This is a genomic window from Mesorhizobium sp. WSM4845 (assembly GCF_055811455.1).
Genome location: NZ_JBVVQA010000016.1, coordinates 57672 through 111844, shown reverse-complemented (window position 1 = coordinate 111844; position 54173 = coordinate 57672). Strand labels below are relative to the sequence as shown.

At 60.8% G+C, this 54173-nt stretch carries 62 protein-coding genes, 2 tRNA genes and 2 pseudogenes (2 of these 66 cut by a window edge); 27 read left to right on the top strand and 39 right to left on the bottom strand.

Features of this window, described 5'->3' with window-relative positions; genetic code table 11:
* A protein-coding gene (locus AC0L2C_RS19250; protein WP_473524136.1) for an ATP-binding protein crosses the window boundary here: on the bottom strand, positions 1-214 show its 5' end (the start). The gene continues 2516 nt to the left of window position 1, outside the view; the window shows 214 of its 2730 coding nt (coding positions 1-214); it begins with the start codon at positions 212-214; the stop codon falls past the left edge of the window.
* A gap of 544 nt (positions 215-758) precedes the next feature.
* On the opposite strand from AC0L2C_RS19250, the gene AC0L2C_RS19245 reads away from it, so the two are divergent.
* The 3 genes from AC0L2C_RS19245 to AC0L2C_RS19235 all read left to right on the top strand — a co-directional run bounded on the left by AC0L2C_RS19245 (position 759) and on the right by AC0L2C_RS19235 (position 3405).
* Positions 759-2150, top strand: a complete 1392-nt coding sequence (locus tag AC0L2C_RS19245; protein WP_473524169.1) for an AAA family ATPase — start codon at positions 759-761, stop codon at positions 2148-2150.
* 40 nt (positions 2151-2190) lie between these two features.
* Positions 2191-2565 carry a hypothetical protein gene (locus tag AC0L2C_RS19240; RefSeq protein WP_473524135.1) on the top strand — a complete coding sequence of 125 codons (375 nt, stop codon included), beginning with the start codon at positions 2191-2193 and terminating at the stop codon, positions 2563-2565.
* 201 nt (positions 2566-2766) lie between these two features.
* Positions 2767-3405: a superoxide dismutase gene (locus AC0L2C_RS19235; protein ID WP_473524134.1), complete on the top strand. Its 639-nt coding sequence runs from the start codon at positions 2767-2769 to the stop codon at positions 3403-3405.
* Positions 3406-3576: 171 nt separating this feature from the next.
* On the opposite strand, the gene AC0L2C_RS19230 is transcribed toward AC0L2C_RS19235, so the two are convergent.
* Complete coding sequence (locus tag AC0L2C_RS19230) at positions 3577-4650, bottom strand: class I SAM-dependent methyltransferase (RefSeq protein WP_473524133.1); 1074 nt, start codon at positions 4648-4650, stop codon at positions 3577-3579.
* A 218-nt stretch (positions 4651-4868) separates the two neighbouring features.
* Here AC0L2C_RS19230 and AC0L2C_RS19225 point away from each other — a divergent pair, with 218 nt between their 5' ends.
* Positions 4869-5924, top strand: coding sequence for a GlxA family transcriptional regulator (locus tag AC0L2C_RS19225; RefSeq protein ID WP_473524132.1), 1056 nt, complete (start codon positions 4869-4871; stop codon positions 5922-5924).
* A gap of 37 nt (positions 5925-5961) precedes the next feature.
* Here the strand turns inward: AC0L2C_RS19225 and AC0L2C_RS19220 are convergent, their stop codons facing one another.
* Complete coding sequence (locus tag AC0L2C_RS19220) at positions 5962-6594, bottom strand: recombinase family protein (protein WP_473524131.1); 633 nt, start codon at positions 6592-6594, stop codon at positions 5962-5964.
* A gap of 241 nt (positions 6595-6835) precedes the next feature.
* Between AC0L2C_RS19220 and AC0L2C_RS19215 the strand changes: the two genes are divergently transcribed.
* Positions 6836-7006 carry a hypothetical protein gene (locus AC0L2C_RS19215; protein ID WP_236372122.1) on the top strand — a complete coding sequence of 57 codons (171 nt, stop codon included), beginning with the start codon at positions 6836-6838 and terminating at the stop codon, positions 7004-7006.
* A 571-nt stretch (positions 7007-7577) separates the two neighbouring features.
* On the opposite strand, the gene AC0L2C_RS19210 is transcribed toward AC0L2C_RS19215, so the two are convergent.
* Both AC0L2C_RS19210 and AC0L2C_RS19205 read right to left on the bottom strand, forming a co-directional pair.
* Positions 7578-7703 carry a hypothetical protein gene (locus tag AC0L2C_RS19210; RefSeq protein ID WP_473524130.1) on the bottom strand — a complete coding sequence of 42 codons (126 nt, stop codon included), beginning with the start codon at positions 7701-7703 and terminating at the stop codon, positions 7578-7580.
* A gap of 764 nt (positions 7704-8467) precedes the next feature.
* The gene (locus tag AC0L2C_RS19205) at positions 8468-8731 is read right to left on the bottom strand and encodes a transcriptional regulator (protein ID WP_287203521.1); all 264 of its coding nucleotides are present in this window, start codon (positions 8729-8731) and stop codon (positions 8468-8470) included.
* 76 nt (positions 8732-8807) lie between these two features.
* Between AC0L2C_RS19205 and AC0L2C_RS19200 the strand changes: the two genes are divergently transcribed.
* From AC0L2C_RS19200 to AC0L2C_RS19185, 4 genes are read left to right on the top strand one after another with little or no spacing between them, the layout of a single operon-like run.
* Positions 8808-9164 carry a hypothetical protein gene (locus AC0L2C_RS19200; protein ID WP_473524129.1) on the top strand — a complete coding sequence of 119 codons (357 nt, stop codon included), beginning with the start codon at positions 8808-8810 and terminating at the stop codon, positions 9162-9164.
* A gap of 26 nt (positions 9165-9190) precedes the next feature.
* Positions 9191-9883 carry a hypothetical protein gene (locus AC0L2C_RS19195; RefSeq protein WP_287203499.1) on the top strand — a complete coding sequence of 231 codons (693 nt, stop codon included), beginning with the start codon at positions 9191-9193 and terminating at the stop codon, positions 9881-9883.
* A gap of 3 nt (positions 9884-9886) precedes the next feature.
* Positions 9887-10123: a hypothetical protein gene (locus AC0L2C_RS19190; RefSeq protein WP_287203498.1), complete on the top strand. Its 237-nt coding sequence runs from the start codon at positions 9887-9889 to the stop codon at positions 10121-10123.
* Complete coding sequence (locus AC0L2C_RS19185; protein ID WP_287203497.1) at positions 10123-11199, top strand: tyrosine-type recombinase/integrase; 1077 nt, start codon at positions 10123-10125, stop codon at positions 11197-11199. The genes AC0L2C_RS19190 and AC0L2C_RS19185 overlap by 1 nt, the downstream gene beginning before the upstream one ends.
* Before the next feature lie 73 nt (positions 11200-11272).
* Here AC0L2C_RS19185 and AC0L2C_RS19180 read toward each other — a convergent pair.
* From AC0L2C_RS19180 to AC0L2C_RS19135, 10 genes are all read right to left on the bottom strand, one after another.
* Positions 11273-11348: transfer RNA gene (locus AC0L2C_RS19180), tRNA-Phe, on the bottom strand.
* A gap of 196 nt (positions 11349-11544) precedes the next feature.
* On the bottom strand, positions 11545-11748 hold the full coding sequence (gene yacG / locus AC0L2C_RS19175) for a DNA gyrase inhibitor YacG (protein WP_027155506.1): 204 nt from the start codon (positions 11746-11748) through the stop codon (positions 11545-11547).
* On the bottom strand, positions 11745-12371 hold the full coding sequence (locus AC0L2C_RS19170; protein ID WP_023803279.1) for a Maf-like protein: 627 nt from the start codon (positions 12369-12371) through the stop codon (positions 11745-11747). The genes yacG and AC0L2C_RS19170 overlap by 4 nt, the downstream gene beginning before the upstream one ends.
* 27 nt (positions 12372-12398) lie before the next feature.
* Positions 12399-12617 carry a translation initiation factor IF-1 gene (infA, locus tag AC0L2C_RS19165; RefSeq protein WP_006200926.1) on the bottom strand — a complete coding sequence of 73 codons (219 nt, stop codon included), beginning with the start codon at positions 12615-12617 and terminating at the stop codon, positions 12399-12401.
* 204 nt (positions 12618-12821) lie between these two features.
* Positions 12822-13286 carry an arsenate-mycothiol transferase ArsC gene (locus tag AC0L2C_RS19160; protein ID WP_473524168.1) on the bottom strand — a complete coding sequence of 155 codons (465 nt, stop codon included), beginning with the start codon at positions 13284-13286 and terminating at the stop codon, positions 12822-12824.
* A 1-nt stretch (position 13287) separates the two neighbouring features.
* Entirely contained in the window at positions 13288-13773 is a 486-nt protein-coding gene (locus tag AC0L2C_RS19155; RefSeq protein WP_027155503.1) for a UPF0262 family protein, read from the bottom strand.
* A gap of 5 nt (positions 13774-13778) precedes the next feature.
* The gene (gene hisD / locus AC0L2C_RS19150; protein ID WP_473524128.1) at positions 13779-15071 is read right to left on the bottom strand and encodes a histidinol dehydrogenase; all 1293 of its coding nucleotides are present in this window, start codon (positions 15069-15071) and stop codon (positions 13779-13781) included.
* A gap of 9 nt (positions 15072-15080) precedes the next feature.
* Positions 15081-15515 (bottom strand): DUF2948 family protein, encoded by a 435-nt coding sequence (locus AC0L2C_RS19145; protein ID WP_128175663.1) that lies wholly within the window; start codon positions 15513-15515, stop codon positions 15081-15083.
* Positions 15516-15814: 299 nt separating this feature from the next.
* Complete coding sequence (murA, locus tag AC0L2C_RS19140; protein ID WP_473524127.1) at positions 15815-17107, bottom strand: UDP-N-acetylglucosamine 1-carboxyvinyltransferase; 1293 nt, start codon at positions 17105-17107, stop codon at positions 15815-15817.
* A 120-nt stretch (positions 17108-17227) separates the two neighbouring features.
* Entirely contained in the window at positions 17228-17452 is a 225-nt protein-coding gene (locus AC0L2C_RS19135; protein ID WP_473524126.1) for a hypothetical protein, read from the bottom strand.
* Positions 17453-17722: 270 nt separating this feature from the next.
* On the opposite strand from AC0L2C_RS19135, the gene AC0L2C_RS19130 reads away from it, so the two are divergent.
* Positions 17723-17797 (top strand) — tRNA-Thr (locus AC0L2C_RS19130).
* A 433-nt stretch (positions 17798-18230) separates the two neighbouring features.
* Here AC0L2C_RS19130 and AC0L2C_RS19125 read toward each other — a convergent pair.
* Entirely contained in the window at positions 18231-18740 is a 510-nt protein-coding gene (locus AC0L2C_RS19125; protein ID WP_473524125.1) for a ferritin-like domain-containing protein, read from the bottom strand.
* 764 nt (positions 18741-19504) lie between these two features.
* Between AC0L2C_RS19125 and AC0L2C_RS19120 the strand changes: the two genes are divergently transcribed.
* From AC0L2C_RS19120 to AC0L2C_RS19110, 3 genes are read left to right on the top strand one after another with little or no spacing between them, the layout of a single operon-like run.
* Entirely contained in the window at positions 19505-20149 is a 645-nt protein-coding gene (locus AC0L2C_RS19120) for a hypothetical protein (RefSeq protein WP_287053141.1), read from the top strand.
* On the top strand, positions 20146-20541 hold the full coding sequence (locus AC0L2C_RS19115; protein ID WP_023800246.1) for a phage holin family protein: 396 nt from the start codon (positions 20146-20148) through the stop codon (positions 20539-20541). Before AC0L2C_RS19120 ends, AC0L2C_RS19115 begins: the two co-directional genes overlap by 4 nt.
* A complete protein-coding gene (locus tag AC0L2C_RS19110) occupies positions 20538-21413 on the top strand; it encodes a hypothetical protein (RefSeq protein WP_473524124.1) in 876 nt (291 codons plus the stop codon). Before AC0L2C_RS19115 ends, AC0L2C_RS19110 begins: the two co-directional genes overlap by 4 nt.
* Here AC0L2C_RS19110 and AC0L2C_RS19105 read toward each other — a convergent pair.
* The gene (locus AC0L2C_RS19105) at positions 21306-22049 is read right to left on the bottom strand and encodes a KTSC domain-containing protein (RefSeq protein ID WP_473524123.1); all 744 of its coding nucleotides are present in this window, start codon (positions 22047-22049) and stop codon (positions 21306-21308) included. The two genes, AC0L2C_RS19110 and AC0L2C_RS19105, sit on opposite strands and share 108 nt — an antisense overlap.
* Positions 22050-22270: 221 nt before the next feature.
* Here AC0L2C_RS19105 and AC0L2C_RS19100 point away from each other — a divergent pair, with 221 nt between their 5' ends.
* On the top strand, positions 22271-23362 hold the full coding sequence (locus AC0L2C_RS19100) for a hypothetical protein (RefSeq protein WP_473524122.1): 1092 nt from the start codon (positions 22271-22273) through the stop codon (positions 23360-23362).
* Here the strand turns inward: AC0L2C_RS19100 and ligD are convergent.
* The 5 genes and pseudogenes from ligD to AC0L2C_RS19075 all read right to left on the bottom strand — a co-directional run bounded on the left by ligD (position 23271) and on the right by AC0L2C_RS19075 (position 28276).
* Positions 23271-25093, bottom strand: a pseudogene (gene ligD, locus AC0L2C_RS19095) (DNA ligase D). The gene AC0L2C_RS19100 and the pseudogene ligD sit on opposite strands and share 92 nt — an antisense overlap.
* A 616-nt stretch (positions 25094-25709) precedes the next feature.
* Positions 25710-26009: a DUF1236 domain-containing protein gene (locus AC0L2C_RS19090; protein WP_023800251.1), complete on the bottom strand. Its 300-nt coding sequence runs from the start codon at positions 26007-26009 to the stop codon at positions 25710-25712.
* 431 nt (positions 26010-26440) lie between these two features.
* Complete coding sequence (locus AC0L2C_RS19085; RefSeq protein WP_051407857.1) at positions 26441-26725, bottom strand: DUF982 domain-containing protein; 285 nt, start codon at positions 26723-26725, stop codon at positions 26441-26443.
* Positions 26726-27035: 310 nt separating this feature from the next.
* Positions 27036-27472, bottom strand: a pseudogene (locus AC0L2C_RS19080) (VOC family protein).
* Positions 27473-28063: 591 nt separating this feature from the next.
* Positions 28064-28276, bottom strand: coding sequence for a KTSC domain-containing protein (locus AC0L2C_RS19075; RefSeq protein WP_473524121.1), 213 nt, complete (start codon positions 28274-28276; stop codon positions 28064-28066).
* Between the two features lie 391 nt (positions 28277-28667).
* On the opposite strand from AC0L2C_RS19075, the gene AC0L2C_RS19070 reads away from it, so the two are divergent.
* Entirely contained in the window at positions 28668-29492 is an 825-nt protein-coding gene (locus AC0L2C_RS19070) for a class I SAM-dependent methyltransferase (RefSeq protein ID WP_287239943.1), read from the top strand.
* A gap of 293 nt (positions 29493-29785) precedes the next feature.
* Here the strand turns inward: AC0L2C_RS19070 and AC0L2C_RS19065 are convergent, their stop codons facing one another.
* The 4 genes from AC0L2C_RS19065 to AC0L2C_RS19050 form a co-directional block, all read right to left on the bottom strand.
* Complete coding sequence (locus tag AC0L2C_RS19065) at positions 29786-30034, bottom strand: DUF982 domain-containing protein (protein ID WP_353682288.1); 249 nt, start codon at positions 30032-30034, stop codon at positions 29786-29788.
* A gap of 8 nt (positions 30035-30042) precedes the next feature.
* Entirely contained in the window at positions 30043-30288 is a 246-nt protein-coding gene (locus AC0L2C_RS19060) for a DUF982 domain-containing protein (RefSeq protein ID WP_236390154.1), read from the bottom strand.
* A gap of 497 nt (positions 30289-30785) precedes the next feature.
* On the bottom strand, positions 30786-31208 hold the full coding sequence (locus AC0L2C_RS19055; protein WP_473524120.1) for a type II toxin-antitoxin system HicB family antitoxin: 423 nt from the start codon (positions 31206-31208) through the stop codon (positions 30786-30788).
* A 14-nt stretch (positions 31209-31222) separates the two neighbouring features.
* On the bottom strand, positions 31223-31396 hold the full coding sequence (locus tag AC0L2C_RS19050) for a type II toxin-antitoxin system HicA family toxin (RefSeq protein ID WP_287067470.1): 174 nt from the start codon (positions 31394-31396) through the stop codon (positions 31223-31225).
* 277 nt (positions 31397-31673) lie between these two features.
* On the opposite strand from AC0L2C_RS19050, the gene AC0L2C_RS19045 reads away from it, so the two are divergent.
* The 4 genes from AC0L2C_RS19045 to AC0L2C_RS19030 all read left to right on the top strand — a co-directional run bounded on the left by AC0L2C_RS19045 (position 31674) and on the right by AC0L2C_RS19030 (position 33917).
* Positions 31674-32408, top strand: a complete 735-nt coding sequence (locus tag AC0L2C_RS19045; protein WP_287067523.1) for a Crp/Fnr family transcriptional regulator — start codon at positions 31674-31676, stop codon at positions 32406-32408.
* Positions 32409-32625: 217 nt separating this feature from the next.
* The gene (locus AC0L2C_RS19040) at positions 32626-32871 is read left to right on the top strand and encodes a hypothetical protein (protein WP_287239938.1); all 246 of its coding nucleotides are present in this window, start codon (positions 32626-32628) and stop codon (positions 32869-32871) included.
* Positions 32872-32908: 37 nt separating this feature from the next.
* Positions 32909-33103 carry a hypothetical protein gene (locus AC0L2C_RS19035; RefSeq protein WP_473524119.1) on the top strand — a complete coding sequence of 65 codons (195 nt, stop codon included), beginning with the start codon at positions 32909-32911 and terminating at the stop codon, positions 33101-33103.
* Positions 33104-33617: 514 nt separating this feature from the next.
* On the top strand, positions 33618-33917 hold the full coding sequence (locus AC0L2C_RS19030) for a DUF1236 domain-containing protein (RefSeq protein ID WP_023800265.1): 300 nt from the start codon (positions 33618-33620) through the stop codon (positions 33915-33917).
* 203 nt (positions 33918-34120) lie between these two features.
* Here the strand turns inward: AC0L2C_RS19030 and AC0L2C_RS19025 are convergent, their stop codons facing one another.
* The gene (locus tag AC0L2C_RS19025; RefSeq protein ID WP_287240022.1) at positions 34121-35014 is read right to left on the bottom strand and encodes a transglutaminase family protein; all 894 of its coding nucleotides are present in this window, start codon (positions 35012-35014) and stop codon (positions 34121-34123) included.
* 314 nt (positions 35015-35328) lie between these two features.
* On the opposite strand from AC0L2C_RS19025, the gene AC0L2C_RS19020 reads away from it, so the two are divergent.
* Positions 35329-35529, top strand: a complete 201-nt coding sequence (locus AC0L2C_RS19020; protein ID WP_036263866.1) for a hypothetical protein — start codon at positions 35329-35331, stop codon at positions 35527-35529.
* Positions 35530-35746: 217 nt separating this feature from the next.
* Here AC0L2C_RS19020 and AC0L2C_RS19015 read toward each other — a convergent pair whose 3' ends face one another.
* Together AC0L2C_RS19015 and AC0L2C_RS19010 are read right to left on the bottom strand one after the other, a co-directional pair.
* Positions 35747-35947 carry a CsbD family protein gene (locus AC0L2C_RS19015; RefSeq protein ID WP_023800267.1) on the bottom strand — a complete coding sequence of 67 codons (201 nt, stop codon included), beginning with the start codon at positions 35945-35947 and terminating at the stop codon, positions 35747-35749.
* Between the two features lie 207 nt (positions 35948-36154).
* Complete coding sequence (locus tag AC0L2C_RS19010; RefSeq protein WP_287239935.1) at positions 36155-36418, bottom strand: hypothetical protein; 264 nt, start codon at positions 36416-36418, stop codon at positions 36155-36157.
* A gap of 225 nt (positions 36419-36643) precedes the next feature.
* On the opposite strand from AC0L2C_RS19010, the gene AC0L2C_RS19005 reads away from it, so the two are divergent.
* A complete protein-coding gene (locus AC0L2C_RS19005; protein ID WP_023800269.1) occupies positions 36644-36928 on the top strand; it encodes a DUF3606 domain-containing protein in 285 nt (94 codons plus the stop codon).
* Between the two features lie 37 nt (positions 36929-36965).
* Here AC0L2C_RS19005 and AC0L2C_RS19000 read toward each other — a convergent pair whose 3' ends face one another.
* From AC0L2C_RS19000 to AC0L2C_RS18980, 5 genes are all read right to left on the bottom strand, one after another.
* A complete protein-coding gene (locus tag AC0L2C_RS19000) occupies positions 36966-37886 on the bottom strand; it encodes a YihY/virulence factor BrkB family protein (RefSeq protein ID WP_023800270.1) in 921 nt (306 codons plus the stop codon).
* Positions 37887-38050: 164 nt separating this feature from the next.
* Positions 38051-38770, bottom strand: coding sequence for a hypothetical protein (locus tag AC0L2C_RS18995; RefSeq protein ID WP_287239931.1), 720 nt, complete (start codon positions 38768-38770; stop codon positions 38051-38053).
* Positions 38771-39091: 321 nt separating this feature from the next.
* The gene (locus tag AC0L2C_RS18990; RefSeq protein WP_287239929.1) at positions 39092-39445 is read right to left on the bottom strand and encodes a TadE/TadG family type IV pilus assembly protein; all 354 of its coding nucleotides are present in this window, start codon (positions 39443-39445) and stop codon (positions 39092-39094) included.
* Positions 39446-39485: 40 nt separating this feature from the next.
* Positions 39486-39875, bottom strand: coding sequence for a TadE/TadG family type IV pilus assembly protein (locus AC0L2C_RS18985; protein ID WP_287239928.1), 390 nt, complete (start codon positions 39873-39875; stop codon positions 39486-39488).
* A gap of 56 nt (positions 39876-39931) precedes the next feature.
* The gene (locus AC0L2C_RS18980; RefSeq protein WP_287067489.1) at positions 39932-41179 is read right to left on the bottom strand and encodes a pilus assembly protein TadG-related protein; all 1248 of its coding nucleotides are present in this window, start codon (positions 41177-41179) and stop codon (positions 39932-39934) included.
* Between the two features lie 197 nt (positions 41180-41376).
* Between AC0L2C_RS18980 and AC0L2C_RS18975 the strand changes: the two genes are divergently transcribed.
* Both AC0L2C_RS18975 and AC0L2C_RS18970 read left to right on the top strand, forming a co-directional pair.
* Positions 41377-42693, top strand: coding sequence for an NAD(P)H-dependent oxidoreductase (locus AC0L2C_RS18975; RefSeq protein ID WP_473524118.1), 1317 nt, complete (start codon positions 41377-41379; stop codon positions 42691-42693).
* Positions 42693-42851 carry a transcriptional regulator gene (locus AC0L2C_RS18970; RefSeq protein WP_036263860.1) on the top strand — a complete coding sequence of 53 codons (159 nt, stop codon included), beginning with the start codon at positions 42693-42695 and terminating at the stop codon, positions 42849-42851. The genes AC0L2C_RS18975 and AC0L2C_RS18970 overlap by 1 nt, the downstream gene beginning before the upstream one ends.
* A gap of 244 nt (positions 42852-43095) precedes the next feature.
* On the opposite strand, the gene proC is transcribed toward AC0L2C_RS18970, so the two are convergent.
* The 3 genes from proC to AC0L2C_RS18955 all read right to left on the bottom strand — a co-directional run bounded on the left by proC (position 43096) and on the right by AC0L2C_RS18955 (position 46326).
* Positions 43096-43911, bottom strand: a complete 816-nt coding sequence (gene proC, locus AC0L2C_RS18965; protein ID WP_287239923.1) for a pyrroline-5-carboxylate reductase — start codon at positions 43909-43911, stop codon at positions 43096-43098.
* Between the two features lie 128 nt (positions 43912-44039).
* Positions 44040-45359 (bottom strand): O-antigen ligase family protein, encoded by a 1320-nt coding sequence (locus tag AC0L2C_RS18960; RefSeq protein WP_473524117.1) that lies wholly within the window; start codon positions 45357-45359, stop codon positions 44040-44042.
* Entirely contained in the window at positions 45328-46326 is a 999-nt protein-coding gene (locus AC0L2C_RS18955) for a glycosyltransferase family 2 protein (protein WP_128247761.1), read from the bottom strand. Before AC0L2C_RS18955 ends, AC0L2C_RS18960 begins: the two co-directional genes overlap by 32 nt.
* A gap of 171 nt (positions 46327-46497) precedes the next feature.
* Between AC0L2C_RS18955 and AC0L2C_RS18950 the strand changes: the two genes are divergently transcribed.
* From AC0L2C_RS18950 to AC0L2C_RS18940, 3 genes are read left to right on the top strand one after another with little or no spacing between them, the layout of a single operon-like run.
* Entirely contained in the window at positions 46498-47670 is a 1173-nt protein-coding gene (locus tag AC0L2C_RS18950; RefSeq protein WP_473524116.1) for a glycosyltransferase, read from the top strand.
* Positions 47667-48485: a WecB/TagA/CpsF family glycosyltransferase gene (locus AC0L2C_RS18945; RefSeq protein WP_473524115.1), complete on the top strand. Its 819-nt coding sequence runs from the start codon at positions 47667-47669 to the stop codon at positions 48483-48485. Before AC0L2C_RS18950 ends, AC0L2C_RS18945 begins: the two co-directional genes overlap by 4 nt.
* Positions 48482-49405 carry a DUF6492 family protein gene (locus AC0L2C_RS18940; RefSeq protein WP_473524114.1) on the top strand — a complete coding sequence of 308 codons (924 nt, stop codon included), beginning with the start codon at positions 48482-48484 and terminating at the stop codon, positions 49403-49405. The genes AC0L2C_RS18945 and AC0L2C_RS18940 overlap by 4 nt, the downstream gene beginning before the upstream one ends.
* Before the next feature lie 100 nt (positions 49406-49505).
* On the opposite strand, the gene AC0L2C_RS18935 is transcribed toward AC0L2C_RS18940, so the two are convergent.
* A complete protein-coding gene (locus AC0L2C_RS18935) occupies positions 49506-50654 on the bottom strand; it encodes an alpha-hydroxy acid oxidase (RefSeq protein WP_473524113.1) in 1149 nt (382 codons plus the stop codon).
* Between the two features lie 459 nt (positions 50655-51113).
* On the bottom strand, positions 51114-52409 hold the full coding sequence (locus AC0L2C_RS18930) for a lipopolysaccharide biosynthesis protein (protein ID WP_473524112.1): 1296 nt from the start codon (positions 52407-52409) through the stop codon (positions 51114-51116).
* Between the two features lie 196 nt (positions 52410-52605).
* Here AC0L2C_RS18930 and AC0L2C_RS18925 point away from each other — a divergent pair, with 196 nt between their 5' ends.
* Positions 52606-54173 carry the 5' portion of a GumC family protein gene (locus AC0L2C_RS18925; protein WP_473524167.1) on the top strand. 604 nt of this gene lie beyond the right edge of the window, so 1568 of the gene's 2172 nt are visible here — the first part of the coding sequence; it begins with the start codon at positions 52606-52608; the stop codon falls past the right edge of the window.

Sequence of the window (54173 nt, the reverse complement as noted above, 5' to 3'; positions counted from 1 at the left end):
GGACGCGCAGGTTGTTTTCCTCGACGAACATGTTTCGCCAGACCTGGGAGACGAGCTCGTCTTTGGAAACGATCTCTCCGGCGCGCAACACCAGGACGATGAGGATATCCAAAGCGCGGCTGCCAATCCTCAGCCTTTCGTCGCCCCGCATAAGCAGGCGCTCGGCCGGCACCAGCGTAAACGAACCAAAGGAGAGTGCGGCGCCCGGTGTCACATTCCAAACCTAGTGGTGCAACGAAGTTTTAGATTTCCACAAGAAGCAGGTCTGTGTGAAGCTATACCTTGGATTCATGACTTGCACGCCTCGGTTCCAACGTTCGCTTCGGCCCCGACTCTGACGGTCGGCAACGCGCCCCTTACCAGTCGTCGAGCCGACTACCGGCGAATTCCAGAAGCGGACACACGAGGCAAGCCGGCTGACGAGCTAGAGCGCGACGACTAGCAGCGTTTGGCTCGACCGTTATTCGCTGATTTATATGCAACCAAGTCATGGCAACCCTTGACCGGCAGCACCCGCGCGACCTTCTTCTTGAACCGCACCAGTCTGGGCCCCCTGAGCGTGAATGCCAGCGCCGTTTTGCTGAGCCGCTGGCAACAGTATGGGAATCGGTGATAAGTAATCACGCGGTCGAACTGGCTTGTTGAAGAAGACGCTTGGCGAGGCACAAGAATAATCAGAGAGTTGGGGGGAGCGTGCTCTTAAAAATCAACCGGATCAAGGACCTAGGAGTTTTCTCAGATTAACCTGGGATGCCAAGCTGCCCGCGTTTGAGCGCTTCAACGTCTTGTACGGCGAAAACGGCTCAGGCAAAACCACCCTTTCCCGTCTTTTCGATTGCCTCATAACGGGCCTCCATGAGGAATACCCCTCGCTCGAATTCAAGATTGAATCGGAAACGGGAGAACTTGCGCACGGCATGGCCGCAGCCAGGAAGGTTCGCGTTTTCAACGCCGATTTTGTACAATCCAACATCGGCCAACTAGACGGCAATCTCAAACCCATCCTCGTCATAGGCGAGGAGAACAAGGCCGTTGCAGAGGCCTTGGCTGCCGACGAAGTGGAAGTCGCAAAAAGGAACTCCGCAATTACAGCCGCCGAGGCTCGCATCAAGTCTCACGAAACAGGCCGAGGAAAGATATTTTCGCAGATAGCGAGCACTGTCAGCGAAGCGACGAGTGGCACCACTCAGCGCACATATCGCAAAAACAACGCTGAAAGCGCTTTCGCAAACCTTTCCGCTACCAGCACCCTTTCCGATGAACAATTGGCAACCCATCGCAGGACGACCCTGCAGGCATCAATCGCGGAGAAAAAGGCGCAAATCTCCAACGCGCATAAGGCGGGCGAACAGCTGACCCAGATGCTGCAAACTTTTCTCGGTCGCAGCGAACTCGTCTTCAATTCAGGGGATGATGGCTACCGCGTCCACCGTAATGGGAAAAATGCGAAACGCCTGAGTGAGGGCGAGCGGACGGCGATTGCATTCATCTATTTCATCGTCCAGCTGAAAGACCAGGACTTCAAACTGTCGGATGGGGTCGTCGTTATCGATGATCCTGTATCGAGTCTGGACTCAAACTCAGTTTATCAGGCGTTCGCATTTCTCAAAAACGCAGTGAGGGATGCGAAGCAGGTATTCCTCCTGACTCACAATTTTTCGTTCCTGCGATTGCTCATAAACTGGCTGCAGAACGACCCCGCTACGAGGAAGAAAAATCAGCTGTACATGCTTGTTTGCCGAATAGATGCAGCTGGACGCCACTCGACAATTGTCGGCTTGGATAAGGCCCTCATTGACCACCCCACAGAATACCATTTCCTGTTCAAGACACTCGCCACCTTCAAAGGCGATGGAACGATTGCAGGGTGCTATCACATTCCAAATGTGACCCGGAAAGTGCTGGAGACATTCCTGGACTTTTTCGTACCCGGCAACAACAGCCTCTACGCGAAGTTGTCTGCGGTGAAGTTCGACGAGAACAAAAAAACGGCCATCTACAAATACGCCAACGATTTATCACATTTCACCGGCCAAGGCTTTGAGCCTGGACTCGTTCAGGAGAGTCAGAAGAACGTCACCTACTTGCTGGAAATGATTCAGGCGCTTGCCCCGCAACATTACGACGGCATGGTTACGGCAACGTCATGAATTGGGAGTGTGAGTTTCCCCCTGCAGACGGGGCAAAAATATGACCTATGACTTTTCAAGTCTGGCTCACGCTGATTTTGAAGACATGGTGCGCGATCTCGTCGGCCTTGAACTCAAGATGCGCTTTGAGGCATTCGGTCCGGGGCCTGACGGAGGCATGGACGGACGACAATCAAAAGGCGGCTCCACGGCAATTCTCCAGGCTAAGCATTATGCCGGTTCCTCATTTGATGCGCTCGCTGCCGCCATGAAACGCGAGCGTGTGTCGATAGATAAAATGTCGGCATCTAGATATTTGCTTGCGACCTCCCGGCCCCTATCGCCAGGCAACAAAGGCAAACTGGCCAAGATCATTGGGCCGACCCTAAAGACGCAGGCGGACAGGCGGAAACAGTGTCATGTGATCAGTCCGTGATTGATTTCAGGTTGTCGGAAGGGGGTCGGATCAAGTCTTCGAAGCATCTCTGGGAGGTCGGTCGCCAGGGGCGCTAGGGCGGGAAGCAAGCCTCGTCTCGGCAGGGCTGTTATTCGAGTCGCCCGGCGGGACCAGTCTCAGCCTGTGCAATTCCGCAGCCGCGGGCATGTCGTGCCTGTGGTCGCCAACGTGAAACCTATCGTGATCATGGCCGGAAGCCGTCGGCTCGTCCCCGTCCTCATGCGAATGGCCGTGATGGTCATGCGCGGCGGCGACAGCCGAATCCGGCACGGCAAAGTCTGGAACGGGCGAGCGCATGCCCAGCACTGCGAGCACAAGCAGGCAGATCAGGAGGGCCTTTGCGGCCGACAGGGCGGGCTTTCGGAACTCGATTGGAAGACTGCACCCGGTTTTTTCATCAACGGCCTTAAGCGGGAGGAACTGGTAGCGCGGAACTCGATGATCCTGCACGAGGTGTTCTTTGATGGGCTGGGCGAAGAAAGCGGCCCGGACCAGATCCTGCTGGAGGCCTTGGCCCGCGATTTCGAATCCTTCGATCGCTGGCGGGCGGAGTTTTCCGCCATGGGCCGGGCACAGGGTGGCGGTTCGGGCTGGGTGCTGCTCACCTATTCGCAGCGGGACCGCAAGCTGGTAAACGCCTGGGCCGCCGATCATACCACGACCATAGCCGGCGGTGTCCCGATTCTGGCTCTCGATATGTACGAGCACTCCTACCACATCGATTTCGGCGCGAAGGCGGCAGACTACGTGGATGTGTTCATTGGAGCCGTCAATTGGCCGAACGTCCTGCGGCTGTTCGGCCAAGCACAGCAACCATGATGTTTCGCGTCGAGTCACAAAGGTGCTTGCATCGCGGCCTTGTTCGCGTTTTCGAAACTGCTCATGGTCCTATCCTTTGTAGGTTGCGATTGGTCGCCGGATCGGGAGCCGGATGACATCCGGGTCCATCCATGCGAGTGCGGTCGCCACCAGATGACGCAGATCCGCGGATCAGAGCCGCGCCTCGAGGATTAAGTTGAACGGCGTCGCGAAAGCGCGGCGGAAGCGGCTGAAGCCGGCTTTGCGGAACACATCTGCCAGCCGCTTCTCGCCGGCCTGCGCGCCGAGCACCAGATGGCCGCCTTCTGAGATTGCGTGCGCACAACAGATCGTCGTGGAGGCCGCGTAGTACAATCTGGCTATCGGCGAGATGTTGTCTTCGACCCGGTCATTGGCGAAGGGCTCGACCAGCATCACGGCGCCGTCGGGCGCAAGCGCCTTGGCCGCATGCTCCGCCGCGCCCAGCGGATCGCCCATGTCGTGCAGCGCATCGAAGAAGCAGATCAGGTCGTAGCCCTTGCCGGGATAGTTGTCGGCCCGCGCCGCCGCGAAGGTCGCCCGCTGCGAAGCCCCCGCCTCGGCAGCAACCGTCCGAGCTTCTGCCAGAGATTGCTGGTGCGTGTCGAAACCGCGGAACTGCGAGGCCGGAAAGGCCCCCGCCATCAGCACCGTCGAATGGCCGTGCCCGCAACCGATATCGGCCACCAGGGCGCCTGCCTTGAGCTTGTCGACGACCCCGTCGAGGGCCGGCAGCCATTCGGGGACCAGGCTTGCCTTGTAGGCGTTGCGGTAGAAACCCGCGACCCCGCAGGCGAGCCGTCCGTCATGATCGCCCCAGGGTATGCCGTTGCCGGTGCGGAATGCCTCCACGGCCTTGTTCTCGTCGGCCCACATCGATGCGGGGACGGCCCAGGCGTTGGGAAAGAAGGCGGGGCTGTCCTCGTCTGCGAGGACCATCGCCTGCTCCGGCGTCAACTCATAAGTGTCGCTGACCGGGTGGTAGGCCACATAGCCGCCGGCAACCTGTGCGTTAAGCCACTCGCGCACGTAGCGTTCAGCGCAGTCGGCGCGGGTGGCAAGCTCACGCGCGCTTAGCGGGCCGGCCCCGGCCATGGCCTTGTACAGGCCGAGCCGGTGGCCGAGGCTGATCATCACGCCGCCGTAGCCGGCCGAAAGATCCCCGAATGCGCGTGCGACCAGCGCGTCAAGCTTCGCGGCATCGACATTGTTGTGGGTGTGTTCCATTTTCCTGCTCTCCTGTTTGCTGACCCAGAGGAATCTGAGGCTGCCCCATACATCACAGGGACAGGAGGCGAGCGGCAGAGCCGGAATCTCCAGAATCGGGCCGTTTATGCCACGCCGGTCGGCAATCAGTCGGCAACTCGCCTGCCTGAAATGCCGGCAGCTGGCATGGCTCCATCGCTCCATCGGTGTTATTTTCGCCGTCGAAGGGGACGGCCGGCATGCTGCGAGACGACACTGCCTCGACCAGATCTCAGACGCTCCACGTGAGCCTCGTCGCCATTCCGGAGGCGGTGGTATCAACGCTCTCCGGCGTTTTCGACGTGATGAACGCCTTCTCCATGTTGCACCCACCCGGAAAGACGCTACAGGCGCGGCCGTTCCAAGTGGAAATCGTGGGGCTCCGGACCGGCCCGCTGGAGCTCGCCAGCCTAATCCCTGTCACCGTGCAGCGAAGCGTGGCGGACATTGATGCAACCGACATAGTCATCGTTCCCTCGATCCTGCTCGGGCCGCAGGGCTGGCCGAAAGGGCAGCACCCGGAGTTGATCGAATGGTTTCGCGCCATGCATCGCCGCGGCGCGCTTCTATGCTCGGCCTGCTCAGGCATCTTCCCGCTCGCCGAGACGGGGCTCTTCGATGGCATGGACGCGACGGTGCATTTCGGCTATGCGCGGGCCTTTGCTTCCGCCTTCCCGCAGGTGCCGATCCACCCTGAGCGCGTGCTGGTCGTCTCCGGCAAGCGCGAAGAACTGATCACGTCCGGCGCCTCCATGACCTGGCACGATCTGGTGCTCTACCTGATAGCCCGCCATGTCGGAGCGACCGCGGCACAGGAGGTCGCTCGGCTCTTTGCGCTGCAATGGCATCAAGATGGGCTGGCACCCTATATCGTCTTCGAAGGGCGAAACGACCATGGCGATCTCGCAATTCAGGCGGCCCAGGACTGGGTCGCCACGAATTTCTCGGTGGCCAATCCCGTCGAAGCGATGATCGGGCGCACCGGACTTACCGAGCGCACCTTCAAGCGCCGCTTCACGAGCGCGACCGGCTTGAGCCCCATCGCTTATGTGCAGCGCCTGAGAATCGAGGACGCCAAGCGCCGCCTTGAGCGGACCGAAGCCTCGGCCGACGAGATCAGCTGGCAGGTGGGCTACGAGGAGCCGGCCTTCTTCCGCCGCCTTTTCAAGCGCGTTACAGGGCTCACGCCGGGGGCCTATCGGCGACGTTTCAAAATCCCCGGCTATGCGCGACCGAGAGCGCGGCTCACATCGTGACGGAGCAGACGCAGGGACAATTGAGTGAATTTCCCGCCTATAAAAGCAAGTTCCGAGCAGATTGCCGCGCCAAGATGTTGCGCACGTTCGAAACCTGCCATTGACCATCGCGCGCTGTGCGCACACCCCGGTTGTTCAGGGCGATCGCCAAGCCGCGCAGGCTTGTGACGCCAGAGCGCCGGATGGAGTCGATGATCGGCAGCACGGTCTGGGCAAATCTGTCAGCCTCCCGGATCGAGATCTTCCGACCGTTTGCTGCAGCTTCTGCGATGTTCGTCGGATTGCCGAGCTTCATTCCAGTGGTCTTGCGAGGGGCGAGGGCGGCCTTGGTGCGCTCCGAGATCATACGCCGCTCCTTCTCGGCCAAAGCGGCGTAAAGGTGCAACATGAACGGATCGGCATCGGCACCGAGCTCGGCGACGATGAACGGAACGCGCTGGACCATCAGTCCGGCAATGAAGGCGACATCACGAGACAGGCGATCGAGCTTGGCCACGACCACCGGGCATTTTGTCTGGCGGGCAAGTGCGAGGGCGGCGTTTAATTGCTCCCGTCGATCAAGAGCATCCGCGCCCTTTCCGGTTTCGATCTCGGTGAACTCCTGGAGGACGATCATCCCCTCGGCCTCGGCAAAGCGGGCGACCGCGGCACGGTGGGCCTCGATGCCCAAGCCCGAGTGTCCTTGCCGCTGTGTGGAGACTCGATAATAGGCGACCGCGCTCGTCACGCTGCTTTTCCGGGGTGTTCAAACTGCAAACCACCGTTTGCAGTTTGCTCATAAGGCCAGGACTAGCAACTTATGTCTGGCCCACAGGGGAAATAGCCTGCGCTCCGTTCAGGTCTGCTGCCGCGCGGTCTTGAGCGTGCTTAGCCGGTGTCCTATAGCCACTCTGGATCATTGGGGTTTTAACATGGACGAAAAACTGACAGCGCTCTCAAAACGTCTCAAGGACGAGCAGCGCGATCTACTTCTCGCCGCCGCCGAGCAGAACACAATACCGAGCGCCAGCACGATTCAACGAGTGGCCATGCTTGAGCTCAACATCGCTGCCATTGAGAATACCCTCGCCGACGAAAAATGATCTGAGCGGGTAAATGAGCGGACCAGCCGTCCGACGAGCCAGGAGTGCCGCCCTACAGGAGCTTCATATCTTCGTAGGTGGTCACGAAGGTCACTGACGTGTCCAGTTTTCCCTCTAGCTCATGGACGGAGGTCTCCTTCCAGCGGGCCCTAGTCTTCAGCCAGAAGATCGCTGCAGTGACGGCCTCCCGACCTTCACCGGTCGCCTTGCGGTAGAGGCTTTCGGCAAACCGGGCGTTGGCCTTGATGGCGCCGCTCTCGAGCTCATGGGCGTAGGTCGCTCAGCGCGCAACGCCAACCGACGACATTGGGCGCTATTAGTCGCGATACGACCGGCAGTTGATCGCCCCCGTTAAATTGCAGGTCGCGCCAGGTGCTGAAGGCGGCGGGTCCTCCCAGCCTGCAAAAGGTATGCGGGGCGGCCAAGCGCGGTCCAACTCCAGTCTGATGCCTTTTTCGTAGCCTAAAGAGCAGCCTAAAGAGGTCGCCTAAACTCGAACGGGCCAAAGAAAAATATTCACGGTTCTCGTGGTCATGGGCTTTCTCCGGAGAACGCCGGTCCCTAGCCGTTCTCATCGAAGAAGATGACGCGCCTCGACCACAGTGCGATCTTGGGCGCGCCTGTCACGCAACGGCTTTTTGCGCTTCGGCGGCCGGTACTTCTCGACGAGCCTGATCTTGTCGATGTCAACCGTCACCAGTGATCCCAAGTCGACGGTTGCCCTGCCGGTTTCCTCGTCTATGCGCGTGATCTCGCCGGTGAGCTCGATCTGCTGCCCTTCTTCACCTTGGTATGATCGATGATCGAATGGGGGAAGCCATAGCTCGGGATGGACACGCTGACACGGTCCTCTGTGACCCGCCTGCGGACGGTGGCCGTGATCGCCACCAGATCTCCAATCACAACTCCCCGCGCCATTCCATGAGTCTGGAGCGGGCGGCATTTTAGTCAAGATGTCGCTAATATACCGGAACTGAGCGCAGCAGCAGGTAGGCGCGCAGGCAGGCCGTCAGGGGGCAAATGCCCGGCCACGTAAGTCAGGGAGGGATAACAAGAAAGTTGCTCGACATCGCCCCGAATCGTGCATCACTATGGCCTTGCAATCAGAGCACAAGACCGATCCTCCAGACGAAGGCCTCGACGCATATTGCCTAGGGCATGCCGCGCTCAGCGTGCCCATATCCACCATGGAAGCCGCAGCGCTATGCATGGCTGCTTCGATGGGATGAAGCCAAAGAGATGGATGAGGACGAAGAAGAGTAATTCAACCACGCGCGAAGGTAAGGGCAGCGACCGACATTTCGCCGCCGTCGCGCCCTGACCGTTGTTCCCGCCGGTCTACATGTTTCACGTGACGGCCACTGAGACACTTTGCGATCGGCGTTTGGAATGTCTTGCCTGGCCTAGGTACCTGGCCGGACGCCAGCCGTCCTAGCGGGCGCCGCAACATCGCTCGGGAGGTTAGTCTTGGCAAGCAGGTGATTTCTTGAGGCGCACGCCCGGCCCCTCGCCATTCTCGTCGACGAAGATCACGCCTGCCGCCTCGAGGGCGGTGCGTATTGCGGCTACGGTGCGCTCTTGTGCAGCCAGCGGACCGATCTGCGTTTCGAGCCGCTTGATCGAAGGTAGCGAGACCATGGACGCGGTCGCCAGGTCCCTTTGCTCCCAACGAATTAACGCCCTAGCTGCTCTCACCTGTTCGCTTGTTAGCGCACTCACATTGATACCTCAGGTATTGACAATGCCTTAGGCACTGATTAATACCTGAAGTATCGCATACTGAGACTCAAGGAGCAAGAGCATGCCGAACATCTCTGTTCGGGCAGCCGCTGAAGTCGGCTTCTTACGTATGAGCTTGATGGCATGGAATTCGCTCGTGGGAAGTGATCCCGCGACTCAAAAATCAGTAGAGGAGCGTTTCATGAACCAGCACGTCAATCGCCGCACCGTCGTCGCAGTAGCAGCGGGTGTCGACCCAAACCGGTCCCGTCCGGAACGGTTTTTTGTTGGGAAGCGAGAGGCGAAAAGCGTTGTTGGCCGGGATGCTTTTATTGTTCCACGGCGGAAAGAATTTCGGCGGGTATGCAAATTTGCACACCCGCGCGACTATCGGTCCTATAGGTTTTTAGATTTGACGGCGGGCCGAATCGAGGCGTAAGGTCAAAAACCTAGAGGGCTTTTAGCATGCCAACGATTGGCGAGTTCAACGCGCGTTTCGCGGAAATTATCGAGATCTCCGAAGGGGCGATCATGAAAACTCAGCGCACATTGCGCGATGCTGGATTGCTGACAACTGGTGCCCGCGGCGTAAACGCTCCGGAGTTCGTGCCGCTCGACGCCGCAAGGATGCTGATTGCAGTGCTCGTGACGGATAGGCCATCGCTCGCACCTGCTGCCGTACGTAGCTTCGGGGGACTCAAGATAGCATTTCAAAACTGGCATGAGACCGATGATCCCGAGCACGGCGCTTTGATCGAAAAATTGAAGGCCACCGAGACCTTTGAGGAAATGCTGGCCCTCCTCATAGGAGCGATCGCTGGCATGTCGCCCGATTTGCGGTCGAAGTATTTGCGCTCTCTTCACGTCGACTGCACTGCCAGCGAGTTGGCCGCCCAACTTCAATGTCCCGGCGTGCAATCGTTCTTCTCGACGATCGGCCCCTGGATGGACCTTTTGGGCGAGTCGGACCCGAAGCGCCGTGACGAAAAGGTCAAGGCGGCTGAGCTCGAGCAGCAGCGCGCAAGACGACGCGCCGCAGCCTTCATGGTCGGCGGTGGAAGGATAACAACAAATCGCATCGTCAAGGGTGACGTTGTTGCCGAGATCAGCGCACTGTTTCGACGCGCGACGGCAGAACCGCTGAGAAAGGCGGGCTGACCGATGGTGACCGCTACGCTCAATGTCAAATGGACGCCTCGGCGCATTCTCACGGTAAAAGAGGCTGCCGAATATTGCAGCATCCCGGCTCGCCGGTTTGCCGCCGACTGCAACGTCACGCCCCTTTCGCTACCCGGCGGCGAGCGGCGCTACGACATGCGCGACCTCGACGTCTGGATCGACAGCCTGAAATCCGGTGATCCGACCGGCGACGACGAGCTGATTGGAAAGCTCGGCTAATGGCCGTCGTTCACGTCAAGGGCTTTGCCACCTGGCAGGACAGGAAACCGCCTTACAAATGGCGATGCCGGCATCGCAAGACCGGCGCCATGATCGACACAGAAAAGTTTCAGCTCGGCAGCTTGGCGTTCTTTGCCGAATGTGCGCGCATCGTCGCGCTCAATGACAAGACGGATGATCCGAAGCCCGGCACACTCGGCCAGCTCATCGCCCGCTATCGCGCCAGCGTGTTTTTCACCGATCTGGCCGCACGCACACGAGCCGACTACCAGCGCTGCTTCGACTACCTGCAGCCGATTGCCGACACCATGCTGGACCGTTTCACGCCGCCGCTGGTGGTTAAGATCCGCGACAAGGCGGCAGCCAAGCATGGCCGCCGCTTCGGAAACTACGTCAAGACCGTGTTGGCGCTGACGTTCGCATGGGGCGTAGAACGCGGTTACCTCAAGGTGAATCCGGCGATGAAGATCAAAGGCATCCGCCGGCCGCGCGGCATGGCCGACGCGAATCGGCCATGGTCGGACAGCGAGCGCGATGCTGTCGCCGCTGCGCTGCCGGCCCATATGCGGCTGCCGGTGGCCCTGATGATGTATTGCGGCCTCGATCCTCAGGATGCGCTCAAGATCCCGCCCACGGCTGTCTCTGACGGCAAGATTGACGCCAGGCGAGGCAAGACCGGCGTGGCGATGTGGTTTCCGCTTCCGGCGCCTGTAGTCGCTGCATTGGCGGTGGCGCCGAAGCACGACGCGATCACGCTATGCGCCAACAGTCGTGGCAAGCCTTGGACGCCGTCCGGCTTCCGCGCGTCATGGCGGCCGATCCGGCAGGCACTTGAGAAATCTGGCGCCGTGCAACCAGGCCTGACGCTGAAGGGGCTTCGCCATACCGTGGCGACCATCCTCGCCGAAATGGGTTACGACGAGCGCACAATAGCCGACATGCTCGGCCAGAAGACGATCGAGATGGCACGCCACTACTCAAAGCGCGCCAACAAGAGCCGGAAAATGTCGGCCGTGGTCACCGATTTCGACGCCGAAGTGAACAGGCGGCGAACAAAAACTGTCAAACCCGTGTGAGAAAAACGTCAAACCGAAAGACGTCGACACCATGAACAGCGCCAAAAAGACAAACGGAAACAGTGAGGTAGGATGGTGCCCAGAGGCGGATTCGAACCACCGACACGCGGATTTTCAGTCCGCTGCTCTACCAACTGAGCTATCTGGGCCTGTTCCGGCACGCGGGCAGTTCTGCACGCCGGATTCTTGAAAGCGCCGCAGGCGCCCCTTGAAAGCGCGTGGGTTATAGCACGGGAATCCGGCCTGTCCAGCGCCTAAGCGTTGATTTCAAGCGGCAAACGAGCAATCACTGGACAGCTCGATTCATGGGACGCGGTCGAAGTCACCAAGCCTTGCCGAACAGCTTCATTTGGGAGGGTCGTTGTCCGTTTCGTCCTCGTCGTCGCGGCCCGGAATGACATAGGCGCCCTTGAGCCAGCGGTTGAGGTCGATGTCCTTGCAGCGCACGGAGCAGAACGGGTAGGTCTCGCGCGCCGACGGCTTGCCGCATTCGGGGCAGGGCCGCTTGGGACGCAGCGGAGTGACCTTGTCGTCCGAACCCGAGTTCATGGCCGAACTGACTGCCAGTTGGCGTGCACCTTGAAGCCCTCGCCGGCCAGCAGCGCCACCGTCTCATAGAGCGGCAGGCCGACAACGTTGGTGTAGGAGCCGACAAGCTTGACCACGAAGGCGCCGGCCAGACCCTGGACTGCGTAGCCGCCGGCCTTGCCGCGCCATTCTCCCGAGGCCACATAGGCGTCGATTTCGGCGCGCGGCAGCCGCTTGAAACGCACCCTGGTCTCGACCAGTCGCTGGCGCAGCTTGCCGCTCGGCGTAACCAGGCAGATGCCGGAATAGACCCGGTGCGAACGGCCGGATAGCAGTCCGAGGCAATTGACGACGTCGTCGAACGTTTCGGCCTTGGGCAGGATGCGCCGGCCGACGGCGACCACCGTGTCGGCGGCCAGCACGAAGCTCGGTGCATAATCCTCTTCCGTCTGCAGCGAGGCCAGCGCCTTTTCGGCCTTTTCCTTCGACAGGCGCTTGGCCAGCGAGCGTGGATGCTCGGCGCGCAGCGGCGTTTCGTCGACGCCGGCCGGCAGCACGCGGTCCGGCTCGATGCCGGCCTGCTGCAGCAGTTCGATCCGGCGCGGCGAACCCGAGGCAAGCACGAGCTTCTGCAAAATGCTCATCGCGATCCCGGCCGAGCTCTGACGATCTTACTTGAAACGGTAGGTGATGCGGCCCTTGGTCAGGTCGTAGGGTGTCATCTCGACAAGGACCTTGTCGCCGGTCAGCACGCGGATACGGTTCTTGCGCATGCGGCCGGCGGTGTGGGCGATGATTTCGTGTTCGTTTTCAAGCTTCACCCTGAACATCGCATTGGGCAATAATTCCGTGACGACACCCGGAAACTCGAGGACTTCTTCCTTCGGCATTCGATACCTTTGCTTGGATGGATTCCCAGCGCCTAGAGCATGATGCCGAAAAGTGTGAAGCGGTTTTCGGACGACATCATGCTCTACTTCTTGGATTTAGAGGCGGATTCAGATTTCAGGTCGAACAGACCTGAAATCATCCGACTCTAGCCGGAATTTGGGCGGAACCTATATGATAATTGTGCGCTTGTGAACATGCTTAAATCAGCCCGGTTTCTCTGCTTCCGGCGCCAGAAAACGGCGGCCGATCCGCGCCTTCAGCCGTTCGCGCACCTCGCGATAGGCGGCCATGATCTGCTCGCGCGTGCCGCCGACGCCAGTCGGGTCCGGCATCGGCCAATATTCGACGTCGACGGAAAGCGAGCGGGTAAGCTCGAGCGCGGTGTGGTGGGCTTCCGGCGACAGCGTGATGATCAGGTCGAAATAGTCGTCCTCGAGATCGTCCAGTGTCCTCGGGTGCCGGTCGCCGAGCGAAAGCCCGTCCTCGGCCAGCACGGCGTCGACGAACGGGTCGCGTTCGCCGCCGCGCACCCCGGCCGACGCGACGAAAGTCGCGGCCGGAAGCACTTTGCGCGCCAGCAGTTCGGCCATCGGCGAGCGCACGGCATTCATGGCGCAGACGAACAGGATCGAGCGGGGCGGGATCGAGCGGGGCAGAGGGACTGACAGTTCAGCCTCGCCAGTGCAGTACGCAGACCAGCGTGAACAGCCGGCGCGCCGTGTCGAAATCGATGTCGATCTTGCCGGCCAGCCGGTCCATCAGTGTCTGCGAGCCCTCATTGTGCAGGCCGCGCCGGCCCATGTCGATCGCCTCGATCTGGCTGGGCGTCGAGGTGCGGATGGCATCGTAATAGCTTTCGCAGATCATGTAATAGTCCTTGACGATGCGCCTGAGTGGCGTCAGCGACAGGATGTGGGTTACGACCGCCGCGCCATCCTCGCGCGTCACCGCGAAGACCAGGCGGGATTCGGCCAGCGACAGTTTTAGCCGGTAGGGCCCGGCGCCGTCGTCATTGACCGGCTGGAAGCTGTTTTCCTCGATCAGGTCGAAGATCGCCACCGCCCGCTCATGCTCGACGTCGGGCGTCGAACGGCCGATCGATTCGTCGAGTTCGACATCGATGAGCCTGGCACGGGTTCGATCGTAGTCCGCCATGTCAGCTACATATTCAGCCGGATGGCGACGGAGCGTCCATGCCCGTCGAGGCCTTCCGCTGTGGCCAGCGCGATGGCCGCCGGCGCCAGCGCCCGCAATTGCTCCGGCCCGAGCTTGAGGATCGAGGTGCGCTTGACGAAATCGAGCACCGAAAGCCCGGACGAGAAGCGCGCCGAGCGCGCCGTCGGCAGCACGTGGTTGGAGCCGCCGACATAGTCGCCGATGGCTTCCGGCGTGTGGCGGCCGAGAAAGACGGCGCCGGCATTGCGCATCCGCGCCAGGAAGGCTTCCGGCTCGTCGATGGCAAGCTCGACATGCTCGGCCGCGATGCGGTCGACCAGCGGCAGCGCCGCCTCGATTCGGGGGACGTGGATGACGGCGCCGAAATCGCGCCAGCTCGCCGCCGCCGTCCCGGCGCGCGACAGGTTTTGCAACTGGCGTTCGACCGCCTGTTCGACCGCCGCGCCGAAGACAGGATCGTCGGTGATCAGGATCGACTGCGCCGACACGTCATGCTCGGCCTGGGCAAGCAGGTCGGCGGCGATCCAGTCCGGATCGTTATTGCCGTCGGCCACGACAAGCACTTCCGATGGCCCGGCGATCATGTCGATGCCGACCGTGCCGAACACCTGGCGCTTGGCCGCCGCGACATAGGCATTGCCGGGGCCGACGATCTTGGCGACCGGCTTTATCGTTTCGGTGCCGTAGGCAAGCGCTGCGATCGCCTGCGCGCCGCCGACGCGGTAGATCTCGGTTATGCCGGTCAGGTCCGCCGCCACCAGCACCAGCGGATTGATGATGCCGCCGGGCGCCGGCACCGCCATGACGACGCGCTCGACGCCGGCGACCTTGGCCGGCACGGCGCTCATCAGCACCGAGCTTGGATAGCTCGCCGTACCGCCCGGCACATAGAGCCCGACCGCCTCGATCGCGGTCCAGCGCGAGCCGAGCTCGACGCCGGCAGCGTCGGTATAACGGTCGTCGTTCGGCCGCTGCCGCTCGTGATGCGAACGGATGCGGTCACGGGCGAATTTGAGCGCCTCGATCGTCTGCGGGTCGGCCGCATCGTAGGCCTTGGCGATGTCGTGTTGCGACACGGCAATGCCGAGGCCTTTCAGATCGGCCTTTTCGAATCTCTGCGTGTAGTCGATGAGCGCCGCGTCGCCCTCGGCGCGCACCCGCGCGATGATCGCGCGCACCACCGCGTCGACGTCCTCCGAGACCTCGCGCTTGGTCAAAAGGAACGCGGCAAACCGCTGCTCGAAATCGGCATCGGACAGACGAAGCGTGATGGCCATCTTGTGTCCTCAGGCTCCGTGGAAGGGACGCGACGTCGCTTCCCAGGCGCCGCCAATGTCAGCCAGCCGCGCCTCGATGCACTCGACATCGAGCATGATCGCGCCGCCGCCTGAAAAGATCAGCTCGACAATGCCGGCCGGCTTGTCGAGCGCGACGAAGCTGATCGCCAGCAGCGACAGCACCTCGTCCGGCTTGTCGCGGGCAATGCCGCTGGTCTTGGCGCCCAGCACCCGGTCGAAATGCAGCACGCTTTGCCGCCGCTCATTGTGCTGGCGGAAGAAACCGGATTTCGCCTCCCAGACGAAGCGGTTCATCGTCATCATGAAGCGCTTGACCGCCGGCATGTATTCGAGGTCGCCGACCTTGAGCACGGCGTCCTGGACGTGGGCCGAGACGATGCTCAGATCCTGATCGTCGAGCGCGACAAGCTTGAGAAGGTTCATGCGGAGTTCGCACCTGCGAAGGATTACATCAGTTTTCTGTTAGGCGGTCTTGGCGATCCGTGCAACCGCGCCACGGATTCCAGCACAATCGCATCAGGTTTGCGCCGCCCCTCACCTGCCTGCCGGCATCCTCTCCCCGCAGAGTGGCGGGGAGAGGGACGCCTTCGCAAGGATTTCGCCAATATCCGGCGTTGCAGAAAGGGCGCCGAGGTCGCGGCCAGCCCCTTCTCCCCGTCACTATACGGGGAGAAAATGCCGGCAGGCAGATGAGGGGCAGCGCCGACCTCAGGCCGTTACCTCTACCCCGAAATCCGCTCGATCTCCGCGCCGCAGCCGGACAGCTTTTCTTCCAGCCGCTCAAAACCGCGGTCGAGATGATAGACCCGGTTGACCGTGGTCTCGCCTTCGGCTGCCAGGCCGGCGATGACCAGCGACACCGAAGCGCGAAGGTCGGTCGCCATCACCGGCGCGCCCTTCAGCTTCGGCACGCCGTCGACGATCGCCGTCTGGCCGGACAGTGTTATGTGGGCGCCGAGCCGGGCAAGTTCCTGGACGTGCATGAAGCGGTTTTCGAAGATGGTCTCGGTGATGCGCGACTTGCCCTTGGCCATCGTCATTAGGCCCATGAACTGCGCCTGCAGGTCGGTCGGGAACGCCGGGAACGGCGCTGTCGTCACGTCGACCGGCGCAATGCCGGCGCCATTGCGCCTGACGCGGATGCCGGAATTGGTCTGCGTGATCTCGGCGCCGGTTTGGGAAATCACGTCGAGCGCGGTCTGCAGCAGGTCCGCCCGCGCGCCTTCGAGCACGACGTCGCCGCCGGTCATGGCGACGGCCATCGCATAGGTGCCGGTCTCGATGCGGTCGGGTATCACCCGGACGCGCGCGCCAGACAGCGCCTCGACGCCGTCGATGGTGATGGTCTGGGTGCCAGCGCCATAAATCCTGGCGCCCATGGCGTTGAGGCATTCGGCGAGGTTGACGATCTCGGGCTCGCGGGCGGCGTTTTCGAGCACCGTCTCGCCCTTGGCCAGGGACGCCGCCATCATCAGCACATGGGTGGCGCCGACCGACACTTTCGGGAAGACGTAGCGATTGCCGACAAGACGGCCGTTCCTGGTCTTGGCGATGACATAGCCGGTGTCGACGTCGATATCGGCGCCCAGCGCCTGGAGGCCTTCCAGGAACAGATCGACCGGCCGCGTGCCGATGGCGCAGCCGCCGGGCAGCGACACCTTGGCCTCGCCCATGCGGGCAAGCAGCGGGCCGATCACCCAGAAGGAGGCGCGCATCTTCGACACCAGCTCGTAGGGGGCCGTTGTATCGACGATGTTGCGGGCGGAGAAAGTGACGGTGCGCGAATAGCCCTCCTGCTGCTTTTCGCGGCGTCCGTTGACCGAGTAGTCGACGCCATGATTGCCGAGGATGCGGATCAACTGCTCGACATCGGCCAGATGCGGCACGTTTTCCAGGGTCAGCGTGTCGTCGGTGAGCAGCGAAGCGATCATCAGCGGCAGCGCGGCGTTCTTCGCGCCCGAGATCGGGATGCTTCCGGCAAGCTTGTTGCCGCCGACAATTCTGATGCGATCCATGGAAGAGCGTCCCCTCGGCCGAAAAGCCGGTTCAATCGGTTGAGTCTGTTGTGGCCCGTCTAAACCATTGGCCGGTTTGGTTCAAGAAACAGGATTCTCGCCCTGGCCAGCCTGTTGATATCAATCCTTTTGCGTTTCCCTTAAGGCGCCGAACCCTTCCGGCCGCTTGTCAGCCTCGCCAGTGCGTCGCGAGCGCGACTGCGCCTTGCGCTTCTGCAGATTGGCGCGCAATTGCTCGGCGAGCCGGGTCTGGCGGTCAGCCTTCTTCGGTGGGCTGTCCTTTTTCGATGGCCCGCCCTTGTCAGTTGGACCCTCCTTGTCAGATGGAATTGCCTTGTCGTTCATGGCTCAGTCCCGGCTGACGATTAGAGCGATGTGGTTCCGCTTGACGCACAAACTACGATCTAGCACTTTTGAATCCTGGCAACGTGCTTTCCGAAAATCGATCCCGATTTTCGGGCCGATGCGCCAGCGCACTATTCAGGGAAAGCCAACATTGTGGCGCTGCCATGTCCGCAAAAGCCGTTGGAGCGGGCTTTCACAGATGGCTTGCGAATGGCTTGCGCTTGGCCTTGCGCTTGCCGGTTCGATATGGCAGAAGCCCCGCCATCAGCGGCTGCGGTAGCTCAGTGGTAGAGCACTCCCTTGGTAAGGGAGAGGTCGAGAGTTCAATCCTCTCTCGCAGCACCAGTTTATCCCCTTGAAATCGTTCAACCACTTGACACGCAAGGCTCGCGTGATCGCTGCAGATTCCTTCAACGGAGTTGGTTGGCACAAGATCGACAACCGCAGCCCCTTGACATCGACGCGTATCCATTCCCATACGATGAAGGTGATGTGCGACGAGATTCAGGCTCCCACGGCCAGAACAGGTCATAGCGCCCGGGAATCAGCCATGCGTGCGAACATCCTGGCTGCACAAACCATGCCGGCTGGGATTTTCGCGAGGCCTGGCAAGCCTCGCGCAGGTTCTGCTTCGAACATCGCGCCGAGAGGGAGCGGTTTCTTTTAGAACGTCAACCAATCCGCCATCCCTTCGCGTCTGAAGCCCTACCGGGTTGACGTCGATCAGCCTCGTGCCGCCGAAGGATTTCTACAACGCGATGGCAAGACTTTAGGCATGTCACCGTTTCGCGGTGTCAGCATCCCGCTCGTCGCGTCTGAGGAACTCGCTGGTGACCGTGCCGAGTTGGTTTTCCAGCCAATCTGCCATCGCCTCTTCTTCGCGGAGGTTTTCTTTACACGCTCTTTGGGTCTCGGAGTCGCCGACCTCGCCGGCTGCGGCAATGAGCATTTTGTAGCTGGCGATTTCCATATGTTCGAATGTGTAGCTAGCCAGTGATCCTTTCATCACCTCGTCGCCTGCAAACATGCCGCTGATGTTCTGTCCGATGGCGATTAGCTTACCGCCGGCGTCCTTCAGCGTCGAAGATCCGTCGCCGATCCGATCGAGGCATTGTTCAAGACGTATTGCCTGTTGCCTCGTTTCTTCGAGATGCATGTTCATCCGGTCGCGAATCTCGGGATAGTTTTCGAGACGCTCGATTTGGCCGCTCAACATGGTCTCGGCTTGTTCTTCCATGGCGTGAGCGTCGCGAAGCCACTGCACCAGACGTTCCTTGGAGTCTGTCATGTCTGTCTCCGTTGGTCAGCATTGTCTTACTGCCATCGCAACGCCGCCACAGACCGTTAGTTCCGATCGCCTGCAAAGCGCAGTCGATACCCGGCGGTGACCACGACACCCCGTCCCGCAGGTCGCTGCCTCCCCGGCCAAAAGCCCCTTGAAGCGCAACATTAGCGTCCGCTGATAGTGCTCTGTGAGCAATCGACGTTGCCTGGTAGGCGCCGGCCGGCAGCTTTGGTCCGCCGCAGGAACAAGCTCCAGAGGTTAGGGCGGTGAGTATCTCAGATCAGAGTGGCCCGAGGACGAATGTGGCCAGTAGGGCAACAAAAAGCACAGCGGTGATCACGGCGCCCCACATGAGGACCCTTCCTGTGCCGCGTTGCTCTTCCTCGCGAGGTATCTCTTTCGCCATAGCAAGCATCCTTTTTGAGAAGTTCGGTGACTCAGCAACGTGTCTTGCGGAGGCTGGTTCCCGGCAGCCATCTTGAACAGATCAGCTTTCGGAGGGGCCTATTGATGCCCTGGTTCATTTGGATATTCCCTTGGACCCACGCCATGGGCGCGCTGTCGCTAGAAGTCCATGCGAGGGACGCCGGTTATGGCACCGAATTCTTACTGCTAATTTAGCTGGAAGTGATGGAACCTGTTTGCCCCCGCCAAGTTCGTTAGGCAATGGAGGAGATTGCCACCATGAACAGTGTCATTTATCTCATCGGCCTTGTCGTCGTCGTGCTTGCGATCCTCTCCTTCCTCGGATTCCATTAGGAGATACCATGCAGCGCGAAGACGATCAGGGCCGTAAGCCGGCCGATTTCGAAACAGCCAAAAGCGAACTGTCCGAACGGTTCCAGCAGGAAACGCAGACCGCGACAGAGGCGCTACACGACGCTCGCGACGAACTCGCCAGGAAGGCGGGCGACTACGCTGCTGAAGCGAAGCAGGCGTTGTTCGACAAAGCCGAGGGCACACAGCGCGATATCAGCTCCAACCTGAAGGCCTTTAGCGGAGCCTTGCGAGCAGCAAGCGAGCATCTGGCGAATAACAATCAACGGACCGCTTCGAAGTTCACCCTCGATGCCGCCGGCTCGCTTGAACGCCTTTCATCTTCGTTGAAGGACAAACCATTCGAAGATGTTCTTGGCGAGATGCGGTCTTTCGGCCGCGAAAACTCAGGGGCGCTGATAGCCGGCTCAGTATTGGCAGGCTTGGCGCTGGGGCGGTTTATCAAGAGCACGCCGCCATCTGCCCGGACCGAGACACCGAGTCGATCGCAAACAGACGGGGGTTCAGAAACGGTTTCGAACTCGGATCAGTCCGCTACGCGATCGGCAGAGGCACCTGACACTACGCCGCCTCCCTTCAATCAGCCCAGAGACGACAGGGATTTGGCAGGCGCAAGCCTGGAGCAGAACCCATGACCAACAATCAGGAAAGTCGCGGCCTCGCAACCCTCGTCAGCGATCTGGCACAGCAGGTCACAAGCCTGCTTCAAACCGAAAGTAGGCTGTTGCGGGCCGAAATGTCGGAGAAAATCAGCAAGGCCGGCGCAGGCGCCGCCGAGGTTCTGGCCGGCGCCATATGCCTTCTCGCGGCCTTGATGGTGCTTTTGCAAGCACTCGTAATCGCCCTGGCGAGTGCCGGCCTGGGAGCGGGATGGTCCTCGCTGCTGGTCGGGATCGTCGTCGCGATACTGGGGATCATTCTCTTGCGCTCTGGCACGAAAAGCATGGCTCCTTCCGAGCTAACGCCTGATCGCACACAAGACCAACTCAAGCGCGACGCGCGCGTGATCAAGGATCAAATAAGATGAGCGAAAAATCCGCAGCCGAGCTCGAACGCGATGCCGACATCGCCCGTGCTAAAGTAGCAGACACCGCCGATTCGATCCGCAGCAAGATGACACCGGGTCAATTGATCGATGAATTTACCGGGATGTTCGCCGGTGGCGAGGGATCTGCCATGCTTGGCAATCTCAAGTCGCAAGTCAGGGACAACCCGTTGCCATTGACGTTGATTGGAGCCGGCCTGGCCTGGCTGATGCTGGGCGACGGCACGTCGGCAACCAACTCAGCTGCCGCCGCCTATCGGACACGCACAGCTCCTTTCTCTAACTTGCGCGGCGATGATTTCAGCCAGGGCAACGAAGGGTCCGGAATCGGGGCGATGCTCTCCGATACCGCCGGTTCGGTTACATCAGCAGCAAGCGACGCGGCCGAAGCTGCAGCAAACGCTGCTACGGGCGCCAAGGAGAGGATGACAACAACCGCCGGACAGCTCGGCTCAAGCGCCAGCGAGATAGCGGCTCGGACGCGCCAATCGGCACAAGACCTCTTCGAGCGCGAACCGCTGGCTATCGCCGCAGTCGGCCTTGCGCTGGGCACTGCCATCGGGGTGATGCTGCCCCACACAGCCACAGAGGACGAGCAACTTGGCGCCTACCGCGACAAAATTCGCGACAGTGCGGAGGAGGTTTTCGAAACGGGCCTGGAGCAAGCAAAGCAAGTTGCCGCCGAGGCTTACGAAACGGTCAAGGAAGAGGCCGACCGGCAAGGCTCGGGTGGAGATGCCGGCACCCTAGCAGGCAAGGTCGGCAAAGTTGTTGAATCGACGGCAAAGCGAACCGAGGAAGCCATTCGCGATCGTTTGCCGGGGTCGTCGGACGAGTCTTCTACCACTACATAGCGTCGCCACCAGCCTGAATGACGCGCTTGGTCCATACGATGTCATCCGGCACCGTCGCCGGTCGTAACCACACCGAATCGGAAGGGATTGCGGAGGTGGTCTTGAAGTAGCGGCATTCACAATGGCGGCTTTGAACGCGGCGTAGGTCTCCGGCGGCACGTCCTCAAACTGGTAACATTTACCGCTGGCCACGAACCACGCCGAGAGGGTTCTGCGTTCCGGATCGTATTCCGTTTGCGTATCGAGGTGAACGCCATAACGCCCACACCTTGGTTCGGCGCGGGCCTGCGAGGTTTCTCCCCTTTGGGTCCTATGACGGTAGTTAGAAGATCGCCAGATCGTCCTGAACGCGGGTCTGCAACGACCTAAACTTGCGTCCCCGTCCACCGCGTGAAGGTGGACCGACCCCGCTACCGCGACGTCGAAAGCCAGCGCTTCAAGCAGAGGCGCGCCTATCGGGGATCGCTTCGCCGTCGGCACCTGACCCGATCGTTCCAGGTCGGCCTGGTCCGGTGCCTGAACGACCGCTTGGAAGAGCTCGCCCCCGTGGAAAGGGGCCTGATCCTGGTCAAGACCCCCCACACGAGAAAGAGTTCGCGCGAACCCATCCCGAAATGCGGCTGGTGTGTCGAGCATCGGCCCGCGCAGCGACGACGCCTAAAGGCCGGCAGACAGGCCGCCGAAAGGTCAACCTGAACCGCGCGTTGGGCAACCAAGTCCGAAACCAAGTTCGCACGATATTTGGAAACAAGATTAGTCCGGTTGCCTCCCCGGCCGTAAGCCTTGAAGCGGAACGTTAGCGTGCGCTGATGGTTTTCTTTCAGCAGTGGTTGGCAATGCGACGTCAGAGGCATCCAATGTTGACCGTCGAAGGAAAATGGATATGGGACAGCTGGTATTGCCGGGATGATCAGGGACTCTGGCATGCCTTCTTTCTGCAGGCCGATCGCTCGCTAGGGAATCCCGAACTGCGACACTGGAATGTTACCTGGGGCCTTGCCACAAGTCCTGACCTGCGCAAATGGACGTATCGGGGAACGGATTTCCGGCCGAGCAAAACTCCGTCTTTTGATGATCTGACGATCTGGACCGGCTGCGTTGTGCGGAACGACAGGAATTCATGGACCCTCTTCTATACCGGGACATCACGCGCTGAAGAGGGCAAAATACAACGGATCGGACGCGCTAGTAGCACCGATCTAGTCCATTGGAGAAGGCAGGGCCTTGCGCTTGAGCGCACCGGTGAGAATGCCGAGTATTACGAGGGTTGCGTTCCGCGGCGCTGGAAGGACTGCCCGCTGCGGGATCCTTGGGTGATACGTGACCCCGAGGGCTCTGGCTGGCTGATGTATTTCACGGCCCGATCGCCTATGCCATCGGATACCAATGCCTCTGGTGCAATTGGCGTTGCCCATTCGCACGATCTTGTAAATTGGCAGCTTCAGCCTCCGGTTTATGTCGGATCTTTCGGGGAAATCGAGGTCCCCCAAGTCTTCCAGCGGGGCGACAAATGGTTCTGCCTCTTCTGCACACATTCACAATGTTGGTCGGAAGAATTCAAACGCAACTATCCGGGAGAGCCGGTAGCGGGCATCCACTATATTGCTGCCGATCATCCCTTGGGGCCATGGAAACCGGCGGACGGTCCGGCACATTCGACTGCGAGATATATGCCGGGCGCCTTCTTACACATGGTGACCAGGACTATCTACTTGCCTTCATTTCGGGTCCGGAGGAGCGGTTTTCGGGGACAATCTGCGACCCTATTCCAATCCACTTTGACGCGTGCGGAAGATTGGCGTTGGTCGAGCCACGATCTCCAGATCCGCCGACTTATTAAAAGTCTCTGCTCTTCCTTCACGTCGGGCGATCTGAAAAATTGGCACGAGCGCGACCTGCTTTCCGCAGGCTTGTCTGCGGCGTCGGTCGAAATGGGCTTTGCAGCGTGAACGCGACTGGCAGAATTCCCTTTTCGACCAGGCTCCAGGTTACGGGAGCTGCTATCGGAAAGTATGGTCGGGCTCTTGGCGAATACGCACCGACCGCCGTGTTTCCTCGCCCATTTCGGAGATAATCCAGGAAGATCCGCCCTACGCGGGCGGACGGCGCAGCCGCCAACACGTAGCGATCGGGATACTTGTTGACCAGCTGCTGCGCCAGCCTGCGTGCATACTGCCTGGCCGCATCGTGGGTGATCGCAGCGTTCAGCGGCGCCATCACATGCACGCCTTTGCCGCCAGTCACCTTCGGCCAGCTGTCGAGTCCTGCTGAACGCAGCATATCGCGGAGCGCCAAAGCCGTGCCGGCAACTAGCTCCCATTCGACTCCTTCACCAGGATCCAGATCTATTACGAGGTGGTCGGCATGCTCGATATCATCAATGGTGGCGTTCCATGGGTGCAATTCGACAACGCCCATTTCCACCAAGCCAAGAAGCCCATCAAGGTCATCAACCCACAGCCTCACACCTTCGCCACCTTCGCGTTTCTGAACTCGCAGCTGATGCACGGCATGGGGAATTTCGGGCAATCTGCCCTTGTGATAGAATGTTGCGCCGTGCGAGTGGCGAACAAGCTTGAGGAGGCGCCGGCCGAGATGAACTAGTGCCTTCTTCGCCACCTTCTGCCAGTAGCTGATCAGATCCTCTTTCGAGGGCACGACGGCGTCGGGCAGCAATTGCAGAATGTTTTCGGGCGGGACGCCCAAACTTTCATCGGACGGCGGCCGCTTACGGGCTAAACGCGGCGCGCGGGCTGGTGGGCTCAGATCATCGCGCAGCCCCTTGAACACCGCCTCACGCAGCAGTCCGTCATCGGTGATCCCGCTATATTGGATTTCGGCCTCGACTGCTGGGTGCACCCAAGTTGCCTTGGGCTTGTCTATCGGTTCCGAGAGTGGAGATTTCGCCACAATCAGTGGGTCCAATCGTTCACGCACTTCGCGTGCATCCCGCAGGGTATAGCCGCTTTGCGCCTTGCCGGCATAGTGGACGCGATTCCCCTCGCGGCGGCCGAGATAAAGCGAGGCAATCCTGCGCGCTTCGCCCCCAGCTTCTCGACGAAGGCGACGATCGGAAAGTTGTCGCTCTTGATGCATTTGAGCTTGAGCCAACTCTCCTGCCGGCCGGAGCGATAGCGCGAATCTGCACGCTTCGACACGATCCCCTCCAGGCCCATTTCGCAGGCGTGCTCGAACACTGTCGGGCCGTCGCCCTCATAATGATCGACATAGATCAGCACCGGCGGCGCGCCCTCCAAGAGACGTTGCAAGGCGCGCTTGCGCTCCAGCAGCGGAGCGTCCCGCAGATTCCTGCCGTTGAGGTGAAGCAGATCGAAAGCGTGGAAGATCAGCTTCGTTGACTCAGCTTTTCCAAGCTCGCGGCGTAGTGCCTGAAAGTCAGGAAGTCCGGTAGCGCCTAACACAGTCGCCTCGCCATCGATGATTGCGCGCTTTGCTTTCAGCTCAGCCGCAGCACCGACAATCGGGCCGTATCGGTCGGTCCAGTCGAAGCCCCTTCGGGTGAAGGCCTGCGCCTTGCCCCGCTGGATGATCAGCTGGGTCCGATAGCCATCGTATTTGATTTCGTGAATCCATCCATCGCCCTGGGGCGGCTTCTCGACCAGCGTGGGCGTTTGGAATTCAATAAACGACAGCCGGCCAATGCCAGGCTCGGTAAGCATGCAATTGGACTCCAGACGCTTCGATTTGAATCAATATCCCCGTTTCGAATCGGTTCCGAAACAAAGTGAGGTCCGGCAGTGCTGGCATTCTCCCGTGTGAACAGAACTTGATCCCGCAGGCCCGCGGCAACGAAATCGGACGTCGCGCCCGCAGGCGTTTTTGATTTCCTCGCCTATGCCGGGCTTTGGCTTGTCTATGACGCACGCAGCCTCGATTGGCATTCGATTGCGACGCTAGCGACACGGGCCATGACGCTTTTCATCCAGCGCGCCGAACATCGCGATACTCAGGCCCTGCACGCCAAGACGGACGAACTGCTTCGCCGTCGACAAGGCTGACAGCGAGACGGTCAAGATCGACAAAGAGGAACCTGAAGAGATTGAAAGAGAACGAGAGCGAAAGCAGCAATGAGATTGACCGATAACGAGACCGGCATTGCCGCGCCAAACCGTTGCAGCCCCAATGCGTTGGGTTGGCCGCAAGTTACCGGATGAGCCGACAGACCATTTCCTACCGGAGAGGACAGGCAATGGTCTGTTGGATCAGAGGGACTTCCAGATTTGGTGTCCTGCTACACCTTTCGGCACGGCGGGCTGTGCTTCCCAGTCGCTTAGGTCACTCGATGACTTTGATGATCTTGCGTGTGCCTGGATCAACGACAACGGTCCGGTTGTCGACCACCACGTAACGGTATTTGGTGTCGGGAACTTCATGAAGCTCGACCGTCTCGGGCAGCGTTGAGCCGATATTGAGCTCTATCCCAGGGACCTTCACCGATGCGAGCGGCTGCTTCTTCACATATTCCCTGATGACGGTCTCCTGTTCAGGCTCGATGACTACGTCCTGAGCGGCGGCAGCGCCGATACCTGCCAGCAGCAGAAATCCCGCGGCTGCAGTGGAAAGTCGCATTTTCATATTTGCCTCTATGTGAGTCCTGTCGCGCCGAACAGCATCGTCTTTGCGCTACTCACCGAACCCGCGGCAGCTGCAAAAGTTCCTTTGGCTGGAGCTTCGGGCCGATCCCAGACAGGACCCAAGTCTCACCTGTTCGCGTAACAGACTGGACATCGCACCATCCGGAACCGCGGCTGCCCCTAGTCGTTGCTCACTGTGAGTTCACTGGAAGAGCCCATGGAAATAGCGTCCACCGAGCCCGCTGGTTACTCGCTCCGGTCTTCGCCGTCTCCATCGCGTTCCTGGCAATTGGAATGGTCGTTAGCTAGGGAATGCGCAGCAAGAGACCAACGCCATTCCTCGATTTGGCGGGTGGTCCGCAATCCCGGCTGACCAAGTCCGCCCGGGCGAGGCCTGTCAGCGGTTCCAAGGTGGCGAGGGCGGGCATCATCTCACATCAGATCTTCAGCAACCCCGTCGAACTTCTTGAGGCCTTCGCTTGGGGGCTTCTGCTTATGAAGTCCCTGTTCCGTTGCAGCCGCCTCGAAGGCGGCGAACGCAGCTTGGTGACTGCAATGTCCGGCCAGGCATTCCTCGATCATTCGGATTGCTTCAAGCCGGGACGGCTTGTCCATGAATGGCCATGGTTGCTGAAGCGCTTTCGCAGCGTCGGCTATCGACGCGACCACCATCGGCCTGTGATTCAGGTAGATTGTAATCGGGACAAACGCCGTCATTTTCGTCGCTCCCCAGGAGTGAAGGCGGTTAAACGCGAAGACGTGGCGGTGGTTGCATCATCGTCGTGAATTCAGGGCGCCGCTGCCCGACGCGAACGGCCATGCAGGCCTTAACCGCCGCCAAGATCCAGGACGTCGATGCGGTCGAGCAAAGGCGCGAGGCGCCGTTTCGTGGCAGCATGCCCACGTTTCGATAATTGCATGCGTGTAGCGCGGCCGACCGTGGAGGGATGGACGTCGAACAGGCGGGTCGGCCTCGGACGCGCTCGCTGGCATTGGTCACTCTTCGCCATTTGTCTTCGTATTGCGCTCAGCTGAGTTCTTGGGCTAGTCCGATGAGGAGCCCTTCAGGCCCACGGATGTAGCAGAGCCGATACGCGTCTTTATACTGGACTACTTCGCCTTCGAGCTGCGCGCCGCGCGTGCGGAGCCTTTCAAGCGTCTCGTCGATGTCGTCCACGGCGAACATGACGCGGAGGTAGCCGAAGGCGTTGACCGGGGCGTTCCGGTGATCTGCGACGACAGGCGGCGTGAGGAAGCGGGAGAGCTCGAGCCGGCTGTGGCCGTCCGGTGTGCGCAGCATGGAATCTCGACACGCTGATCGCCCAGTCCAGTGACACGTCCGGCCCATTCTCCTTCGATCGTGGACCGCCCTTCGAGCTCGAGGCCGAGTTCGCGAAAGAAATCGATCGTGCCTCCGAGATCTTCGACGACGATTCCTACGTTGTCCATCCGCTTGAGCGCCATGTTTCGAATCTCCAGGGTGTCGTTCCAATCTACAGGGCGTCGCCTAGTCTAACAGCGGACGCTTGAGTGGCCCCAACACCGATAGATGATGACATATGGACGTGCGGTCGTGTCCACATGTCTACAATTCTGCGGCCCCAGGTGGCTAAGGACAGGCATCACGAAACGGATGTGGTGAGAACGCCACATGCAGCAACCGAACAACCCGCCGTACATCGTGCCGATGCGGAGGCGAGCATGAGCGCGGCCCTACTGATGCCGCGCGAGCCGGTCCATGGGTGCGTTTGCTTCGGCCAAACTAGCCAGCGCTTGCTCGACTTTTTGAGCCGAGGCGTCAGTGCGCTTGATGTGCCGGATCATTTGCTGCCTCAACCGAGCGAGCCTTTCCGCGCGATATACATCGCCGTATCTCGCAGTTTCAAGGTGGAGGGTCGCGAGCCTCATGGGCGACGATTCCGATTATCTAGCAGTAGAAATTCGCGACTCCGCCTTTCGTTCCGATGTCCGACCTTACCCTCGCAAAAGCTGGCCGGACGGCCGCGACGAATGAGCCGCATCCCTGCCAAAAGAGAGATCGTCCGCTGATGCTGCTCAGTCGACCGCGGGTCCAACTAGACGGTAGCGGAAGTGATTTCGGATGTGGCCGTTGAAGAAGCGGCCCTTGGCGAAGGCGGCTTGGAACTCGGCGAAGGTCTCCGGCGGCACGTCCTCAAACTGGTAGCATTTACCGCTGGCCACGAGCCACACCGGGAGGACTTCGCGCTCCGGATCGTATTCCGTTTTGTGTATCGAGGTCGACGGCATGACGTGACTACTCCAATCAGGGAGAGAGTCCATCTGAAGTTGCCCGCGCCCACGGAGGGGAAGGACGCGGGCCGATCGGGAGGGGACACCGATCTCGCAGCACAGAAGATGCTGCAGGAGGCGAACGTCCTGTCCATGCCGGTGTTCCATAGGAAACAAAAAAACCCGCCGCACAGGAGAGCGACGGGGCGATCAAGCGGTCACCGAGCTCGGGTGGGTCGGGATGCCCGGTTCGCGGATCGTGGAAAAATCCTACGCGCGCCGGCTGCGGCACGTCTACCAACCGCCGGTTGGCGCGGTTGCTTGTTTGACAGACGCGCGCCTATGATGACTGCTTAAAAGCGCCGATCGAGCCTTTTGCCGAGCGGCTCGTTGTGCGGAAAGGAACGCTATGGCCGAGCAGGAGCAGTGGCAGCTGCAAGGCAGCGCCGCGGAACTCTACGAGCGCTACCTGGTCCCGGCAATCACAGCCCTGTGGGCTGCCGACCTGGTGGATCGTGCTGCGCCTCAATCTGGTGAGCGGGTTCTGGACGTAGCTTGCGGCACCGGCGTGGTGGCACGCTTGGCGGCCGAGCGTATGGGAAGTGGGCAGGTCGTCGGCCTCGACATCAACACGGGCATGCTTGCCGTTGCTCGATCCCTCCCGACAGGCGCTGGACCGCGTATCGACTGGCACGAGGGAAGCGCGCTCGAAATGCCGTTCCCTGACGCCACCTTCGATCTGGTTCTTTGCCAGCTCGGACTGCAGTTTTTCCCGGACCGGTCGAGTGCGCTACGTGAGATGTTCCGGGTGCTGGTGCCTGACGGCCGACTGGCCTTAAGCGTTTTCAGCGCTATTGAGCGCACTCCTGCGGCAAAGGCGCTGGTGGACGCCTTGGATCGACACCTCGGTGCAGGCGCTTCGGCAACGAAACGGTCCGAGCATTCACTCGCCGATGCGGACGAGCTTTACCAATTGGTGGCCGGGGCGGGATTTCGTCAGGTGACCATCCACACGACGACACAGAACATCCGATTCCCCTCGTCAAAGGAATATGTGCGACTACAGCTGGCAGCGACTCCGCAGGCAGGGCTGGTCAGCGGAATGGATGCCGGACACCGCGACGCTATCATCGCAGCGATTATGGGTGATGTAAGTTCTTCGCTGGCAATCTATTCAACTGGAGGGGAGCTGATGTTCCCCCAAGAGGCTCACGTCGTGCTCGCACGCAAATAGCGCAGCTGATTCTGCGGCATCCGGTGTTCAATAGCGCCCACGGACGTGAGCCTAATTAGAGGAGGAGCGTAGCAGCCCCTCCTCCTTGGCAGCAACCTCGAAGGCCTTCTTACGTCGTCGGGCGTGCGCTCGCCTTCAATGAGGCCCATGCAGACATCGACCGCCGCCTTCCACTTAGATCCCCGCTTGGTCCACTTCATGAGTTCTATAGCGGCACCTGGTGCAGACGAAGGTGAGCCCAGGTTGGTCGGTTTCGATAAAGACCGGAGGGTGAATCCAATGGATGATACCTCCTACTCAGGCGAGAGATACATCTCCGCCTCCTTAGCGGCAGCCACGAAAGCCTTTCGGATCACGTGAGGGTCAATCGGATCGCCCTCCAGTGCTGACAGGCAGAGGGTCCACGCCTTGTGCCAGTGAGGTCCTCTCCGGGTCCACGTCTTGAGCTGCTCAAGGGCTGCCCTCGCATTGTTGCAGCCATGCCTGGCACCGTCCGTTTCAGTCTTCACGAACACCGGAGGGACGAACCAAAGGGTTGCCATGATACCTCCTACTCAGGCGAGAGATATACGGTCGCCTCCTTGGCCGCCGCCTCAAAGGCTTCACGGACCTCTTGGGGGGACACTCTGCCCTCGAACGCGTCAACGCATGATTGGACCGCTTTCGTCCACCTCGGCCCCTTTGTGTCCCACGCCATGAGTTCCTCGGCGGCTCCCTCGACGTGGCTGACCCCATGGCGAGTGGCCGGACGCTTCGCCTTCACGTAGACCGGGGGAGAGAACCAGAGGAGTCTCATGAGGAGTAGATTAGGGGATGCTCACATGTTTGGTAGAGGCGGATCACAGCGGCGGCTCGGTCGATATCTCTGGCCGGCCTCATTTCCGGTGAAGCCGTCGCTTACCGCCCCATTTTCGAGGCCGACAGAAGTTCTTCCTCGTCCACCACTCCGGCGCCAGTTCGGACCGCTCGGTTACCCTCCCGAAATGCCTTTCAACAAAGTCTTTGAAATCGTTCTCGCCAAGTTGCAGTTGAGGAGATCCGAACTTAGGCGTTTTGCGGTTTACGTGAACGGTCGTCGGCCTACGGAACAAAGCGCGAAACTGCACGCATTGGAGCGAAGAAACGTCAGCTTTGGGGCCAAAGACATGATCGCTTACGATGCCAGCTTCGCCTTTTGTGCGGATCGCTTCGGCGGCTTCTTTTTGCTGAGCGCCAGCAGACTCGCGGACAGTTGCCCACGATGGATTTTATCTTATCGTTTGCCACCGCCCACCTCCATCTATCTTGCGGCAGCTAGGCGGCAACGCGAATGTCGACTTCCACCGTGCGTCCTAGCGCGGAGAAGGCCGCTTCCAACTGTTTAAGTCTGGATCTGTGATCAAGCCTGAACAGGCGGTCGACAGACTCCCTCTTCCAATCCAATCGCCTGGCCAATTCAGCCCGCGTTATATCCGAATCCCTGAGCGACCAATAAAGATTCAGCTTCAGCCAAGTCAGTGCCGGTAAATCGATGACCAAACCCGGTTGGCCATCTGGGCGAGGGACGTCCTCACCATCGTCGATCATACCTGCCAGTGCGGTCTCTATGGCATCAACTGCGTGCTGGCGCACACCCTGCTCATCCTCTGCGAACGTCACCACACTTGGCAATTGCGGGCATGTAATGAGCAGCGTTCCGTTGTCGTCCGGTTCCACGTTGATGCGATATCCAGCCATCACTTCAATCCCAACTACTTTTTGACTGCATTGACCAGGCCTGTTCCGAGTTCCTTGCCAGCGCCATGCATTGGCAATTCCGACTTGCGATCACCACGGCGGATGATCAGGTGGCCGGAGCCGCCCTTCTTGCTTTCGAAGGTGCAACCCTGCGCAGCGAGCCATTTCTTAAGTTCCTTGCTGTTCACGCATATAAAGAACTCCACACAAATGTTGAAGTCAACATAAATGTGGAATATCCTAGGCGTGGCGCCGGTAATCTGCGCAATGGGGCCCTCAGAAGCTCTCCCTTTACCAAGGGCAAGGGAGAGGTCGAGAGTTTAATCCTAGCCGGCGCGCAAGGATGCGCAACGGGGATCGACCGCCGCCACCTTGTCTCAGTTTGAAGTTCGGCCGCGGGTGGGGAAGGTTTTGCCAATCGCGTGTTTGCAGCCTATGCTTTGATATCGGCCGCCAGTGCTGCGGATGCAGCCGACAGTAAGAGGGTACGTGCTCTTGCCCGTCCGAGAGAGAGACGTGTCCCTTCCTCGCAATCATCTGTTGAAAGCCCTCTCCCCAGAGGATTTCGCGCTGCTGCTGCCGTCAATGCATCATGTCCAACTGGACCTCAAAGCCCAGCTGGAGGTCCCGTATCAGCCAATCGAGCACGTGTATTTTCCAGAAGCGGGTATCGCTTCGGTGGTCGCCACCATGACTGGAGGGCGGCAGAGTGAAGTCGGGATCATTGGCTATGATGGCATGACAGGCGTTGCCGTCATTCTCGGCCAGGACAGCTCTCCCAATGAGACCTACATCCAGGTCGCAGGCAGCGGCTGGTGCCTGCCGGTTGAGAATCTTCGGTCTGAGGTGGCAAAGAGCCAGTCGCTTGGCGCGTCGCTGCTTGCCTATGCCCACGCCTTCCTTGTCCAGTCGTCGCGGACGGCACTGGTCAATGGCCATTCCAAGATCGAGGAACGGCTGGCCCGCTGGTTGCTGATGGTCCACGACCGGACCGAGGGAAACAAGATCCAGCTGACGCATGAATTTCTGGCGACCATGCTCGGCTCTCGGCGCCCCGGCGTTACCACCGCCCTGCAAATGCTGGAATATCGGGGGCTGGTTCACGCCAGGCGCGGCGAGATCACGATCGTCGACCGTGCCGGAATGATAAAGCTCACACATGGCGCCTATGGCGACGAGGAGCAACGTCACTTCGGCTGATGCATGTCGCGCACAAGCATGCCCCTCGGGGACTGACCCAGGGCCTGACCCAAGGGCGTGCAGCGGTTTTGCGATAGCGACATGCATAAAAACAAAGCGCATCGCATGAGGCCGGTCAAACGCGACGCGCTCCTCCTGATTGTCCGATATCAGACATAAGCTTGAAGGCCGCCGCATGTTAGACGAAAGTCGTATTGTTGGCAGGGAGGAACTGTTGATGAGCCACACTTTTCACACGGTCACAGTTGAAGGCGCGACAGAGGCCTATGTCCTTTCCAGAGGCAAGGCTCGGTATCTCTCGATCGCGCAGGCGATCCGCGCCATTCGAACACTCATGCCGGCTTGCAAGGCCACCAACCACGAGTTGGAGGAGATGCTGGCGGCAGCATGCGTCGTGCACGGCGTGCCCGTCGCTTTCGACGCCAAAACAGCCGATAGCCCAGAACCACGGCTCCATTCGTAGGCCGGAAATGTCCGCGCCGCTGCAGAAGCCAAATTCATTGGATGTTCGGCAGGCGATTGTCCGCTACCTGATCGATCATGTCGACAATCCGAGCGTTTCGATCTTCGAGGTGACCATCGCCGTGAGGGAGATGTTTCCATACTGCGAACTCACGGATTGGCAAATTGGCGATCTCATTGCGCGAAGCGCCATCGACGCGGGATTTGTGGTCGATTTCGATGCGGTCCCCTAGACGCGTCTGGGTAGCAGCATAGTGGCGTTCCGCATTCGCCTCGATCTCGCCGCGGACCAGGCTGGTAGCGCACATCGTTCCGGGGTCGCAGGTTTCCCGAGCGGACTTGCGCGTCGCCGGCCTGTCGAGCGCGGCCGATTCTGGATCAATCCTGAGCGGGAGCCTGCTATAATCCCGTATGGCCGCTCGCATAGTGGTTATCCTGGCGCTGCTTTCCGCCTTCGCCTACGGCTTCGCAAAACTCGTGGAACGTTATGGCGACGCCGGCGACAGGCCCTCTGCGTGTGAAAAATGGCCACAGCCTGATTGTCCAGTCCCAAACGCGCCGCCTCAAGAAGAGGCCAGGCCTTGAGCGGACGTTCGCGGGCGCCGCCAAACATCGGCGTCGATAGGCCGTGGCAGCCGGTTCGCGCACCGCCGGTGGAACAAGAATTGCTCCGCATCGTTGAGATGACTATGCAACCCGCCGCGGCAGCAATCAAGCACCGCAGCTGAAGGTTGCTTGGAGGCTATTATGGGAAAGCAACTTACATTGGCTGCGGCAGGCATGCTTCTGCTCGTCGGTGTCAGCGCCGCTGCCGCTCAGGACGTCATTATTCAACCCGAGCATGACACCGTGATCCGCGAATACGTGAAAAAGAAACCGGTGGCATCACTCAGCCTTCCTGGCGTCGAACTCAACATCGGCACAGCTTTGCCCGAAACAGTCGAACTTTACGAGGTGCCGGACGTTCAGTACCGCTACGTCGTCATCGATGGCCGAACTGTCCTGGTCGATCCAGGTACCCGCAAGATTGTGAAGGTCTACGACTGACGTGACCCCACGCTGAAGCCCGTCGTGCCGAAAGGCGCGGCGGGCTGGCGCCTTCCCGATATGCCGATGGCAGAGATAGAAGGTGCAATATCGCGCTGGAACAGTCATGCAACGGCGTGAATGGCGAAACGCGTAAAATCCCGACAGACACCGGCGAGCAAACTCCCGCGAACAGTTCCGAATATATTGGAAGATGCTGATTTTTATCGATGCTGGTGATTGCCGGCTTCCCTCACCACCTTGACCTCCACCGTCATGCCGAGAAAGCTCGACGCGCTGCCGCAGTAGCTTCCCGAAAGTGGGATGGCTTGCCCAGGATGCCTGGCCACAGCCACCCGGATCAGATCCCGGTTGCCGACAATGCCGTTGGTGGGATCGAACTCGACCCAACCCGCGCCAGGCAAATAGACCTGGCACCAGGCATGCGTCGACCCGCCGCCGACGACAGAACCGCTGTCGCGGTTCGGCACATAGACATAGCCGGTCACAAAACGGGCGGCAAAACCGAGCGAACGAACCGCTTCCATCATGAACAGCGCAAAATCCCGGCATGTGCCTCGACGCAGATGCAAGGTCATCAGAGGCGGTTGCGTCCCTGTTTCAGATCGACGCGAATAAACAAAGCTCTCGTGGATGGCGTAGCAAAGCGTCATCAGCAATTTGCCGGTCTCGGTGCGCCCTTTGGCGCTCACGAACTGTCGTGCCCATTTGCCGATCTCATCGCCATCATCGAGGTGATGGCGCTCGATGGTTTGGCTGAGGTCGGTTGCCTCGTCGGGATCATAGGAAAATGGATAGCTGAGTGCTGTGTCATCGATACGGAAATCGGGCGCATGCTGCGGCGTGTGATCGAGCCGAATGTCTGTCACGAAACGCAGTTCGTCGCCCGAGCCGTTGAAATCGATTACAGCAACGCAGTTTCCGAAAACGTCGTGGATCCAGCCAATCTCTTTCGGCTCGGGGTCGACTAACAGGGCGTGATCCAGAAGTCGCTGATCGAAACTGTCGCGCGGCCTGAACATCAGCCGGTGCTCGCCGAACGTCACCGGCTGCGTATAGCGATAGACGGTCGTGTGCTTGACTGAAAAGATCGGCATTGGCTTGCGTCGACCACCTGCGATATCAGCGCCATCATATAATCTTTTTTGATGTGCAGCGGACAAAATGGGGCTGCCCCTCAAGACGGCCGTATCAGGCGGACTGATGAACAGATCGGCGCGGCTAGCGCCGAACTGATCATCCATGCTGGCCCGCTGTTCTTGGTTCTGTCGGCAGCATGGCCGCGAAAGCAGCGGACTTGCGCCGCAGGCCTTTTGCAATCTCTAATTGGTAGACTCTCTCAAGACCGGGGAAGTTAATCCTTGCGCCGCGGAGGGGCCAAGGCGAGGAACGTCGCAAACGGGAGGAAGCAATGAATGAAGACTACGAACTGGCCATAGACCACGACAAGCCTTACGAAATAACTGCTTTCGCTAAAAAGCACGGCCTTACGACAAGGGCTGCCGAGCTGATCCTTTTCGCCTATAGCCCGTCCCGAGCGGCGTGCGATACTGCCGCAACGGCTTTCCTCACCGCCGTCGCCGTGCAAGCCAAGAGACAATCGGCGCGCTAGCCGATCGTGACATCGGGGCGTCGCGGCGATCGTATTTTGATGTTGGCAGGACAGAGGGGGGCGCCTCCCTCCGCCATCAACGGTTCTGCACCGTCGTGACGCTCTGAGGTAACGGCATGGATCCTAGGGTCTGCGCCGCGTCGCTTCGCTCCTTGCTTCGCCCTAGCTAGGACGACGAAGGCGCGCCGATCGACGGCGCAGCCTGGATATTGAAGACTCAGGTGAGGCTTCTGGACCAGTCATCCACCTGGCGCTCTGCCTCTTCCTTGGCGATTCCATAACGCTCCTGAATACGGCCTGCGAGTTGGTCACGATTTCCCTCGATGCGATCAAGGTCATCGTCGGTAAGGTCGCCCCATTGCTCCTTGGCCTGGCCTTTGAACTGCATCCATTTTCCCTTGATTTGATCCCAGTTCATGAATTCCTCCTTTGTTGTCTAGAGGAAATGCAACTGGACACCACATGTTCCCAAACAGCGGATCGCCATGACGATTATTGCCAATGACGATTGTCATTGGCGACGCGGCAAACACGCCGCCGGCCGGAGCCAGCGGGGCGAATTGGAGCAGGACGGGAACGATCCGCGTCTTGAAATCACACCCGCCGGAAAGGTTCCTCAGCCGGATCAGCTGGCGGGCGCCAAGGGTATCGATATGACGTTGTCTGCATCCGCCCCCGGCAGATCGAACAGCATCGGAAGTTGGCGGGTCATGGCCATTTCAACGATCAACTCTTCGATGGAAGCTGTCGGCAGATCGGTCTCGAGACTATTCGAGATCATCGAGGCAAGCTTGTGGACTGGCACTGGTGCCGACTTCGCACGGTCGTCGAGCAACCTGCTGATTTCGATTACAACGTCTGCGTCAATGCTCTTTGGCAATTCGCGCATGGCTTTTCCTCCCTGCCCATATCATGCGCGTGCCTGAGGGCTGAGTCTCGAAAAATCGACGTATGGACTTAACCAGATACGTGCTTCGACCCGATTGCTTTGGCCGGGCGCTCGGGCCTGCGGCGAAAAAGCGAACTGCATTGGTGTCGCATGCGGCAACGAATTCGCCCGTTTTGCGTTGGCCAATCGTACATCGTGAGCAACCGTGACCAAAGGAGAGTAAGCATGACAGCCGACGCGGCGAAGCTCTATCCCCGCCACCGGGATCGGATCTCCGGCAGCGAAGCTTATATGGTAAGGCATTTTGCCCGACAGAACGGCATCACCCCAGCGCAAGTCCATCAGTTGATCAAGAGATATGGAAGCAACCGCGCCAGGCTGGTGGCTGCGGCGAAGGAGCTTCGCGCGTCGCTCCGACCGGATGTCCCCAAGGCCATGCTCGCCTCGGGGCGCCGCGCCGGGCGTCTCAGCGCCAGTGTTGATGCTGGAAATGGCTTAGGGACGCAGTGAGCGGACTGCGGAAAACAATCCAGCCGACGACTTCGTTTTAGACTTTTCGATCCTGGCCGCCGTCGCCGGCTTCTGTTTGCGATTTACTTGCTTCAATGGTCGCCTCCAGGTCGGACCGGCTGCCATATCGAACCGAGTAGGCTCGTGTAAATTCGGCGCCCAACAGAAAGATCTCGGACGAATAGAAGACCCACAGCAGCACGACGAGCAGTGCACCGGCTGCCCCGTATGACGAAGCGATGGCGCTGGTCCCGATATACCAGCCGATCAGTGACTTGCCGATCGTGAAGAGAAACGCCGTCGCTACGGCGCCGACGCCAACGTCGCGCCATTGCAGCGCGCGGTCGGGCAGTATCTTGTAGATTGCCGCAAACAACAGGGCGATCATGGCAAACGACACGATCCCGTTGATTGCGCTCAGGATGAGGGTGCCAAAGGGCAGATATGCGTTGATGATATCGCCAAGCGCCGAAATTGCAGCGCTTACGACGAGGGATACCAGCAGCAGAAAGCCAAGCGCCGCGACGAGACCCAGGCTGGCAGCGCGCGCCCGGACGAGCCGTGAAATCGATGTGCCAACCGGTTTGACTTTCCAGATCTCGTTCAGGGCAACCTGCATTTCGCCGAAGACGCCGGATGCGGCAACCAACAGCGTGACGAGCCCCAAAATGCTGGCAAGAGTTCCCGCCTCTTTTTGTGACGCGTTCTCGATTGTCGCTTGCAAAAGCTCGGCGCTCTGCGGACCCATCAGGCCCGCCAGCTGGGCCGAAAGCGCCAGTTGTGCGGCATCGTTTCCGAAGGCCATGCCTGCGATGGCGACAACGATGAGCAGGATCGGCGCAAGCGAGGTCGTGGCATAAAACGCCATCGCTGCGCCGTGGCTCAAGGCATTGTCATTGATGAAGCCGACAATGCTCTCCTTAAGGAGCGTCCAGCCCTCTTTCGCCACATCCCACATGTTTGCCTCGCCTGCTTCTCAAGCAAATAGAGGCAGTGCCGCGGCGGACCAGAGCGTGGCAGGTCGCAAACCTCTATAGGATTGGGAGCTGGAGGTCGCTCGGCAGCGACCGCTCACAGTCCTTTCAGGCTCAGTCGAAGAACCAAATCCTCTGTGCAGAGCAATCAGGTGACGGATCCCGGCTTGTTTGGCGCGACCTGCCCCGCGGCTCTTCTTGTGAGACCATCCTGCGTCGGGAAGGCCGCGAATGCCGCGATGGCCAGATAGACCGGAATCCCCAATTCGAGGATTTCCTCGAACACTGTCGAGGTATCGTTCCGGGCAAGATGGATGCCGAGAAATGTGAGATTTGACGGCGCCCCGTCGATGACCTTCGAAAGGACGGCGCAACCGATAGCGGCGGCAATGGCAACGGCAGTCGCCTCGCCGTGGCGAAGCCCGTGCACAAAGCTACGGAGGCCGTCTTTGAGGAGAAAACAGAAGGCAACGGCGAGGGCGATAACGACCGTCGCGCCGATCAGCTTTTCCAACAGCGGAACGTCAGGCGAAATGTAGAGGGTGGTCTTGGTGATGTTGTGGGTGGTGAAATGCGCATGGAAATCCAGCTCGCGCAGGCACATCGCGATCGAGATGGCAACGAGATACCAGCGCTTGAGCAGCTCCCGATAGGACATTTCCCGCACAAGCGTCGCCACGACGATCAGGTAACCGGCGGCCGAGAAGACTTCGATGGGACCGCCCTCGCTGAGGTAGAACTTCCGTATGTCTTCGGGAAGAAAGGCGAGCGGCAGGGCGATGAGAAAGACGAGCACCAGCAGCGCAAGGCCCATTTGAATGAAATAATGGTCCTTGCCGTAACCGGTCTTTCTTTCGCTCCATGCCATATCTGTCTCGCCCATGTCTGTCGCACCGACTCTCTATTGATCGTGATTTCACTCAATTTGAAAGATTGGGCCTTTGTCAAGTTGCCGCTCCGCATGCCGCGCCCGATGCCCGGCCGCTTGCCGGCGCTCTGACGGCATGACTGCGCAAGCGTGACGAGCCTGGTCCGGCCTAGCGCGGTGATGGCTGTCCTGTCCAGAAACGTGCCTTTGTAGCGACGACGACCCGTTCGCTCACGCCACCCATCGCCGCCATCGACCCTGCGGCGGTGTTAATCGATCGACACCCCACCGCCTGTTGCGTAGAGGCGCTGTTGGACGCTCTCACGATCCAACCAACGGAACTGTGACAGTTGTCGCATAATTGATCGGATATTGGTCGAAGTACGGGAACTCGATCACGAAAGCATATCTGGCCGTGAGATGCGCCATGCGGAAGCCGCCGCTGGGAGGGTCGATTGCTATCGTCACATCGACATCTTTCAATCCCAAACCCAGCAATTTTTCTGTGGCTATGGCCTCTATTTCGGCCTCGGTCAGCGAGTTCTTCAAATGCAGCGCACGTGAGGACGTTTCCAGCGTATAGCGAACGCTGGACATGGCATTCAGAGCCCAGCCGAATGCGAAGATACCGAACAAAAGTATTATTAGAAAAGGTGCGATCAGCGCGAATTCCAACGCAGCTCCGCCTGATCCATTACGCGAGAATGCTCTCCATTTAGCGGACACGAATCACCTGTTGATGACTGAGTTCGCGCGAGAAGGAAAACACGCCAAAACTGAAGGGCGGGAACCAGGTGGCCGTCGCTTGTATTTCAACGAAGACCGAGGGAACTTTCAAATTGTCGCACAGCATCGATGGATCGGCCACGGTGCTCCCACACATGTATTTGCGCGCCAATATAACCTGCGCGTCCTCGGGGCGGTTTTCCCAGCTCGAAAGGCCAACGGCTTGGGTGGCCGCGTCGTTGGCTGCTCCTTGCATCACAAGATTTGCTGCCGTTTTGACGCCTGCACGCATCGACAACGAGCTTGATACGAAAGACCAGCCGTTGATGACGCCAAGAAGTACCAGGCAAAGGATCGGCACAACCAGTGCAAACTCCACCGCAGCAACACCCGAATCGCTCCGGAAAATTCGGACTGGTCGCCGTTTCACGAAGATTACTCGACAAGCCGAACGGACTGCGTCGCCGGAATCTCTCGCATCCCGAGGCTCGTGCAATCCTGGTTGATGCTTGTGTTCCCAGACCACTGCACGGTCCGGGCGACGACCTGTGTGCAACCACTTTTGCCCGAGAAATTGCCAAGGTAATCGACCTCCTGTGTTGGAAAATACAGGGCGCCTGTCAAAAGCGAATCCGCCGTGCCATTAAACGTGTTCGATCCCGCCAGGTTTGCTCTGTCGCCGTAAAACAGCACACCCGAATAGGTGCCTGACGTCGGTGCGCTAAGCTTGACAGTGGCCGTGCCGTTCATGCTGACGCCGGAGGTGCCGGCCAGATAGATGATAACTCCTTCGCCGGAAATATTTGCATTCGAGCTCGCTTTGAAATCGCCTCCCTGAATGACGTATACCCCGGGCGAGAGCGTTACATTGCCGCTCAAGGTCAGTCCCTTGCAGTATGTTCCAGGTTGCAAGGTCGACTGATTGCTGTTTTGACAGGGGTTCGTGGCCGGTGGCGCCGGCAGGTCGGCAAAAGGATCGGCAGCGGGCAACGCCTGGGTTATCGGGCTGGCGCAAACGGTCGTCACCACGTTGCTCAACGAAACACCGCCTGCCGATATTAGGCAATCGGTATCAAGGCTGGCCGATCCCTGAAGTTTGATGGCATCCGAAGCCATCGAATTCGACATGACGGAGCAGCCAATCAGTTTTGTGGTCGAACTGCCGGAAAAGAGTGCCGCTTTCGAAGCGGAAGGACTGAGCGCCAAAATGCAGGCTTTTGAAGCATCCGTGATAAGAGCCACCGCCCTTGACTGTGCGACAACCGCATTTTGCGTGAATATCGATGTAAAAAATCGATCGAGGTTCTGATGAACGATGACCTCGACCGCTTTTTTTGCGACATTCGGTCCGGACGATGGAGGCGTGAAGACCTCGATTGTGCCCGTCGATGGTCCCCAGCCGTTCGTGGTCGCTGACAGCGACGCGGCCGAGACAATCGTTGGCTTGTCGGATCCCCGAACTTTCTCCAAAGCGCCGGCATAGGCTGCCGCATCCGCCACCGCCTGTAGCTTCAGGCTGCTATAATACCAATAGGACGTTTCGACACCGAGGCCCGCTCCGCCGACAACAATCGGCAACGATAGGGCAAAAATAGTAGCAACGTTGCCGCTCTCGCCGATTCGTCGCAGACAGCTGAAAGAACGCCTGAAGGTACCGCCACTCAATCCCATTTTCTTATTCAAGCAAAGATGCATAAAGGAATGACTAAGAATTTCACTCGATTTGTTAGCTGCGCTCCTCGCCATCCGCCGACACTGAGCCAGCTTCTTCCTTTTCCCGGGGTCATACGCAACAAATTGCCGACGGCTGCCGGTTTCGTTGGCAAAAGGTTACCGTTCCCTGCTATTCCCCCCTCAAATCAAAAGCAGTGGACTTGCGCATGACCAATGTCGCCCTGACCGGGCTTGCCAGCGATCTCGCCAAGCGCGCCGCGGAAGGCCGTCCGGTGCGCATCGGCGTCATCGGCTCCGGCGAGATGGGCACCGACCTGGTGACGCAAGGCATGCTGATGCAGGGCATTTCGGTGTGCGCCGTCTCGACCCGCCGCCCGCACACGGCGCGTGATGCCGTCCGCATCGCCTATGGCGACGAGGCGAGGGCACGGGAGGCCGATACGCCCTCGAAAGTCAGCGAGGCGATCGAGAGCGGAAAAATCGCCATCACCTCGAACGAGATGCTGGTCACCAATCCGCTCATCGACGTCGTCATCGACGCCACCGGCAAGCCCGGCGTCGCCGCCGATTTCGACCTGATGGCGATGGAGCACGGCAAGCATCTGGTGATGATGAACGTCGAGGCCGACGTCACCATCGGCTGCTATCTGAAGCAGCAGGCCGACCGGCTCGGCGTCGTCTATTCGGTCGGCGCCGGCGACGAGCCGTCAAGCTGCATGGAACTGATCGAGTTCGCCGCAGCACTCGGCTACACCATCGTCTCGGCCGGTAAGGGCAAGAACAACCCGCTCAACCACGACGCCGTGCCCGACGACTATCGCACGGAAGCGCTGCGCCGCAACATGAACCCGCGCATGCTGGTCGAGTTCGTCGACGGCTCGAAGACCATGGTCGAGATGTGCGCCATCGCCAACGCCACCGGGCTGGTGCCCGACATTGCCGGCATGCACGGTCCCAAGGCCGACCGCGATGAATTGGCCAAGGTGCTCATCCCGCGCGCCGACGGCGGCATCCTGTCGAGGAAGGGCGTCGTCGACTACACCATCGGCAAAGGCGTGGCGCCCGGCGTGTTCGTCATCGTCGAGGCGACGCATCCGCGCATCATCGAGCGCATGGACGATCTGCATATCGGCCATGGACCCTATTACAGCTTCTTCCGGCCCTATCATCTGACCTCGCTGGAAGTGCCGCTCACCGCCGCGCGCATCGCGCTCTATGGCAAGCCGGACATGGTGCCGCTGCCGAGGCCAGTTGCCGAGGTCTGCGCCGTGGCCAAGCGCGATCTGGCGGCGGGAGAGAAATTCGACGCCATCGGCGAGACCTGCTACCGCTCCTGGACGATGACTGTCGAGGAGGCCCGCGCCAACCGCGCCGTGCCGGTCGGCCTGCTCGAAGGCGGCAGGGCGCTGAGGCCGGTCAGCAAGGGCGAGCTGCTGACATCAGCCAATGCCGCGCCCGACCCGACCACCAGGCTGTTCGCCTTGCGCCGGCTGCAGGACGAGATGCTGTACGGATTAGGATAATGATCGAGACGCGTGAATCCGAATTGAAGCGGGAAAGTGGACGCATTCCTCTGGCCAAACGACTCGCAGCCATTGCCCACGATCTCAAAGCCAGAGCGGGCAAGAACGGCCGGCCTGTGATCAAGGATGAGATCGACGAGTTGTGGGGACATCCCTGATGCCGGCGAATGGAACGACCATATCGAAACGGCGATGCGGCTCGATCTGACCACTGGATCGCTGCACTTCTGGGCCACTGTAACGGCATGATCCTAGGATCCATGCGGTTACCTCTGAGCATCGCAGCGTTTGAATACGGAGATTCTGTGACCTTCGAGCGCTGCTGCACTGAACAGCAGGCAGCAGCTCACCCGGTCGATCGACCGCCGGCTGAATATCAACGCCTGACTCGCAAAGCCGCCGCTACTTCCCCAACTCGATCGACCGCAGCCGCGCCGCCTCCACCGCTTCGGTGAGCAGTTTTGTCAGCCGGTCCTCGCCCATCAGCACGGCAAGCGCGGCGGCCGTTGTGCCGTTGGGGCTGGTCACCTGCTGGCGCAACACGCCCGGATCTTCGCCGCTTTCGGCGGCGAGCGAGGCGGCGCCATAGACCGTCTGCACGGCCAGCAGCCTGGCGGTTTTGGCTGGCAACCCGGCCGTCTCGGCAGCCACCGCCAGTGCTTCGATGAAATGGAAGACATAGGCCGGGCCAGACCCTGACACCGCCGTCACCGCGTCCATCAGGCCCTCGTCGTCGATATCGGTCACTTCACCGCTCGCCGAAAGCAGATCAGCAACGAAACGATTCGTATCGATGGAGACCAGCCGGTTGGAAAACACCACCATCATGCCCTTGCCGATCGCCGCCGGCGTGTTGGGCATGCAGCGCACGACCGGCGCGCGATCGCCCAGAATGGCCTCGAAAGTGGCGACCGGCGTTCCGGCGGCGATGCTAAGGAAGGTGGTGCGGCCATCATTGAAGCGCTTGTAGGCGGCGGTCACGTCGCGGATCACTTGCGGCTTCACCGCAATGACGGCGAGGGCCGGCACCGCGTCTGCCGGAATGCCGCCGGCATCCGCGGCAGCACTGCAGCCCAGCGCTTCGGCGCGCTTGCGCAAATCGGCATTGGGCTCGACCACGAAAACCGCCGCCGCGGCGAGCTTGCCCGATTTCAGCCAGCCGGAAAGCATGGCGTAGCCCATATTGCCGCAACCGGCGAGGACAAGCTTGATCGTCATTGGAGCCTCCGCAGAGCATCGGACCCAAAAGTGGGTACCGGTTTTGGCAAAAATCCGATGCTCAAACCAAAAGATGGCTTCCCATAGACGTTCGTGGCGGGGCGGGGAAGCCCTGTTGGGACGGAGGATCAGGACGGACCACGAACCGCCATCGGCCGCAGCGACACTTGCCTCAGTCCGAACATGCCGAACACGAAGAACAGCCAGACCGGGTCGGCGCGATGGAAGAAGAAGCTTTCAAGGAAGGCGTTCAGCGCTGCGAACAGCACCACCATCATGAAGAAGTCGCCCAGATAGATGTTCTCCTTGCGCAAGGGAATGCGCATGTAATCGCGCAGCGGCGCGACAAGGAACGTGTAGACCGCCACGCACAAAGCCGGGATGCCCATCAGCACCGCGATGTCGAGATAGCCGTTATGGCCGTGCACGATGGTTCTGATGTCCCAGGCGCGGTCGAATGACTGGTCCTGGTTCAACAGCAGCGGCGTGCCCCAGAAGCTCTCGAAGCCATAGCCGGTCCACGGCCGCTTCGCCAGCATCTCGCCGGCGAACTCCCAAAGAGTCGTGCGCCCAGTGTAGGTCAGGTCGGGGAAATAGAGTGCCGCCAGATGCTTCACCGGCGGCAGGAAGACGATGCCCAGCGTGCCGATCGCTGCGGCGATGATGGCCAGCGCGAACAGGATCGGCGTGCCAAGCCGCATGCCGATCAGGCTTGGCAGCACGACGATCAGGATCGAAAACGGCACCAGTCCGGCCGTCGTCTTGGAACCGGTGTGCAGCATGAAGATCATCGCTGCGCAAAAGATCGATGCGCCCCAGAGCCGCTGTCCGCGCCGGTAGAGGTACAGCCCGGCGAAGCTGAAGCAGGCCATGACGGGCCCAGCGATGTTCTTGTGGGTGAACACGCCGCGCCACAGGCCGACATGTTCCGGCTCCAGCGACGCGGCGGTGTGCAGCGCCTCGTTTGGAAAGACGATGAGCCCGATATAGGACAGGCCCATGACGACGACGATGGTGAAGATGATGACTTTCGAGAAAGCTTCGGCGTCGCGCGGAAGCGCTAGGATCGTCACCATCGTCAAAATGCCGATCAGCGTGAAGAAGACGGCGCGCATGGCCGACGGCGGATCGGTTGCCATCACCACCGAGAACATCAGGAAAGCCAGCATCAGCAGCCAGGACGGGCTGAGCAGCGAGCGCACCACGCGCGGGTCGGCAAAAGCCATGAGCGAGAAGACCGAGATCGCGCCAAGCGAGCCGAAGCCGAGCTGGTTGACGATGTCGCCGCCATCGCCGGTCGTTGCGGCGCCGGCCGGCTGGAACGGACGGAACGACACCAGGATGACGGTGAACAGCAGCGCGGCGACCGCAGTCGCGACACCGTCGCGTGTGAAGGCCGCGCTGAGCGGCGCGCGTTCAGTTCTTCTCAGGCTGCCGGTATTGCTCATTGGCGTATCCGAATTCGGCAAGCACGCGGCCGACAGCGACATGGATTGGGTATAAGGCCGTCGCCAACGACCGCGTCCGCGCCAGCCTGGCCGCGCCGCGAAACGGCGAGACGGCAAGCAGCGCCAGGCTCTTCAAGAAAACCCTGGTGCCGGCGAACGGCGTGCCGGCCCGCTTCTTCTTCTCGACCAGTGTCGAGATGACGCCGTTGCGCAGGCTGCGGGCACGGATCCAGTCGGCCTCGATGCGCCGGGCCGGAACTGTTTCATGCACTTGCGCTTCGGCGCACCAGCCAAGCACAAAACCTGTTTGTGCCGCCCGGCTCAGGAAATCGGAATCGCCGCCGCCCATGAAGTTGAATTTCAGGTCGAGGAAGGGCGGCCCCATGGCGGTGAGCACGTTGCGGCCGACCAGCAAATTGCCGGAGGAATACAGCGCGGGCACCCGCCCGGTCTGCCGATAAGGTGGCGCAAAGACCGGGTGCTCGGCCCAACTGGCATGGGCCGCGTCGGCAAACACAGGCATTTGCGGGCCACCGACAATATCGGCACCGAGCGTCTCGGCCGCATGGCACATGCGCTCGAGCCACTGCGGATCGGCGATCTCGTCGTCGTCGATGACCAGCAGGTGGCTGAAGTCAGGAAAGTGGAGGATAGCCGTCTGCCAGCCGGCATTGTAGGCGCTGCAATTGCCGCGCTCATGCGCGACGATCACCATGCCCGGGATGTCGCCGCCCTCGAACAGCGGCAGCGCCGCCCTGGCGCCGGCGCGCGCCTCGGCTTCGTTCTCGATGACGATGATTGCGAAACGTCTGCCGGTTTCCTGGGCCTTGAGCGATGCCAGCGTCGCCAGCAGTTGCTCGGGCCGTTTGAAGGTCGGCAGCGTAACGACCGCCTCGACAGCAGCGGCGACAAGTCCCGGCGACCGCCCTGCGATCGATACCGATCCGTCCGATGGCAAAGGGATCATCCGTGTCCAGCCCGGGATGGTGAGTTTGGCTCTCGATAGCATCGCGGTGATAACGTTTCGTTAATCACCTTCGCGGACAAGCCGGCAAATCGGCAACGCCGGGCCACCAGATAGCTTCACTTAATCAAGGCTTCACCGCGCCTTGCTAACCAATCAGCGCTGGAAGGTGAGATGCATCTGCTGTTCGCCACATCGATCGTGCCCGACGGGGCCCTTGCCTCGGGCTACGAGATCGCCAATGCCGCGATCATCGCCGCGTTGCGGCGCGCCGGCGCGCGGGTCACGGTGATCGGCTTCACCTGGCCGGGCAAGCCTGCGAGCGATCCGCAAAACACCATCGTACTCGGCGCCGTCGATGTGCGCACGGAAACCGCCTCATCGCTGCAAAAGCTCGCCTGGGTTGCAAGGGCGATGCTCTCCGGCCTCACTTTCGCGTCGGTCAAGCTGCGCGTGGTCAAGGACAGCGAGGTCCGCGCCGCCGTCAAACGCGCCGGCCCTTTCGACGGCTACGTCTTGAATTCCGTGCAGTTCGCCGGCGCCTTCGAAAGGCTTTTCGGCGACCGGCCGTCGATCTTCGTCGCCCACAATGTCGAGCACCGTTCGGCGCGTGAGAACGCCGCTGCCGCCGGCGGCCTTTTCCAGCGCCTGCTGTTTCGCCGTGAGGCAAGGCTGCTCAAGACTGTGGAAGAACGGCTCTGCCGCCGGGCACGCTTCGTCTTCACGCTGGCCGAGGAAGATCGCTCAGCGCTCGGCGTCGCCTCCGACGACCGTTCGGCGGTGCTGCCGCTGGTGACCTGCGCCGAGCCGCCGGTGCAAAAAACCCCGCGCCGCATCGACTGCGACGCGGCGCTGATCGGCACCTGGACCTGGCAGCCGAACCGCATCGGCCTCGACTGGTTCCTGGAAAAGGTAGTGCCGCATCTCAGGCCCGATTTCCGGGTCAGGATTGCCGGCGGCATGCCGTCCGGCCTCGCGTCCGCGCATCCCGGCGTCGAATTCGTCGGCCGCGTGCCGGACGCGCAGGCTTTCGTGCGCGGCGCCGCCGTCATCCCGCTGATCAGCACCTCCGGCAGCGGCGTGCAGCTCAAGACCATCGAAACCTTCGAGCTCGGCCTGCCTTCCGTCGCCACCAGCCATTCGCTGCGCGGCATCGACCATCGCCCGGTCAATTGCGTGGTGACCGATGATCCGGTCGCCTTCGCCGGCGCCCTTGAAGCAGCAGTGGCCGATGTCGGGGACGTCGACGGCAGCGCTTTCCACCGCCGGCAGCTGAAGGCGCTCGATGCCGCAATCAGGCTCGGCCTGGAAAAGCTCGGGCCTGTCGGCCAGGAGATGTTTGCATGAATGTGCACAACGCCCGCGCCGTTTTCGGGGCCGACAGCTTGAAATCGATCCTGGGCATCCCGGTCCTTGCCATCCGCTGGGACGATGCGGTCGCGCACCTGACCCGGTCGATTGCAGAGCGGCGCTTCACCAAGGTCACCTTTCTCAACGCGCACAACGCCAATGTCGCCTATACGGACCCGGTCGTTGCCGAGGCGCTCGACGATTTTCTCATCCTGCCGGACGGCGTCGGCGTCGATCTGGCGGCGAAACTGCTTTACGGAGCATCGTTTCCGGACAATCTCAACGGCACCGATTTCATCCCTGCCTTCCTGCAGGCGTCCGCCAGGCCGCTGACCGTGGGGCTGCTCGGCGCGACCCGTGTCAACGCCGAGGCGGCGTCGAAGAAGCTGGCAGCGCTCGCGTTGCAGCACCGGTTCGTCGTCATCCATGACGGTTATTTCTCTCCCGCCGAGGAGCCGGCAATCGTCGATCGCATCGCCAGATTGCGGCCGGACGTGCTGCTTGTCGCCATGGGCGTGCCGCGCCAGGAATTATGGATCGCGCGCCACATCGACGCGCGCCACTGCACGCTGCCGATCGCCGTCGGCGCGCTGCTCGATTTCCTGAGCGGCACGGTGCCGCGGGCGCCGCTGTGGATGCGTCGGCTCAGGCTCGAATGGCTGTTTCGGTTGTGCATCGAACCGGGCCGTCTCTGGCGCCGCTATGTGGTCGGCAATCCCCTGTTCCTGTGGCGCGTCATCGGCCAGAAATTCTTGCGCAGGCCCGCTGCTGCCAAAACTCGCCCCAGAGCAAGCCCCGGAGCAGATCATTGAACAACCGGTTCGTGCCGCGCCCTGACACCGAGGCCGATTTCCTCCACCGGACGCCGACGGCGGCGGTCGTGACGGCAAGCTATGCGCCGGATTTGGAGCGCTGCCGCCTGCTGTGCGACACAATCGACCGCTACGTTTCCGGCGTGGCGCACCACTATATTCTTGTCGAGCATCGTGACGTGGCACTGTTTCGTCAGTTGGAGAACAATCGCCGCACCATCGTCGACGAGCGGGACCTGTTGCCGCGCTGGCTGCATGCCTTCGACGATCCGCTCAGCCTGTTCCGCCGGCGCATCTGGCTCAGCCTGAAGACCAAACCGCTGCGCGGCTGGCATGTGCAGCAGCTTCGCCGCATCGCGATATCGGCGCATGCCGGCGAAGACGTGCTGGTCTTCTGCGATTCCGACGTGGCGTTCCTAAAACCTTTCGACTGGAGCGGCTTCTGGCGCGATGGCAAGGTGCGGCTGTTCCGCCGCGACGGCGTGCTGTCCGGTGACGGTCATGAGGAGCATCGCATCTGGTCGCGCAATGCCGGTTCGGCGCTTGGCATCGAGCCATCGGAGGTTTCGACCCACGACTACATTTCGACGCTGATTGCCTGGCGCCGCGAAACCGTGACGGCGCTGTGCGCGCGGATCGAGAAGATCCATGGCCGCAACTGGGTCGAAGTCATCGGTGCGGCGCGCAAATTCTCCGAATGCATGATCTACGGCCGCTATGTCGACGACGTGCTCGCCGGCGCCGGCCATTTCCATGGCTCGGAGGAGTTCTGCCGCGTCCACTGGACGGGCGAGGCGCTGTCGGATGACGAGTTCCGCCGTTTCGTCGCCGCCATGGCGCCGCAACAGGTGGCCATCGGCATGCAGTCGTTCATCGGCACCGACGTCGGCCGCATCCGCCGCCTGATCGGGCTCGATTAGTCCGAGGATAAGAACTCATCGCCCTTTGACGACCGGGCTTAGGCCCCCGACCTTCCCATTTACCCCGGTAGGAGGTGATGAAAGGGTGGGAAGTCGCCTGTTACTGACGGAAGCGCAGGTTCCGTCGCGTGAGCTCGTTGACCGAGGGGCAGCCCATCAGCTTCATGCCCCGCTCAATCTCGATGTGCATCAATTCCAGCGCACGTTCGACGCCGGCCTGCCCGGCGGCCGCCAGTGGGAAAAGGTAGTAGCGGCCCAATCCGACGGCCTTTGCGCCCAGCGACAGGGCCTTGAGCACGTGGGTGCCGCGCTGCACGCCACCATCCATCATCACATCGATTCTGTCTCCCACCGCATCGACGATCTCGGCAAGCTGGTCGAACGCGGTACGCGAGCCGTCGAGTTGGCGACCGCCGTGATTGGAGAGGACAATTCCAGTGCAACCAATCTCGACCGCACGCTTGGCATCTTCGACCGACATGATGCCCTTCAGGCAGAACTGTCCGCCCCAGTGCTGCACCATCTCGGCAACGTCGCCCCACGACATGGAGGGGTCCAACATCTCCGTGAAGTAGCTGCTGATCGACATCGCGCCGCCGCCCATGTCGACATGGCCTTCGAGCTGTGGCAGCCGGAACCGCTCATGCATATAGTAGTTGATCGCCCATGACGGTTTGACCGCGAACTGCGCGATGCCAGCGAGATTGAGCTTGAAGGGGATGGCGAACCCCGTTCTCTTGTCACGCTCGCGGTTGCCGCCGGTGATGCTGTCCACCGTCAGCATCATCACCTCTACTCCCGCCTGCTTGGCCCGGGCCATCATCTCGCGGTTCAATCCGCGGTCCTTGTGGAAGTAGAATTGGTAGACTTGCGGCCCATTGCTGATCTGGCGCGCCTCTTCGAGGCTGACGGTGCCGAGCGAGGAGACGCCGAACATCGTGCCATATTTCGCCGCCGCTGCCGCCACCGCACGTTCGCCCTGATGGTGGAACAGGCGCTGGAGCGCTGTTGGCGAGCAGTAGGCCGGCATCGCTAGCTTCTGGCCCATGACGGTCACCGACATGTCCACATTGGTCACGCCGCGCAGAACATTCGGCACCAGGTCGCAGTCATCGAAGGCAGCCCTGTTGCGCCGATAAGTGACTTCGTCATCGGCCGCACCGTCAATGTAGTTGAAGATCGGTCGGGGAAGGCGCTGTTTGGCCATGCTGCGGAAGTCATGGAAGTTGTGGCAATTCCTCAGACGCATCTCATCACTCTGTGTTGGCCCGGCTCATCTGCCCGATAGCACACTGCTGCGCGATGCCGCGGGCTGAACGATAAACGGCCGCAACGAACCGGTAGCAGTCGTGGCGCGAACGTTGCTCTGGAGAAGCGGCGGCAAGGCTCGCCGCTACCCGACACCCGGCATTTTTCGAGTGAACGACCAGTCTCGGGCGACAATTTCGATGGTCTCATCTCGAAAATAGAACAAGAAATGCCGTGATGTCGGACTGTCCGGCGACAGACCCCCCCAATCGGGCTCGTCGACTGCCCCGCCGTCGCCGATCACTTCGTAGAACTCCCCTCATTTTGGAGCTTGATTGCTATAACGGGCTTCACCTGTAAACTACGCGTGATCATTTGTGGCGTCCCATCGCCAGCGACTACTGCCAACGAATCGAAGTGTCCATCCCATCTCGGCATCGACGGCAGCCAGCTGGTCGACCTAGACCGGCTTCGCCGGCCTGCGCATCGCCGAATAGGTGAGCAGCGCCGAGGCGAGATAGAGCAGCAGGAAGACGAGATTGAGCGAGAGCACCAGATCGGGTGTGTCCAGGATATGGGTCAGCACATACGTCAGCAGCACCGCCTTCAGCCCGGCAAGCAGCGCCAGGTTGATCGCCCGCACCAGCGTCTGGCCGCGCGCGAACAGAAGCTCGGCCTGGTATTCGACGAGATTGCGCAGGCCCGGCACGCAGATCGCCAGCGCCACCAAAGGGGCGGCCTCCGCAACATTCCTGCCCAGCGCGTTGGGGAAGAAATGCAGCACGATGGCGAGTGTCGCCAGCGCCAGCGTCGAGACCGCGAATACGCCGCCTTCGATACCGCTCTTGACCGAAAGGCGCGACAAAAGTTCCGGCGCCCGCATCATGCGCTGAACCAGCATCATCGAGAAGGTGCGGATCGGGATCGCCGTCAGGTCGACCAGCCGCATGATGATGGCATAGATGCCGGCGAGGTGCGGACCGCCGATCGCCAGCACCAGCAGCTTGTCGAATTCCATCTGGAGGTAGAACAGCACCTCTGCGCCGGCCACGTAGATGGAATCGGCGAGCCGCCGCAGATAGAGCGCCAGCCGCAGCCGCAGCCGCTGGCGCGGATAGAAAAATCCGAAGGCGATGAGCAGCGAGGCGGCGTTGGTGCCGATGTAATACCAGGACCAGGCTTCTATGGTCGGCTGCGCCGCGACCATGAACAGCACGGCGCCGAGCGCCCGCAAGGCCGTCGCCAGGATCGTCAGCAGGGCGGCGCGGCCGAATTTGCCGAGGCCGTTGTTGACGATCAGCGCCACCTCGACCGGCCGCCACAGCAACGCCTCGGCAAACACGATCGCCGCAAAGACCGATAGCGGCACGGTGCCGGCAAAGAAGACCAGGTAGACGCCGTAGGAGGCGGCCGCCAGCAATGGCAGCGATATCGCGCCAAACAGCAGGAAGCCGGCCGTGAAGGTGCCTATCAGATTGGGGCGGATGGTGGCGGTTCGGTAAAGCGCCGAGATGAAGCCGAATGCAAGGATGCGCGACAGCATCACGCCGGCCGCTGAAGCGGTGGCGAACATGCCGAACTCGGCGATCGACAGCGTGTTGGCCAGCGCGATGAAGTAGGCGAGCGAAAACACCAGCCGCCCGCCCGCGCCGCTGATCGCCGAAAGATAGTCGCGAACCAGCCGCCGTCGCTCGGCGACGAAAGCGCCGATCCGGGCGAGAGGCCGTTTTTGCGGGATGTTGCCAGCCTGAGTCATGTGTCGAGACAGCATAGGCCGGAAAGTTTAACGCGCGGTTCTGTGCGCTTCCGATGCTTGCAGGAAGGGCACAACCCAAGAGGGAAACCCTGTCTTCAAGGCAGGGAAATTAACTTTTTGTTTCCTATGCTTGTTTAGCGTGGTTTAACGAATGGCTGACCGCGCGTCCAAGCCGCAAAGGGCAAGCTCCACGACAATGGTCGACAGGCAAAACCGTGAAGATTGGAAGCGCGAGCGGTCCTTGCTGGCGCTCGGCCAGGCGTTGCGCGGCGAAGAAGAACCATCGCTGGTTGCGATCGGGGACCGCGCAGACCCGTCTTGGCGCGAGGATGCCGCAACGCGCCATCGTCTCGCGCGCTTACGCCGCGAGGGGCGGGCGCATCCGGAACTCTCTGCAAACCCGGAGCCCTCGGCGACCCCGGAACGCTGGGTGACTCCGGAGTTATCGGCAAACGATGAAACAAGCCGGTTTCAAGCCGAGGATGCATCGGCCTCGGCCGCCCGGATGCCGCCTGAGACCGACGAGCCCGTTCAAGCGGACTACGCGGACGCCGCGTTCGATCCTCGATTCGCCAGGCAGCGGGAGGAGCCGGTTGCAGCCGCTGTTTCCGAGGGCCGACGTTCCGATGCCGAGCCTCGATACGCCGCACCCGAACCTCGATATGCCGCACCCGAACCCGGATATGCAGATGACGAGCGGCGGTCTTCCCGTCAGGATGACGACAGACAAGAATGGAAGCCGTTGATCGACCCGATGCAGGTCGTCCGCGGCATTGCCCGGTCGAAGCTGCTGATCGTCGCCATGACGATACTGGGCGCCACGCTTGGCGTCGCCATCGCGCTGTCGACGCCGAAGAAATACGAAGCCACCGCAGAGCTGATCGTCGACCCGCGCGACCTGAAGCTCACCGACCGCGACCTCACGCAATCGGTGGTTGCGTCCGACGCGACGCTGGCCATCGTCGAGAACCAGGTTCGCGTGCTCACCTCCGGCACCGTTCTCAACAAGGTCGTCGACAAGCTCAATCTCGTCAATGATCCGGAGTTCAACGGGCAAGGTTCCGATGGGCTGGGGATGATGACGTTCATCCGGTCGATCCTGTCGCGCAATGACGGGCCGGCTGCCGGTGAAGGTCGCCGCCGTGCGCTGGCCGTCGCCAATCTGGCCGAGAGCCTTGCGGTCGAGCGCGGCGGCAAGACCTTTGTCATCTCGGTCAGCGCCACCACGCAAAATGGCGAGAAGTCGGCGCTCATCGCCAACACCATGACGGATGTTTTTCTGCAGACCTTCGGTCAGATCCAGTCCGACACCGCTGGCCGCGCGACCAACGAGCTGACGGGCAGGCTCGACGAGCTGCGCAAGGGCGTCGAAGTGGCTGAGCGCAAGGTCGAGGATTTCAGGGCCGCGCACGACCTCGTCGACGCGCAAGGCCATTTGATCAGCGACGACGAGATGCTCAAGCTCAACCAGCAGCTGGCCATCGCCCGCGCGCGCACGCTGGAACTTAACGCCCGCGCGGCGTCGGCGCGCTCGATCGACGTGAATTCGGTTCTGAGCGGCACCTTGCCGGAGGAGATCAACTCCAACACCATGAGCGAGCTGCGCTCGCAATATGCGACGCTCAAGCAGGAGGCCGACCGCGCCGCGATCCGGCTCGGCCCGCGCCATCCCGAGCTCCAGGCGCTCAATGCCCAGCTTGCCGGATCGCGCGAGCGTATCGCCGGGGAACTGCGCCGCATCGCCTCGTCGCTGCAGGTCGACTT

Bases quoted from the DNA above. Each gene is read 5' to 3' on its own strand.
- AC0L2C_RS19240 (WP_473524135.1), top strand. From the start codon at position 2,191: ATGACCTATGACTTTTCAAGTCTGGCTCACGCTGATTTTGAAGACATG.
- AC0L2C_RS19230 (WP_473524133.1), bottom strand. From the start codon at position 4,650: ATGGAACACACCCACAACAATGTCGATGCCGCGAAGCTTGACGCGCTG.
- AC0L2C_RS19225 (WP_473524132.1), top strand. From the start codon at position 4,869: ATGCTGCGAGACGACACTGCCTCGACCAGATCTCAGACGCTCCACGTG.
- AC0L2C_RS19215 (WP_236372122.1), top strand. From the start codon at position 6,836: ATGGACGAAAAACTGACAGCGCTCTCAAAACGTCTCAAGGACGAGCAG.
- AC0L2C_RS19200 (WP_473524129.1), top strand. From the start codon at position 8,808: ATGCCGAACATCTCTGTTCGGGCAGCCGCTGAAGTCGGCTTCTTACGT.
- AC0L2C_RS19195 (WP_287203499.1), top strand. From the start codon at position 9,191: ATGCCAACGATTGGCGAGTTCAACGCGCGTTTCGCGGAAATTATCGAG.
- AC0L2C_RS19190 (WP_287203498.1), top strand. From the start codon at position 9,887: ATGGTGACCGCTACGCTCAATGTCAAATGGACGCCTCGGCGCATTCTC.
- AC0L2C_RS19185 (WP_287203497.1), top strand. From the start codon at position 10,123: ATGGCCGTCGTTCACGTCAAGGGCTTTGCCACCTGGCAGGACAGGAAA.
- yacG (WP_027155506.1), bottom strand. From the start codon at position 11,748: ATGAACTCGGGTTCGGACGACAAGGTCACTCCGCTGCGTCCCAAGCGG.
- AC0L2C_RS19170 (WP_023803279.1), bottom strand. From the start codon at position 12,371: ATGAGCATTTTGCAGAAGCTCGTGCTTGCCTCGGGTTCGCCGCGCCGG.
- infA (WP_006200926.1), bottom strand. From the start codon at position 12,617: ATGCCGAAGGAAGAAGTCCTCGAGTTTCCGGGTGTCGTCACGGAATTA.
- AC0L2C_RS19155 (WP_027155503.1), bottom strand. From the start codon at position 13,773: ATGGCGGACTACGATCGAACCCGTGCCAGGCTCATCGATGTCGAACTC.
- hisD (WP_473524128.1), bottom strand. From the start codon at position 15,071: ATGGCCATCACGCTTCGTCTGTCCGATGCCGATTTCGAGCAGCGGTTT.
- AC0L2C_RS19145 (WP_128175663.1), bottom strand. From the start codon at position 15,515: ATGAACCTTCTCAAGCTTGTCGCGCTCGACGATCAGGATCTGAGCATC.
- murA (WP_473524127.1), bottom strand. From the start codon at position 17,107: ATGGATCGCATCAGAATTGTCGGCGGCAACAAGCTTGCCGGAAGCATC.
- AC0L2C_RS19135 (WP_473524126.1), bottom strand. From the start codon at position 17,452: ATGAACGACAAGGCAATTCCATCTGACAAGGAGGGTCCAACTGACAAG.
- AC0L2C_RS19125 (WP_473524125.1), bottom strand. From the start codon at position 18,740: ATGACAGACTCCAAGGAACGTCTGGTGCAGTGGCTTCGCGACGCTCAC.
- AC0L2C_RS19120 (WP_287053141.1), top strand. From the start codon at position 19,505: ATGCAGCGCGAAGACGATCAGGGCCGTAAGCCGGCCGATTTCGAAACA.
- AC0L2C_RS19115 (WP_023800246.1), top strand. From the start codon at position 20,146: ATGACCAACAATCAGGAAAGTCGCGGCCTCGCAACCCTCGTCAGCGAT.
- AC0L2C_RS19110 (WP_473524124.1), top strand. From the start codon at position 20,538: ATGAGCGAAAAATCCGCAGCCGAGCTCGAACGCGATGCCGACATCGCC.
- AC0L2C_RS19105 (WP_473524123.1), bottom strand. From the start codon at position 22,049: ATGCTCGACACACCAGCCGCATTTCGGGATGGGTTCGCGCGAACTCTT.
- AC0L2C_RS19100 (WP_473524122.1), top strand. From the start codon at position 22,271: ATGTTGACCGTCGAAGGAAAATGGATATGGGACAGCTGGTATTGCCGG.
- AC0L2C_RS19090 (WP_023800251.1), bottom strand. From the start codon at position 26,009: ATGAAAATGCGACTTTCCACTGCAGCCGCGGGATTTCTGCTGCTGGCA.
- AC0L2C_RS19085 (WP_051407857.1), bottom strand. From the start codon at position 26,725: ATGACGGCGTTTGTCCCGATTACAATCTACCTGAATCACAGGCCGATG.
- AC0L2C_RS19075 (WP_473524121.1), bottom strand. From the start codon at position 28,276: ATGCCGTCGACCTCGATACACAAAACGGAATACGATCCGGAGCGCGAA.
- AC0L2C_RS19070 (WP_287239943.1), top strand. From the start codon at position 28,668: ATGGCCGAGCAGGAGCAGTGGCAGCTGCAAGGCAGCGCCGCGGAACTC.
- AC0L2C_RS19065 (WP_353682288.1), bottom strand. From the start codon at position 30,034: ATGGCAACCCTTTGGTTCGTCCCTCCGGTGTTCGTGAAGACTGAAACG.
- AC0L2C_RS19060 (WP_236390154.1), bottom strand. From the start codon at position 30,288: ATGAGACTCCTCTGGTTCTCTCCCCCGGTCTACGTGAAGGCGAAGCGT.
- AC0L2C_RS19055 (WP_473524120.1), bottom strand. From the start codon at position 31,208: ATGGCTGGATATCGCATCAACGTGGAACCGGACGACAACGGAACGCTG.
- AC0L2C_RS19045 (WP_287067523.1), top strand. From the start codon at position 31,674: ATGCAGCCGACAGTAAGAGGGTACGTGCTCTTGCCCGTCCGAGAGAGA.
- AC0L2C_RS19040 (WP_287239938.1), top strand. From the start codon at position 32,626: ATGAGCCACACTTTTCACACGGTCACAGTTGAAGGCGCGACAGAGGCC.
- AC0L2C_RS19030 (WP_023800265.1), top strand. From the start codon at position 33,618: ATGGGAAAGCAACTTACATTGGCTGCGGCAGGCATGCTTCTGCTCGTC.
- AC0L2C_RS19025 (WP_287240022.1), bottom strand. From the start codon at position 35,014: ATGCCGATCTTTTCAGTCAAGCACACGACCGTCTATCGCTATACGCAG.
- AC0L2C_RS19020 (WP_036263866.1), top strand. From the start codon at position 35,329: ATGAATGAAGACTACGAACTGGCCATAGACCACGACAAGCCTTACGAA.
- AC0L2C_RS19015 (WP_023800267.1), bottom strand. From the start codon at position 35,947: ATGAACTGGGATCAAATCAAGGGAAAATGGATGCAGTTCAAAGGCCAG.
- AC0L2C_RS19010 (WP_287239935.1), bottom strand. From the start codon at position 36,418: ATGCGCGAATTGCCAAAGAGCATTGACGCAGACGTTGTAATCGAAATC.
- AC0L2C_RS19005 (WP_023800269.1), top strand. From the start codon at position 36,644: ATGACAGCCGACGCGGCGAAGCTCTATCCCCGCCACCGGGATCGGATC.
- AC0L2C_RS19000 (WP_023800270.1), bottom strand. From the start codon at position 37,886: ATGTGGGATGTGGCGAAAGAGGGCTGGACGCTCCTTAAGGAGAGCATT.
- AC0L2C_RS18995 (WP_287239931.1), bottom strand. From the start codon at position 38,770: ATGGCATGGAGCGAAAGAAAGACCGGTTACGGCAAGGACCATTATTTC.
- AC0L2C_RS18975 (WP_473524118.1), top strand. From the start codon at position 41,377: ATGACCAATGTCGCCCTGACCGGGCTTGCCAGCGATCTCGCCAAGCGC.
- AC0L2C_RS18970 (WP_036263860.1), top strand. From the start codon at position 42,693: ATGATCGAGACGCGTGAATCCGAATTGAAGCGGGAAAGTGGACGCATT.
- proC (WP_287239923.1), bottom strand. From the start codon at position 43,911: ATGACGATCAAGCTTGTCCTCGCCGGTTGCGGCAATATGGGCTACGCC.
- AC0L2C_RS18960 (WP_473524117.1), bottom strand. From the start codon at position 45,359: ATGAGCAATACCGGCAGCCTGAGAAGAACTGAACGCGCGCCGCTCAGC.
- AC0L2C_RS18955 (WP_128247761.1), bottom strand. From the start codon at position 46,326: ATGATCCCTTTGCCATCGGACGGATCGGTATCGATCGCAGGGCGGTCG.
- AC0L2C_RS18950 (WP_473524116.1), top strand. From the start codon at position 46,498: ATGCATCTGCTGTTCGCCACATCGATCGTGCCCGACGGGGCCCTTGCC.
- AC0L2C_RS18945 (WP_473524115.1), top strand. From the start codon at position 47,667: ATGAATGTGCACAACGCCCGCGCCGTTTTCGGGGCCGACAGCTTGAAA.
- AC0L2C_RS18935 (WP_473524113.1), bottom strand. From the start codon at position 50,654: ATGCGTCTGAGGAATTGCCACAACTTCCATGACTTCCGCAGCATGGCC.
- AC0L2C_RS18930 (WP_473524112.1), bottom strand. From the start codon at position 52,409: ATGACTCAGGCTGGCAACATCCCGCAAAAACGGCCTCTCGCCCGGATC.